The 57,671-nt window shown below is 38.4% G+C and carries 50 protein-coding genes and 2 pseudogenes (1 of these 52 running past the window's edge); 24 read left to right on the forward strand and 28 right to left on the reverse strand.

The annotated features are described in order from the left end of the window. Positions 1-141: 141 nt before the first annotated feature. The 18 genes from ACH0QE_RS17340 to ACH0QE_RS17425 form a co-directional block, all read right to left on the reverse strand. On the reverse strand, positions 142-3,015 hold the full coding sequence (locus ACH0QE_RS17340) for a CARDB domain-containing protein (RefSeq protein WP_415780197.1): 2,874 nt from the start codon (positions 3,013-3,015) through the stop codon (positions 142-144). Positions 3,016-3,121: 106 nt separating this feature from the next. Next, complete coding sequence (locus ACH0QE_RS17345) at positions 3,122-3,955, reverse strand: hypothetical protein (protein ID WP_415780198.1); 834 nt, start codon at positions 3,953-3,955, stop codon at positions 3,122-3,124. Positions 3,956-4,289: 334 nt separating this feature from the next. Continuing rightward, positions 4,290-4,787: a hypothetical protein gene (locus ACH0QE_RS17350; protein ID WP_415780199.1), complete on the reverse strand. Its 498-nt coding sequence runs from the start codon at positions 4,785-4,787 to the stop codon at positions 4,290-4,292. A gap of 11 nt (positions 4,788-4,798) precedes the next feature. Continuing rightward, on the reverse strand, positions 4,799-5,176 hold the full coding sequence (locus ACH0QE_RS17355) for a hypothetical protein (RefSeq protein ID WP_415780200.1): 378 nt from the start codon (positions 5,174-5,176) through the stop codon (positions 4,799-4,801). Between the two features lie 68 nt (positions 5,177-5,244). Next, a complete protein-coding gene (locus ACH0QE_RS17360) occupies positions 5,245-5,424 on the reverse strand; it encodes a hypothetical protein (RefSeq protein ID WP_415780201.1) in 180 nt (59 codons plus the stop codon). Between the two features lie 25 nt (positions 5,425-5,449). Then, positions 5,450-5,602, reverse strand: coding sequence for a hypothetical protein (locus ACH0QE_RS17365; RefSeq protein WP_415780202.1), 153 nt, complete (start codon positions 5,600-5,602; stop codon positions 5,450-5,452). An 11-nt stretch (positions 5,603-5,613) separates the two neighbouring features. Beyond that, positions 5,614-5,757 carry a hypothetical protein gene (locus tag ACH0QE_RS17370; protein WP_415780203.1) on the reverse strand — a complete coding sequence of 48 codons (144 nt, stop codon included), beginning with the start codon at positions 5,755-5,757 and terminating at the stop codon, positions 5,614-5,616. A 31-nt stretch (positions 5,758-5,788) separates the two neighbouring features. After that, positions 5,789-6,706, reverse strand: coding sequence for a hypothetical protein (locus ACH0QE_RS17375; RefSeq protein ID WP_415780204.1), 918 nt, complete (start codon positions 6,704-6,706; stop codon positions 5,789-5,791). Between the two features lie 14 nt (positions 6,707-6,720). Beyond that, positions 6,721-7,704, reverse strand: a complete 984-nt coding sequence (locus ACH0QE_RS17380) for a hypothetical protein (protein WP_415780205.1) — start codon at positions 7,702-7,704, stop codon at positions 6,721-6,723. Next, positions 7,697-9,220, reverse strand: coding sequence for an ATPase, T2SS/T4P/T4SS family (locus tag ACH0QE_RS17385; protein ID WP_415780206.1), 1,524 nt, complete (start codon positions 9,218-9,220; stop codon positions 7,697-7,699). Before ACH0QE_RS17385 ends, ACH0QE_RS17380 begins: the two co-directional genes overlap by 8 nt. 17 nt (positions 9,221-9,237) lie before the next feature. Then, positions 9,238-10,395: a hypothetical protein gene (locus ACH0QE_RS17390; protein WP_415780207.1), complete on the reverse strand. Its 1,158-nt coding sequence runs from the start codon at positions 10,393-10,395 to the stop codon at positions 9,238-9,240. Positions 10,396-10,409: 14 nt separating this feature from the next. Then, on the reverse strand, positions 10,410-11,162 hold the full coding sequence (locus ACH0QE_RS17395) for a hypothetical protein (protein WP_415780208.1): 753 nt from the start codon (positions 11,160-11,162) through the stop codon (positions 10,410-10,412). Then, a complete protein-coding gene (locus tag ACH0QE_RS17400) occupies positions 11,159-12,667 on the reverse strand; it encodes a hypothetical protein (protein WP_415780209.1) in 1,509 nt (502 codons plus the stop codon). The genes ACH0QE_RS17395 and ACH0QE_RS17400 overlap by 4 nt, the downstream gene beginning before the upstream one ends. 186 nt (positions 12,668-12,853) lie before the next feature. After that, positions 12,854-13,441 (reverse strand): HD-GYP domain-containing protein, encoded by a 588-nt coding sequence (locus ACH0QE_RS17405; RefSeq protein ID WP_415780210.1) that lies wholly within the window; start codon positions 13,439-13,441, stop codon positions 12,854-12,856. 12 nt (positions 13,442-13,453) lie between these two features. Further along, entirely contained in the window at positions 13,454-14,407 is a 954-nt protein-coding gene (locus tag ACH0QE_RS17410) for a hypothetical protein (protein ID WP_415780211.1), read from the reverse strand. Then, positions 14,407-15,306 (reverse strand): S1 RNA-binding domain-containing protein, encoded by a 900-nt coding sequence (locus ACH0QE_RS17415; RefSeq protein WP_415780212.1) that lies wholly within the window; start codon positions 15,304-15,306, stop codon positions 14,407-14,409. The genes ACH0QE_RS17410 and ACH0QE_RS17415 overlap by 1 nt, the downstream gene beginning before the upstream one ends. Before the next feature lie 260 nt (positions 15,307-15,566). Continuing rightward, positions 15,567-18,311: a type IV secretory system conjugative DNA transfer family protein gene (locus ACH0QE_RS17420; protein WP_415780213.1), complete on the reverse strand. Its 2,745-nt coding sequence runs from the start codon at positions 18,309-18,311 to the stop codon at positions 15,567-15,569. Continuing rightward, positions 18,301-19,590: a replication-relaxation family protein gene (locus ACH0QE_RS17425; RefSeq protein ID WP_415780214.1), complete on the reverse strand. Its 1,290-nt coding sequence runs from the start codon at positions 19,588-19,590 to the stop codon at positions 18,301-18,303. The genes ACH0QE_RS17420 and ACH0QE_RS17425 overlap by 11 nt, the downstream gene beginning before the upstream one ends. A 1,112-nt stretch (positions 19,591-20,702) precedes the next feature. Here ACH0QE_RS17425 and ACH0QE_RS17430 point away from each other — a divergent pair. The 7 genes from ACH0QE_RS17430 to ACH0QE_RS17460 all read left to right on the forward strand — a co-directional run bounded on the left by ACH0QE_RS17430 (position 20,703) and on the right by ACH0QE_RS17460 (position 27,239). Beyond that, the gene (locus tag ACH0QE_RS17430) at positions 20,703-21,056 is read left to right on the forward strand and encodes a hypothetical protein (protein ID WP_415780215.1); all 354 of its coding nucleotides are present in this window, start codon (positions 20,703-20,705) and stop codon (positions 21,054-21,056) included. Then, on the forward strand, positions 21,049-22,407 hold the full coding sequence (locus ACH0QE_RS17435) for a hypothetical protein (RefSeq protein WP_415780216.1): 1,359 nt from the start codon (positions 21,049-21,051) through the stop codon (positions 22,405-22,407). Before ACH0QE_RS17430 ends, ACH0QE_RS17435 begins: the two co-directional genes overlap by 8 nt. A gap of 395 nt (positions 22,408-22,802) precedes the next feature. Beyond that, on the forward strand, positions 22,803-23,717 hold the full coding sequence (locus tag ACH0QE_RS17440) for a hypothetical protein (protein WP_415780217.1): 915 nt from the start codon (positions 22,803-22,805) through the stop codon (positions 23,715-23,717). A gap of 389 nt (positions 23,718-24,106) precedes the next feature. Next, positions 24,107-24,976: a tyrosine-type recombinase/integrase gene (locus tag ACH0QE_RS17445; RefSeq protein WP_415780218.1), complete on the forward strand. Its 870-nt coding sequence runs from the start codon at positions 24,107-24,109 to the stop codon at positions 24,974-24,976. A gap of 113 nt (positions 24,977-25,089) precedes the next feature. After that, a complete protein-coding gene (locus ACH0QE_RS17450; RefSeq protein ID WP_415780219.1) occupies positions 25,090-25,674 on the forward strand; it encodes a hypothetical protein in 585 nt (194 codons plus the stop codon). Further along, entirely contained in the window at positions 25,671-26,363 is a 693-nt protein-coding gene (locus tag ACH0QE_RS17455; protein ID WP_415780220.1) for a hypothetical protein, read from the forward strand. The genes ACH0QE_RS17450 and ACH0QE_RS17455 overlap by 4 nt, the downstream gene beginning before the upstream one ends. Before the next feature lie 15 nt (positions 26,364-26,378). Continuing rightward, positions 26,379-27,239, forward strand: a complete 861-nt coding sequence (locus ACH0QE_RS17460) for a hypothetical protein (RefSeq protein WP_415780221.1) — start codon at positions 26,379-26,381, stop codon at positions 27,237-27,239. A gap of 66 nt (positions 27,240-27,305) precedes the next feature. On the opposite strand, the gene ACH0QE_RS17465 is transcribed toward ACH0QE_RS17460, so the two are convergent. The 8 genes from ACH0QE_RS17465 to ACH0QE_RS17500 form a co-directional block, all read right to left on the reverse strand. Continuing rightward, positions 27,306-27,572 (reverse strand): hypothetical protein, encoded by a 267-nt coding sequence (locus ACH0QE_RS17465; protein WP_415780222.1) that lies wholly within the window; start codon positions 27,570-27,572, stop codon positions 27,306-27,308. A 38-nt stretch (positions 27,573-27,610) separates the two neighbouring features. Then, positions 27,611-28,510 carry a ThiF family adenylyltransferase gene (locus ACH0QE_RS17470; protein ID WP_415780223.1) on the reverse strand — a complete coding sequence of 300 codons (900 nt, stop codon included), beginning with the start codon at positions 28,508-28,510 and terminating at the stop codon, positions 27,611-27,613. Further along, positions 28,507-29,448, reverse strand: a complete 942-nt coding sequence (locus ACH0QE_RS17475; protein WP_415780224.1) for a hypothetical protein — start codon at positions 29,446-29,448, stop codon at positions 28,507-28,509. The genes ACH0QE_RS17470 and ACH0QE_RS17475 overlap by 4 nt, the downstream gene beginning before the upstream one ends. A 17-nt stretch (positions 29,449-29,465) precedes the next feature. Next, positions 29,466-30,185, reverse strand: a complete 720-nt coding sequence (locus ACH0QE_RS17480; protein WP_415780225.1) for a hypothetical protein — start codon at positions 30,183-30,185, stop codon at positions 29,466-29,468. After that, positions 30,169-30,690, reverse strand: a complete 522-nt coding sequence (locus ACH0QE_RS17485) for a hypothetical protein (RefSeq protein ID WP_415780226.1) — start codon at positions 30,688-30,690, stop codon at positions 30,169-30,171. Before ACH0QE_RS17485 ends, ACH0QE_RS17480 begins: the two co-directional genes overlap by 17 nt. 10 nt (positions 30,691-30,700) lie before the next feature. Further along, on the reverse strand, positions 30,701-31,033 hold the full coding sequence (locus ACH0QE_RS17490) for a hypothetical protein (protein WP_415780227.1): 333 nt from the start codon (positions 31,031-31,033) through the stop codon (positions 30,701-30,703). Between the two features lie 41 nt (positions 31,034-31,074). After that, positions 31,075-32,202: a DNA polymerase III subunit beta gene (gene dnaN / locus ACH0QE_RS17495; RefSeq protein WP_415780228.1), complete on the reverse strand. Its 1,128-nt coding sequence runs from the start codon at positions 32,200-32,202 to the stop codon at positions 31,075-31,077. Between the two features lie 77 nt (positions 32,203-32,279). Further along, positions 32,280-33,278, reverse strand: a complete 999-nt coding sequence (locus ACH0QE_RS17500) for a Rad52/Rad22 family DNA repair protein (protein WP_415780229.1) — start codon at positions 33,276-33,278, stop codon at positions 32,280-32,282. 416 nt (positions 33,279-33,694) lie between these two features. On the opposite strand from ACH0QE_RS17500, the gene ACH0QE_RS17505 reads away from it, so the two are divergent. From ACH0QE_RS17505 to ACH0QE_RS17520, 4 genes are all read left to right on the forward strand, one after another. Beyond that, positions 33,695-33,931, forward strand: coding sequence for a helix-turn-helix domain-containing protein (locus ACH0QE_RS17505; protein ID WP_415780230.1), 237 nt, complete (start codon positions 33,695-33,697; stop codon positions 33,929-33,931). Beyond that, positions 33,903-35,336, forward strand: a complete 1,434-nt coding sequence (locus ACH0QE_RS17510; RefSeq protein WP_415801822.1) for a hypothetical protein — start codon at positions 33,903-33,905, stop codon at positions 35,334-35,336. Before ACH0QE_RS17505 ends, ACH0QE_RS17510 begins: the two co-directional genes overlap by 29 nt. 186 nt (positions 35,337-35,522) lie before the next feature. Continuing rightward, the gene (locus ACH0QE_RS17515; protein ID WP_415781326.1) at positions 35,523-35,816 is read left to right on the forward strand and encodes a DUF4258 domain-containing protein; all 294 of its coding nucleotides are present in this window, start codon (positions 35,523-35,525) and stop codon (positions 35,814-35,816) included. A 24-nt stretch (positions 35,817-35,840) separates the two neighbouring features. Next, complete coding sequence (locus ACH0QE_RS17520) at positions 35,841-37,106, forward strand: DUF3854 domain-containing protein (protein ID WP_415781327.1); 1,266 nt, start codon at positions 35,841-35,843, stop codon at positions 37,104-37,106. Between the two features lie 262 nt (positions 37,107-37,368). On the opposite strand, the pseudogene ACH0QE_RS17525 reads toward ACH0QE_RS17520, so the two are convergent. Continuing rightward, positions 37,369-40,116: pseudogene (locus ACH0QE_RS17525) on the reverse strand (Tn3 family transposase). Positions 40,117-40,263: 147 nt separating this feature from the next. Here ACH0QE_RS17525 and ACH0QE_RS17530 point away from each other — a divergent pair. Next, positions 40,264-40,839, forward strand: coding sequence for a recombinase family protein (locus ACH0QE_RS17530; RefSeq protein ID WP_063385374.1), 576 nt, complete (start codon positions 40,264-40,266; stop codon positions 40,837-40,839). Between the two features lie 254 nt (positions 40,840-41,093). On the opposite strand, the gene ACH0QE_RS17535 is transcribed toward ACH0QE_RS17530, so the two are convergent. Continuing rightward, on the reverse strand, positions 41,094-41,546 hold the full coding sequence (locus ACH0QE_RS17535; RefSeq protein WP_000701227.1) for a hypothetical protein: 453 nt from the start codon (positions 41,544-41,546) through the stop codon (positions 41,094-41,096). 364 nt (positions 41,547-41,910) lie between these two features. Here ACH0QE_RS17535 and ACH0QE_RS17540 point away from each other — a divergent pair. The 12 genes and pseudogenes from ACH0QE_RS17540 to ACH0QE_RS17595 form a co-directional block, all read left to right on the forward strand. Next, positions 41,911-42,601, forward strand: a pseudogene (locus ACH0QE_RS17540) (N-acetylmuramoyl-L-alanine amidase family protein). 248 nt (positions 42,602-42,849) lie between these two features. Further along, on the forward strand, positions 42,850-43,923 hold the full coding sequence (locus ACH0QE_RS17545) for a GerAB/ArcD/ProY family transporter (protein WP_083717703.1): 1,074 nt from the start codon (positions 42,850-42,852) through the stop codon (positions 43,921-43,923). 9 nt (positions 43,924-43,932) lie between these two features. Beyond that, the gene (locus ACH0QE_RS17550; protein ID WP_415781329.1) at positions 43,933-45,474 is read left to right on the forward strand and encodes a spore germination protein; all 1,542 of its coding nucleotides are present in this window, start codon (positions 43,933-43,935) and stop codon (positions 45,472-45,474) included. Between the two features lie 2 nt (positions 45,475-45,476). Continuing rightward, on the forward strand, positions 45,477-46,640 hold the full coding sequence (locus ACH0QE_RS17555; protein ID WP_415781330.1) for a Ger(x)C family spore germination protein: 1,164 nt from the start codon (positions 45,477-45,479) through the stop codon (positions 46,638-46,640). Positions 46,641-46,966: 326 nt separating this feature from the next. Continuing rightward, complete coding sequence (locus ACH0QE_RS17560; protein ID WP_415781331.1) at positions 46,967-47,518, forward strand: hypothetical protein; 552 nt, start codon at positions 46,967-46,969, stop codon at positions 47,516-47,518. Positions 47,519-47,721: 203 nt separating this feature from the next. Further along, positions 47,722-48,093 carry a hypothetical protein gene (locus ACH0QE_RS17565; protein WP_415781333.1) on the forward strand — a complete coding sequence of 124 codons (372 nt, stop codon included), beginning with the start codon at positions 47,722-47,724 and terminating at the stop codon, positions 48,091-48,093. A gap of 105 nt (positions 48,094-48,198) precedes the next feature. After that, the gene (locus ACH0QE_RS17570) at positions 48,199-48,540 is read left to right on the forward strand and encodes a PrgI family mobile element protein (protein ID WP_415781334.1); all 342 of its coding nucleotides are present in this window, start codon (positions 48,199-48,201) and stop codon (positions 48,538-48,540) included. Further along, positions 48,522-49,451: a hypothetical protein gene (locus tag ACH0QE_RS17575; protein WP_415801824.1), complete on the forward strand. Its 930-nt coding sequence runs from the start codon at positions 48,522-48,524 to the stop codon at positions 49,449-49,451. The genes ACH0QE_RS17570 and ACH0QE_RS17575 overlap by 19 nt, the downstream gene beginning before the upstream one ends. Then, complete coding sequence (locus ACH0QE_RS17580) at positions 49,399-51,492, forward strand: VirB4 family type IV secretion system protein (protein ID WP_415781336.1); 2,094 nt, start codon at positions 49,399-49,401, stop codon at positions 51,490-51,492. Before ACH0QE_RS17575 ends, ACH0QE_RS17580 begins: the two co-directional genes overlap by 53 nt. An 18-nt stretch (positions 51,493-51,510) precedes the next feature. Then, on the forward strand, positions 51,511-55,245 hold the full coding sequence (locus ACH0QE_RS17585; RefSeq protein WP_415781337.1) for a hypothetical protein: 3,735 nt from the start codon (positions 51,511-51,513) through the stop codon (positions 55,243-55,245). 5 nt (positions 55,246-55,250) lie between these two features. Beyond that, positions 55,251-57,365 carry a peptidoglycan DD-metalloendopeptidase family protein gene (locus tag ACH0QE_RS17590; RefSeq protein ID WP_415781338.1) on the forward strand — a complete coding sequence of 705 codons (2,115 nt, stop codon included), beginning with the start codon at positions 55,251-55,253 and terminating at the stop codon, positions 57,363-57,365. A gap of 41 nt (positions 57,366-57,406) precedes the next feature. Then, positions 57,407-57,671 carry the 5' portion of a hypothetical protein gene (locus tag ACH0QE_RS17595; RefSeq protein WP_415781339.1) on the forward strand. It continues 281 nt past the right edge of the window, so the window shows 265 of its 546 coding nt (coding positions 1-265); the start codon lies at positions 57,407-57,409; the stop codon falls past the right edge of the window.

Raw genomic sequence — 57,671 nt, forward strand, 5'->3', positions numbered from 1 at the left:
AAATGAATTTTCTGATAATGTTTTATGACAATAAAATGATTTCATAATAAGATTCGTTAATAAATTCTTCTTTGAGTCTTAAAAAACATAGATTTAAATAAAAAAGCTCTATTCCAAAAAGGAATAGAGCGAGAAGATATCTTAAAATCTCCTATGGAATCTATATGCTTCAAAAACGTCATCAATCACCTGAATTTGAACTAAATCTTTTTTAATTACCCCATTCGTATATTTAACTTCAAATTCAAAAGTTGCTGGACCCTTTTTAATATTAGTGGGATAGTTTTGGAACTTCGGATCGAATAATTCTCCTTTGTAAAGGATAGTTGATACTCCTGTCATATTCGTGATCCGTTCGATATATTGGCTATCCGCTTGATTGGCTCTTAAAGTGCTTTTTACGTAAACGGTTGGATAAGGAGAAGTATCAGATTCTAGCAAGAATTTCTCTCCGCTATAAAATTGATTCAATGCGTGTCCCATATCCAAATGTTTCTTTTCCCACTCTACAGTATGGTTAACTCTTCCGTTGATTATTAACGCCTTTGAATAAAACCATGTGCTTGTTCCTGTTTCATCATACCCGTCATTTACAGTCGCTCGGATGTCATACCGTCCAACCTCTGTAACGAAGGAGTAACATTGGCTTGTTCCGCTAGCGATATTGCTTTTATTTAAGACTACTTGGTCGGTACCGCCATCTTTTTTAATGAAAATTTTTACAACCAAAGGATTATTATCTGCATCTGTTGGTTTAGCACAGACATTTACGGTATCCCCTTCATAAACATCGCTAGGCGAATATGTCAAGGTGACTACCGGCAAAGTATTGACCAGTCTTGAGATAGAAACAGTATTATCACCTTCATTTGTTTCCTCTACAATATCTAGATCATCCGCTTTGGCCATAAATGTCCTTGTCCCTGAAGTTGTTGCTGTAAAAGTGTAGGTAAGTGTTTTATCGGTTCCTTTAGAGTGAGAAGAAATATCCAGAGTAGCTTTTCTTGTTCCGGATTCATAGAAACCAACCTTGTAAGCGGATGTATTAATCTCACCGTCATTTCCAATTACCATTACGGCATTGTAACTTCTTCCTTTTACCAAATGAGTAACAGGGTTCCCATTAGTATCTTTTATGTCGATCGATTTGGCTTTTAAATTGACATAGTAGACGTTCTTATTTTGGGAAGCTGTATTATCATTCTCATTGGATTCCTCGATTACATTAGCATCGTCCGCCTTGACCATGAAAGTGCGCGGTGCACCTGAGGTTGAAGCGGTGAAACTATATGTGAGAGTTTTATCTGTCCCTTTAGCATGAGAAGAAACATCTAAAAGAGTCTTCCTGCTTCCCTGTTCATAAAAGCCTACTTTATAAGCGCCTGTATCAATCTCACCGTCATTTCCTATTATCATTGTTGCCCTATATGTTTTTCCTCTGACAAGGAAGGAAACAGCGTTTCCTGAAGGATCTGTGATGTTGATTGACTTGGCTTTTAGGTTAACATAGTAGACATTTTTATCTTGGGAGGCGGTGTTATCACTTTCATTTGTTTCAGAGATTACATTGGTATCATCCGCTTTTACCATAAATGTTCGTTGTCCGGAAGTAGAAGCCGTAAAGGAATAGGTTAATGTCTTAGTGCTACCTTTATTATGAGAAGAAACATCCAAAAGTGTTTTTCGAGTTCCTTCTTCATAGAATCCGACTTTATAGGCCCCCACATTTAACTCCCCGTTATTTTCAATCACCATTGTCGCCTTATAATTCTTTCCTCTTACCAAATAACTAACGGGGTTTCCACTGGTATCTGTGATTGCTATTGACTTTGCTTTCAAATTGGTTGTATAAATGGTGCCTGTATATTCAACATACACATCCCATTTCGAGCTTGTATAATACTCATCGTAATGGTCTAAGACTTGTTTGCTAAGAGTCCCTTTATAAGTAGCTTGGGCCGTATAGTCCTTAATGTAATCCGGAAGATTGAATGTTCCAGAATATTTCTGTCTGTACTGTTTGACTGGAACGTAAATATCATAGTCAATCCATACACCTTTCCGGTATTTATTTAATCTTCCGCTTTCGGATCTCCACCAGTAAGAACCATTTGAGTATACCAGTTTGCTGGCATAACCCTGTGACGCCCACCAGTCTGCATTAACCGCATTCGCTTCATCCCAACCATAATTCACAAGCCGCCAGCTAAAGCCCGTATATGCCCTTGGAATCCCATAATATCTGTCAGGAGCTTCCCCAGGCCTTGCATCGCTAAATCTACCCGCATAGTAGGTACTGCTATTAGAAGACATGAAGCCTAGATAGTAGTTCTCATATTTATCATAATAAGCAGCTCTACCAGGCGCTCTGTACCGAATCCATTGATTTTTACTAGCTATAGAATATAACCCTCCACTTTTAGGCAAAGAATAACTCACGTTTTTTCCGCTGGTAGAATCATAATAAGTGCCATTAAAAGTTGCGGGTTCGGGCACCTCGCTGGAAAACTCACGATATGAAGAGTCGGTCCAGTACTGAGTAAGAGATTTTGTTCGATTTCTCACCCAATTGGATGTCCAAGAAAGCGACGTTCGAGGTATATTGCCTGAATACCCATTTTCGTTTACGTAATAAGTGCTCGGAACGTTAGAATTGCTGTTTGTCCCATACGTTTTAGTGGTGTTTTTAGTAAACGTATAAGTATCAGTTCGATATATCGGATCTTTATGATAGATTTTTTCTTTAGGAACTAACTTTATTCTGGTTGCATTCAGTGTGCCGGTATACCCTCCGCTATCATAATTGTAAGTGGAAGGATATGTTCCATAAGCCGAATTCGGATAGGTAACCCATTTTTCACTTTGCCAGCGCATATCCTTGCTGATTTCTTTTTGATACCTCAATACAGTTTTAGATGATGCAGCTGAAGCCAGCGGGGGACCGATCCCTTGAAAAAGTGAAATAAACAATAAGGCTGAAAGGTTATATAAAAAAATTTTTTTAAATTTAAACAATCATTTATCCTCTCCTCTCCCAGGGTAAAACCCTCGAGTCAAAAGACTTTATCCAGCTATAAAACTGAATAAAATCTTTATCCTCCATTGAATTACCTTGCTAGACTTACCATGTAATAAAAATCATACCGCTTCTTTTTAAACCGCTTGTACCGCCCGAAGAAGCAAATGCTTCACCTGACAATAATGTATCGGTTACACTTCTCATCTGAGAATAGCTCCCTCCTAGAGCGGAAGCACCTTTAAGAGCTGCATTAATATCTGAGCTGTTTAGAGAAGCGCTAAATCCTACAGTGCCCGGAAGCGTGCTAGCGATCTGAGCACCGCCCCTAAGGATTATAACTGATGATCCATCACTCTTTGCTGTATAGCCGCCCGGAAGAGCATTCTGCACTTTAGTAACCATTGAACCCTCTTGCGGCGCAGGCGCAGGCTTAGGAGTTGGCGCTGGTTGTGGCTTAGGAGCCGGCGCTGGTTGCGGCTTAGGAGCAGGAGCCGGTGCAGGCTTAGTCACGGTTTCGGATTTTGGTGTTGTTTGGTTGTTTTCTGTTTTTGCTTGATTGGTAGTCGGTTGACTAACCTTTGACTGTGAAGTAGGCTGTTGAGTTGACTTCGTGTTTTCCTTTTGTGGTGATTTTGTTTCGGCATTAGAAGCAACTATATTTTTAACACCATTTCCTTGTTGTTCATCTTGTTCTTTTTTATTCTGTTCGGAAGATCCCTGTTGTTCTGATTGATTTTCGGATTTCTCAGGTGTATTTCCCTCAGACTTTTCATCTTCCTCTTGGTTTTGAACACTTGTTTTTTGACCTTTGTCTTTGGATTTTTCAGCATCAGCAGCAAGAATTTTGTCCCCTGTTTGCTCCTTAGATTCCTCTTGAGTACCACATCCAGTTAAAACTAAAAGCCCCATCATTAATATAGTTAGTAATTTTTTCATTTTCCTTTTCTCCCTTCAATGTGTATTTTTGCAACAAAAAAACGATCCCTCGGGAGATTTTAATAGAATGATAGGTTTTAGACCTAGCTATCATCCCTCAAATCTCAGTCCCAAAGAACCGTATCTGTTACAAATCCTGCTAGCCTGGAAGGCTGCAAAAAAAATAAAAAAGGAAATATTTGATACTATTATATGTCTTTTCATAGACTAGATACAATAGAATCTTTGGGTAATTATGAAGTTTTCTTTAAAAAGATTTAATTACGGATATTTCCTCCTTTATTTATTTCGGCAAACCAAAGGGAGAGTGTAAGGATTTGATCGATCATCAAAGTTATTTTCTATAAGCATAAACCGCGGCCTGGCGGACATAAGTTGTTCCACCATTAAACCAACGGGGACTTTCAGTTGTTATTACAGCAATTACGCTCGGACCTTCTATTCGTTCAACGATCTTGTAATTCGGATTATTATAAACAAATGGATAAGTTCTGGACACGCTGTCATCAACAAACTCTAAATGAACCAAATAAAGTTCTTGTTTAAAAAATGAGTTTTCGTTCGGTGTATAAACGAATCCAGCAGAGCTCGTCACGTTTAAATTGTTCTCCAAACTTTTCTGAAGATTTGACACTGCGGTGTTTTGGTCAAAAATGATCTTCCCTTCGGCCATCGCTTCAGGAGAAATTGCTAATCCTGCATCATGCACTGCTAGTTCCAATGCATTTTTCAGTTGTCTGGTAGCAGTTTTATCAGCATCTAAATTAAATTGTAATTGGGTAATTAAAGCAAACAGCAATATAAATAAAATGGTTCTTAAAGTTGTTGCCATTCGAACAACCCCTAGCTAATGTATTCACTTAAAATCTTCGTTTCTTTTTTAAAAGTAGATGGACCTTGATTAAAAATATCGAGAATGAAAATAAAACTTCGCGGAACCTCTATACTTGCTTCTATGTATTGATTTCTTGGAGTTAGAGATTGAGTTGCTTGAATGTTTATCTTCGATTCATCAAAGTTGTATTGATCAACTAGGGTATCCTTCATGCCTTGAATGATAGTAGGAGTGAAACGACCTTCAATAGATGCCTTCTTTGCACCTTCAGTCAGAACAACCTCAACGGCTTCCCTGTGCAAGCTGTCTAAGTAAGCCAAAATAGGTGCAAACATGATATTGACGACAATAAATAATGTCATCCATTCTCCTAAAACTTTCGACACAATTACCAACTCCTTTTTCCCTGTAAGAGAGGCATACTGCCCCTCTTACAGGGAAATTTTTAATTACATCAACCTCCATTAGAAGCGTTGCCAGCACCGGTAGGGAGATTGTTTTGCATATCTGTGATATCAGATTTGTAATTAGTTGTTTCAGAACCAATCATGTTATATCCGATGAAAAACAAGAAAGCACTGATGGATACAACGGTAATAGCGATTTTTAGGAATGTGGAAATCGTTGAATTCATGGTTAATATTCCTCCAAGTGTAAATTTATTTAAATTTTAATTGATGCTCCATTTTCATCATTTCTTCATGCTTACTATTTTTTTGTTCTAAAGAATCATAAGCAATCCCGAATAAGAGTGCTATCATAATGACTACCACAGCAGCCATAACCATAAAAGCAGAAATAGATTTATTCATTTGCACTCACCCTAACTACTGTCCGAAATGTAATTGGCGATTGTATCAGATAAACCATTCATCGATACATACATTGCACCGAAGATGAAGGCACTGATCACGACTGCTGTAATAGCAATTTTCATAAATGTACTAAGGGACGTATTAATCGGCATCACCCCCTTAAAATTGGTTTTATATAAAAAATTACATGCGGGAAGACTCTAAAATCACCGAAACCATTGTTACAATCACAACCAGGAAATTCAGGATAATAATAAAGTGGGTTGTCTTAATTGGAATTCCCAAGAGGTCCGTTGTGATCTTCCTCTTCCTTCTATAATTTTCGATTTGGGACCTGACAAACATATTGTGCATTCCCCGAAGATGTCCAAGGGCAGTCTTTCGGTCTAAGTCGTCCAAATTTTTTATAACCCCAATCAAAGCATCGGCTTCCTTTGAGTGAAGTTCTTGAGAAAACTTTTCTAAAGCAGCTTTTGGACCTTCATCACTGCTCCAGGAAGAGAGCAGAATGGTCAATGGTTTGTCCAAAACCACGAAATAAGGTTTGATGTTACGCAAAATGTTGTACGTATTAATACGGCTAACAGTCATCATTTCTATTTCATTAATTAATAAATCGTATAGCATGAAGACTTCAGCGTGTTTTTTTGCATGATGATAATCGATAACTCGCTTCATGATATAAACAAACAGTGAAAAAGGATTGCTTGGAGCTGAAAATAAAGCTAGTAAGATAATAATTACAGCAGCAACCATGGTTAACTTATCCGCTCCGCCGTTGACGATAAGCGGAATAAGCACATAATAAAACATTAAAAATGTAAGAAACCCCCCTATCATGAGGTAATACTTTAAACCATTTAATCCGAGAGGATATTGTGCTTTCTTTAACCATTCCTCCGCTTTTGTTTGGCGAGAACCTTGTACTACCTTTGCTTTGCTTTGATTAAAGTTAGACCTTAATCTAATTCGATTTTGAAGTCTTTCAGCCTTGGAAGTAAGACCGGAATAGACTAGAATTCCAGCAAAACAGGATAGGAAGTACGCGGTTATGTTTATCAGGTAAGGTAAATATTTGAAAAGAACAACTTCATTTCCCATAGACACCCTCCTTTTCACAGGTCATTTTTAGGCCTCTTCAGGAAGATTGAAATTATTAGAGAAAATACAACTCCCAAAAGGCTAAACATAAATAGCAAAACGGTCCATTGATTCCCAAATTGAAGTTTTACCCAGTCCTGGGCTCCAGAAGAATAGTAGCCTAAGATAAGTGATCCTATAAAAATCGGAAGGGTCAAATACCCGTTATAAACCGAATCCATAGTTTGCGATTTTTCTTCTTCCAGCATTTCTTCCGTCTCTTCCATTTGCTTGGTCAAAACCATGAGTGCATTCAGTACTTTCTCGTTGTATAAATAAGATTTCAATATAATGCTGCCCAATCGTTTTGACCAGTTGGTTCCGGATGTATAAGTGAAAACATGAATACTTTCCCTTAGCTCCGTTTCATTCCGTGATACCTGGAGATCAGATACTAATTTAACAATTACTTTCCGCAATTCAGGGCTCTTAATTTCTTTTTGAGTTTCCGATAAAGCATGGTACATGTCATAATGAAAAGCGTTGTAATTCTGTGTTAGCCTTTGAACAATATGCAAAAATTCAAGGCTCATGAGATAGCGAATTTTATTCAATCGCATCCTTAAAAACAAATAAGGAATAAGTGATAACAATGCTCCAAATAATGCTGCTACAAGAATGTCCCCGAAAATGAAAAGCATGAATATAGCAGCGAAGATACCTAACAGTCCAGACAGGACAATAAAAATCGGCACCGCGTTGTCATCTCTCTCTTCCCGGGTGGTTCGGATCAAAAGATTCAAATGCTTCATCAATGGATTTTTATATTGAGATGTATTCGAGAAATCTACCTTGTTTCGAACTCTCCTGATCCTGTACTTATAGTTCCATTCTGTATATTTTGTTTTCAAAGAGGCGAACATGATATTTTTAGATGTCCAAAGGGCGATAATTAACAACAGCCCATAAAGAAAATAACTAACACCTACCTGCCATATCCAATGAGTAAGGCTATCCATTTAATTCCTCTCCCAACAAAGTATCAATGATTTGATTTTTGATTTTTTCGTACTCTGTCATAGGAGAGATTTTTTCTTTTTGTTTCAAGTGACGAATGAGTATTTTTGTATCTTCTAGGCTTTCTGCCGCCATCAGTGTCAATAACTCTTTGGTGATATTCGAAGAATAGTAGTACTGGTTTGTAACCGGGCTGTACCGAACTAAATCATGTGTACGATGAGTTCGGTTCGTTTCATCCCAAATGATTTCAGTAACCCCAATAACCCTTTTTCTCCTTCTATCACGATCGGCGCTCATCGTCACAATAATGTCGATGTTCCTTGCTACACGTTCGAGTTCATTATCGAATTTTCGGTTCGGAAACTCGTCTAGAATATGTCGAGTAATCTGCGACACCACATTTTCAACGGATGTTAGGTGGTAGGTGGAATAAGCCCCCCGCTCTCCTCTTTCACAAGCCTGCAGGTACCCCTCCGTTTCCAAGGAACGTATCTCTCCAACCACTATGTAATCGTGTTCCATACGAAGCAATCTAGGCATAGCGTGGTGAAGGTCCCCTTCTTTTGCTTGAACCTCGAAAATAAGTCTGTCTTTAAATTGCTTCGAAAGGTCCAATTCAAAGTGCTTTTCCATTACTGCAGCGACAAAGGATGGATCTCTTTCTCTCAGCATCGTTTTCATGAATGTAGACTTGGCTGAACGAACACGGCCGGCAAAAATGGTGTTTGCCATTACTCGAGCCAGAGCTCTAAAAAAAGGAATATCATCAGGTAAAATAGTGCCGAGATTCGCTTGTTCTTCAAGGCTCATATTTTTTACTACAAAGCGGCGGAACATGATGTAATTTTCTTTTCCCCGCGGTTTCTGGATCATAGTAATCCGGCTACCATCTTCTCGTTCAATCTCTAATTCAGGAGTCTGTTCGTTTATGACGGCATCCTTTACCCTCATGGTAAAGGCCCGCTTAATCCTTTCAACGGCTTCATCATTCTCAAACTGTTCATTCTGTTTTACGAATTGACCATTTATATCTAACCATAGCTCGGTGCCGCGGATGACAGCGGCCTCACTGAACGGCATCTTATCCCACTTATGAAGGATGCTTACACCCCAAACCTCATGGAAGATGGCTTCTGCTAAGGATTCATAAAAGTTGGGGAAGTCATTTGTTGTTATGTTCTCCTTTTGCAGCACCTCATTGATTTTGGTGATAAAATAGGACATTGCTTGGGCATCCCCAATAACCGCTTGGTGTTGACGTTCCAGCCACATGTTCTCAGTGGACAGTTTTTCATCAATTTCACCATTTTTTTCCTTTTGATGATCTATAGTTCCGTCAACAATAATGTCATTTAACTGTTCGCGTACTTTATGACAAATTTCCTTAAACGATTTCCTGCGAGCGAAAGTGGAGATATACTCCATCTTCAGCCCCTTTGCTGCTACGGTTTGAGCTAGCCACTCGGAAGAACTAAAAGGTTTGTCCAATCCCAGGTCTTTTTCCAAAGTACTCAAATCAACACCACCCTTCTTTACTTAAAGAGAGCAAACAGCCCCTTTTTTTCCTTTCTTTCTTCAACCACAATCTCTTTCTCTGTTAACTTACACTCGGAGATAATGAGGTTTGATAGAAGATCTAAATTTTTCGTGTAAAATGAATCGGAAAGGTCATACAACAATTTTTTTTGGTACGCAGCCATTGCCCCCAAATCACCCATATCTGGAAGGGTAGCAACTTTTGTCATGCTTAATTCTTCTTCCAAGGCTTTCTCGTTAATCAACGTGTTGGCTGGTTGGAATCTGTTTATGACAAGCATGAAGTCGTCTGATTTCCCGCCAGATGGCTCAATCAATTGCTGGAACACATAAGGGAAATAGCCTCTATACCCTTTTTCTTCTTGATTTGTGACAAGGAAGCGTAAGTTACTAGATAAGTACGCTTGGACAGTTGGAGCAGTATCAAAGTGAGTCCCTGCATCGATTAGGATTACATCAAACAATTGCTGAGCAGTTTTGATTAAATGCTCTATTTCACTCGGTTGATAAAACCGCTGCATCTTAATGTCCCGATTACCACCAAGATGGTAAAAGGACTGATGGTAGGCTACAGCTTCCGACAACCTTGCTGGTGTTAAGTTATGGGTCTTCAAGTCTACTTTCAAATCGTTGAGGTATTGGCCATTGTAATGATAAAAGTAATCAGCTGGATCCCAACTATTTAAGCTGAGGACCAACACTTTTTCTTCAATCCTTTGTGATAAGGAGCGGGCTAAATTTAGCACTGTGGTACTGACTCCTGCGCCGCTATGGGTACCAAAAAAACTTACAATCCTTTTAGCTAAATAATCATCCTTATTTGTTATATGGCCGATGATTTCTTCAACTGCCTGCTCATCAGTCGCATATTCATTAAGAACCTTTACTTTATGAGCAGCACAGAGTCTAGATAAGTTCCTGGTAATTAGGTCGCTATTCAATGTTTGCGGCTTATAATAGACTAGTTCCTCAGGAAACCGTTCACGAAGCAAGCTTAATTGATGGATGTCAAATGTTTCACCATCTAATAAGATCGCCTGGATATCGATGGTAGCTTCTTTTATTTCATCCCATAATAGGGCGGTTTTGATTTCTTCATTCTTTTCAAATAACTCTTTAAAACTAGAATTCTTTGAAACAACTATGACATTCATAGTGTTACTCTCCTTTATTGATACGTAATGTACAGCTTGGCGCCCTTTCCTAACACTTGATCCATTAATTTCTGGAAATCCTCTTCATTCAGAATGACTTCAAGGTCGCTTATTGTGGAGGTGGCGTTCAGTCTTTTATCTCCAGCATTTCCCTCAGCGGCTGATACAACTTCCTTATTTCCGGAGTCTTTTACATACACCACTTTTACACCTTTTAAGAACGGCTTAGTTTCCATTGTTCCGGGGTTGGTTTCATGTTCGCTTTCAGTGGTTTCATTTGAATTTTCTTCAGAATTAGTCACTGTTGGACCGTTTTGGTTCATATTAGTGCTTCCATCAGGATTCACTAGGTATATGTCAATGACATCTTTTCTGCGAAGGGAACCTGGTTGAGCAAAAATCATGTCTTTTGTGATCGGCCGAATCGCTTCACTCTCTTTTGCATCAGGCACCAAATTATCGTAATCCACCATTTTCTTTGAAACCATGGAATTGCCCACGATATCCTGCTTACTGTCTTGGCCGATAATTTTGTCAATGTCTTGCGCTAATACAACATCATCAATTAAGGCTTCTTTGCCTCGTCGCTCGATGATCAATTTATCTTTTGTAATTTTTTCGGATTTAAGGATTTCCTCGTTAGCTTTTACGACGACGACCTCAGTTGAATCAATGCGCTCTTTAATATAAAAATCGTACGTTAATATAAATCCTGCTGTAGCTAAGGAAGTAAAGATTCCCAAGCCTATTTTCATACCAGGTTTCATACCGTTGATTCAGCTCCTTTCTGTTCCGTTTTTTCAACGGTGATTTTTTTGTTGAATAACCCCTTTAGCAATCCCGGGCCATTCTTTTGTTTCTTAATAAACTCATGAGGGAGAATGTCTTGTAGTAGCGGTTTGATGTAAGAATCTATCCTTTTTTGGTAATCCTTATAATCATTCAAAAAGAGCCCCTTGAGTTGGACTTGGAATACATCGGTAACTGAAAAAGCAGGAAAACAAGTCTTAATCCGCTCTGCGTAGAGGTCATTTATAAGATCGTTCTTTAACAAAGACTTGTCGAAGCGATTTCCTATCAAAAAAGACTTTTCATGTTCTAATCGCTTTCTAAGGAACTGAACCGATTCAGCCTGCGATTCCTCAAAATACTGGATGAATGGTATATCAGGCTCCAGTACAAAGTAGGCATGGTCCGCAATATCAAAAACATCCTGGAACAATTCGTAATGCCAATCTGTTCCAACATCTATGATGGTAACTGTAGATTGGGTTGAGAATAGCACTTTGATTAAATTATCGAAGGTAACGTCTTCTTCTTTGTATACAGGCTCATTCGTTGGGTGTTTACAGATGATATCGACGTTTTCTTTTTCCCAATCAAAAACACTTTTCAATTTTGGGTCGATGTACTTGCTGAATTGATAAAATTTGCTCCGATAGTCATCAGCATAATGATGGCCGATAAAGCGGTCGAAAGTATATGCTTTTGAAAACGGACTTTCTACATAAGTGGCTGAAACACCCATTTTTGTTAAACTTCTGGCTAACAAGTGAGAAACAAACGTGCTACCGCTCCTAGAAATAGGGCTGCCAATCATAATAAGCTTTTTCTTAACGGGAATACCCACGATTTTTTCTGTACTATTTGTAATTTGGATTTTGTAATCCCGCTTAATCACATTTTTGTTGACGACCTTTTGCACAACCTTTTTTTCAATCACTTTTTGAACTACCGGCTTTTCTGGTTTATGATCATCGGTCGCTAACTTGTATTCCTCTTCTGTTTCATCATCACCATGCATTTCTTCGATAGTTGGCTCTAACTGCTGGCTAGGCACTAAAAATTTTTCAACCCGCGAAAAACGGGGCTTCTCAATCAGTTGTACAATAAAATCATCGAGGTCAAATGAATTTGTATTGATAATATCCATGACGCCCATTGCTGCCAGGGAGGAAAGAAGCGTATCACCTTTAGGCCGTTCACATAGAAAAACAATCCGCAAGGAATCTTCATATTTAATTCGAAAATTCCGAATGAATGTCAGTAGCTCTTTATCCTTCTGTTCGGGTCTTACAAAGTCACTTTCCAAGTAGTAGTCATGAATGATGAGATAATCTGGATTTTCGTGCTCTACAATTTCCCTTAAGAAGCGCCTATGAAAAACTTCCTGTGAGGATAAAATGAAATGGTCCCTATGTCTGCTGAAAGTCTGTTTCAAAATATCCGTATATGATTTATCCCCTACAGCAATAAGCACTTTTTTGGGCACTGAAAACACTCCTTAAAACACAAAAATACCCGAAACGCACAGACCTAGCAAAAAGCTAAAAGTCGTGGTCTCGGGTATTTCCCGTTAATATATTTGATTGTTTTGTTTTTGAAATGGGGCGCCCCCTAATTGCTTAGGGGACATTAAAAAACTTTAAGAAAGGCTGTTGCCTTTAGTATGATACTATCACGGTCGGCAGAGGTTTTCAAGTACCATATTGGGACTACAAGAAAATTTAGTATCCAGGAATTTCAAAAAAGCCTCGACCAGTTCACTATCATAGTGTTTTCCGCTAAGGGAATAAATCTCTTCGATGACATTATCTTGTTTAACGGGTTCCTGGTACACCCGGCCATACAACATAGTGTCATATGTATCTATTATTCTTATAATACGAGAGAGCAACGGTATATCCGGTCCTTTTAGCCCGTAATACCCAGAACCATCTACATTCTCGTGATGATAAAGAATGATCTCGGAAGAATGTTTCGGTAAGCAATGGATTTTCTCAAGAATCTGCTTGCCATAATAGGCATGTTTTTTTATTTCAGAATATTCCTGTTCAGTCAACGACTCCGTTTTATTTAATAAAGAAGGAGCTATCCTCAACTTCCCGATATCATGGAAAACACCGGTTAAAAACAAGTTTTCATCATTACCCAAGTCCAAATAGTTTCCAAAACTATATAACATATCCGCCACTCGACAAGAATGGCGGAATGTAGCAAGACTATGATTAAATAATGAGCTGATCAATTCATGAGTATTCGTCATATCCTACTCCTTTTAAAAATCCAACTTTATTCGTTTAAGCTTCTCTTTATTTGGAATGTAAAAGGCGGTGTCTAACCCATACTGCAGCAAATCTTCTTCTACGCAGACCCAAATATGATAAGGAAACGTATCCAACATTAGCTCTTTGTGAATGTATTCAGCTACTGATAGGGTTGAGGCGAATATGACTACGAAACCCATATTTTCAGGGAACTCGCTTACCGGGATATTACCGTGTTTTTCATAAACCTTTTTCCAGTTCTCCAACTTATCGCGGAAATATCCTATGAAGTTCTGATTCATCTGTGCTCGGTCGATGAGAAAGTTAATGTTTCCTTGGGGTGTCTTAATCTCGGCTGCAGCCATAGGAAACTTCAATCGTGGATTATTTGCAACTACAGCATTCCATTTCCACCTATTTACAATCTTCTTTTCTGTCATCATGCAACGAAGTTCGTTCATGGCGACATAGCGTTTAATTCCCCCAATTCCATAATTATCCCAACGGTTAGGGTCCATAAAGAAATCTTCGTTATAGAAATGTTTCATCAATTTGTAGCCGCCAACACCTAATGTAAAGGGGGCTGGCGGCTTAACAGATTCTTCCTCGCCTCTTATTCTTACCTTCCACCGATCTACTAACCCAATCGAACGAAACTTATCCAGTCTTTTTGAGGTTTCGGAGCGGCTCATCTTCCGCTCCATATATCTTCTCAGCTGATCCTCATTGGCACATATGGCATCTCCAAGTACCTTTAGTAAGATAAAATCAGTGTCATCAATCCTTCCTCTCCTATAAAGCTCGATAACAGCCTCTTGAGTGGTATGAGGATAGTATTTGGTCGGCAACACCTTATTACCTTTGAGAAAGGGGTGATCCCAAAAAGGTACGTCGCCCTCCTTTGTTGTAAATAAGGGATAATCTAGACCGTCGGCTAAAGCCTGTTGTTTAGCTAGAACTTCCATTATTCAAACAAGAAGGATCCTAGATCTTTTCTTTTCTTTTTACCCCTTGGATATCCAGTGATTACCACCCTGGCTTGCCTTTTCTTAGGATCGATATTGCGAATGGTACAAGATACAATATCTCCAACGATTGGCTCCTCTAAGTAGGCGGGTTTAATCCCCTTAACTTCTAAACCAACATCGAGTTGAACAAAAATTCCGTGTACAGGGTCAACTCCGCTAATTCTACCGGCTACGGTTTCCATATCCTTTAGTCGCTCGAGCTTTTTAAAAGGGTCCTCTAAGGTATGCCTTCTGCTTACATGGATTAAATCTTGTTCCTTATCAAAGCGGAGGACCTTAACCTGTATAGTTTCGCCGCGCTGCACGCTATGTTCAATATTCTGGCGACGTTCCCAGCTCCAGTCATTCGGAAGCATGAAGCAGTCTGCCCCATTGACACGAACAAATACTCTGCGAGTATTGCGGTTGAAGCCCCATACCACACCTTCGAATACTTTATTCTGAAGTTCTCCACTTTCCTGAAGGGCTTCTAGTTCTGAATAAAATCTGGACTTTTTAATCTGGTCTGCCTTCCTAACACTGACGACAGCTGTCTTACTTTCAAGATCAAAATGATCAATGATAAATTCCTGGATGGAACCGGTAAAGCCATTGAGAGATTTATATTCATAATCAGAAAACTCATCAGCTGGGCAATAAGCGGTGACACCGCCTTCCAAAAGGAATACCGCTACTTCCATTTCCTTTTCCACATATTTATCATTTTCTAAAACGCGGGCTCTCTTTGTTCCTACAGATGTGATTACTCCCTTAACGATCTCCCTATTTCTCCGCATCCGAGCCAGGTTTTCTAATTGCTCGTCGTTTGTCCATGATTGAGTTAAAACCTCAGCCATTTTGTTTCTCCTCCCGATAATTTGATTAGGATAAGCAAACAAAAAAAGAACGACCACAAGACAATACAAATAGATTCAACATCTATTTGTACGCTTGGGTCGTTCCCATTTTAAAGTATTCGGTTGACGTTCTTGCTATCCTTACCAAAAAGTGTATAACACAATACAGTTTATTTCAACAAAAAATTATGAAAGGCCCGTTAGAGCAAAAAGATAGAAAAACCACCTAAAAAAATACAGGGATTATCTCCCTGTATCAATCAGTTTTCTTCAAAATCACTATAGAGCTTAGCGGCTGCCGCTTCTTTTGAGGAGGGTACTTTATCAACCTCTTTTAAAAGTTCATCCATAAGTTGGAGTTCTTTTTCCCCTAATTCCGATTTACTGGCGCTCTCAGACTTGGCTTCAGGAGTATACTTGTTTTGTTGAAATATAGAGTCAAAACTGAATACTTCTAACTCCTCCGTAATTTCGTCTGTCGTTCCACCTTCAGTAATGCCTAATGATTGTCCCTCTTTGTTATCTTCTAGTTCAGATCCTGCTGTTTCGGAATTTTTTTGTGAGTCCATTTCTTGATGATCTAACAGTTCTGAAATTGCATCCTTCTCATCGTCATGTTCAATAGTGTCATATTCCTTTTCTTCTTTATAGGGAATAACAACAGGCTTCTTTATTTCTGGATAACCAACGAGCGGCTGGTCCCCCTGTGTTTCAACCTCTTGTTCAATTTCCTCTTCTACATCCTCAACTATTGATTCTTCCACTTCTTCTATACCTTCTTCTACCAGGAACGATTCAATGTGCATTTCACTTCGATTGGCCATCCAAAGCTTTGCTGCTTCCTCATCTACTTGGATAATCGCTTCTTTAAACTCAGATTTCGGCACGAAGTTGGCATCGATTTGCTTAACCGGTATTGGCCTGTTATTCGATACGATTTTTACTGCGCACTGAAATGGCTTCTGGTAAATGATATCAGCGGGTGATAAGATAGCTTCTTTGGTTTTTTGATAGCTGTTCCCCATTCTAAGCATCGGCTTCTCTTGCAACGGACTAACTGCTTGTTCATTGACACTTTCTTCAAACCGCTCTTTCTCCCCGAATATTTTCGAGAACAGTTGTGCATCAAAATCCGGAATATCACCGTATACCATTTTATGACGAAGGGTACCTAGCAAAGTATGCATATAAGTTTCCCCATATTTGTCGGCAAGCTGCGTAACTGTCTGCGCGACTACTGTGACAATCGCTTTATATTTCCTGGATTGTGCCGGGAATTCACGGAAGGGTTGATAAATATAGTCAGGGAATTCATCCACCAATATATGGTGAAAGTTCGATATATTAGGTGGCCTGCGGAATACAGCGTTCTGTAAACTCAATAGAATCAATTTCCCGAGGATGTTAGAAAGTCCTCCTAACTCCCCTTTTGCTGTATTGACGAGTAAAACGCCACCCATTTCGAGATGTTTATCAAAATCAAAATCAGACTTTCCGAATAGGACCCTCCGAATTAGCGGGCTGGCCCCGATATCATTCAGAACATTTCGCAACCCTTGAACATACTCAGCCTTGGCATCGTAATAAGCGTCTTCGCCGCGGTACTCTCCATGCGTAACCTTTTCGGGTACATTTGCTCCTCCTACTCTTGAGGTCTTTGGCAAAAGGTTCATATCGAACCACTCATCAATCTGTTTTACGATTGCCCAGTGATTTCGCTTATCTCGATCTTCAATTTCCTCAATGCTTTTCGGGAAAGTTTCCTTTAGTTTCAAATGCATCCTGCGGACAAGCTGCGGATTATTATACATATTAAGAAGCATATCGAAAGTAACATCCTGGTCAGGCTCATGAAGTTTCAGAAGATATATATAATGCTTGAGATGGTTCCTTTCACTTTGTTCAAAGAAGAAGTTACCACCATTACCGCCTTCTGCTAATCCTTGGATGACCATCGCAAATGCTTCCGCAACCTTCTCGACCGGTCCCTGCATTGGATTAATGCTCGGAGTGTTTGGATTGGTAGGGTCTATATAAAAAACAGACTCCTCCGGAATACCATGCGCTTTGACAAGTTGAAATGCTTTTTGACACAAATCATTTGATGGCTCGATGACACTTATCCCGTTCAAATACATTCCCTTGACTTCTTCGGAATGGTAATCCTCACGCTTATGAATTTTCGGGTAATCGTTTATAAATCTGCTCATCCAATGAAGGTCCTGATTAAGAATAGGTAAAACCAAAGCTGCTGTTTTACCAGTACCAATACTACCTACGATGATATTATTAAGGGTTCTATCGCGGCCTGGTTGAATGAGAAGTTCCTTTGTTTCTGATTCGGGACCTAAAGCCACGTCTGGCCAATGTTCTTTCACTTCTAACTTAAACCATTTTTGAAGGAAAACATTTTTAAATTCAAACTCGCTGAAGGCTTCCTTCAAATCTGCGGAATACTGAGAATATTGTCCACTTAACCACAAAAGGAGAGCGGCTGAAACAACAGTTGGGATGAACATGATAGTGATAAGTAAGGTGTTTACATCCCCTACAGCTATTGCATGCCAAACATTCTCGATTTCCAGTTCATTAATTCTACCGCCCAGGTATGGTAGCAATACGTTATACACGGGAGCGGAAATCAACCAAAGATAATAAAATATAACTCCGACAAACATATTCCAGAACCATAAATTCCGAAACAGTCGGGTTTGAAACTTTTTAAATTTTGTACTGATCAACCACCCCACTATCAACCAAATGGATGCAAACATAAAACCCAAGAAAGTAGGTTGGGTAGAATCTCCGAACAGAACAAAACTCGGAATAGCCCCCATAAATTGCCCTGCCATCAAGAATAGATAATTAAAGCCCGCTTTTAAAGATAGAAACAAAGAAACGATAGCTGTGATTAACATCGAAACCATTGGAAGCTTCGGAACTACTTTATGTTTCATATAGGGTATCAATTTACTTTTCCAAAATTCCACGAGTTTATCTTCCATACAACAACACTCCCTCTTTCTTAGATGTGTTAACTGTCTTAAAAAATAGAGGGTGAGTTTCTAAATCAATAGAAAGCTGCTCTTTACTGGTAAAATGAACATTCGGAAGCAATTTGCCCAACACATCGGAATGCAGTTCTTCATTGCTTTGATAAATCGCTAAAATCTTATCCACTTTAATCTTGAACCTGTTTTCAGAAGATAGGAGGTTAAGATACTGTATTTGATCCAGACACTTTACATCTCCCTCTTCCATGGTTTTAATTAGTACCGTTTCACACTTGTCTTTACCCACAAAGCGGAAATGGCCATCCGCATACAAGGATTCCTTCACTTCCGCTAGATAAAACTCGCTCGCGTCCATAGGCTCAATCATGTAATTGAAAGTGTCGTTAAGTTCCAAGAGCTTTGTAGCGGCTATGATTGAATTTGAACGCTGGCGTTCCAGAAGAGGCAATTCTCCCGTCATTATTTTATAAGCAATATTCCCAACTCTACTGATAGTTACAACATAAAAATTTAAATTTGAATGCACATGAGCGTTTGCCTGAATTATTAATTCCTTAAGGTTAGCCACCCTGCCACTGCGGTCTTTTGAATATTCGTTGTCATATAACAAAGCAGGATCATTCTCATCCAAAACCACTAAGAGAACGTGATGGATTTCATTTGGACGTTGTTGAGCGTAATTTACGTATTTTATGACTTTCTCATTGATCTTAAGAAATTTCTCAGTGCCAGTATCCAACTCTATATTCAGGAAACCGCAGGAATTAACAAGTACCCAATCAGGAACGACCGAAGGTTTAGAACCTTCGAAACCTGATTCATAATAAGGCATCTCCGACGGAGAAAACGAGGTGACTTCCCTGTTTTTCTTTTTTAACTCAATGAGAGTTAATAATACAGCGTCCCGGATGGCGAAGAAATGATCATAATTTCTCCTGCCCGATATATCTTCCAAAAGAACCTTGCTCGAAGGACTTATTAGCCCAGCCTTCTTCAGAACGACCACTCCTTCTGGCCCCACTCTGTAGAAAACTTTTGCAGCTGGGGGTTTCGTATACCTTTTCGCCACAAGAACCTCAGCATCCCTCCATCTTCTCAGCTTCATTTCCAAGGAGCCTGGCTTTAAACCGTGCAGTCTTTCACAATAATACTTAATTTGATATAGCGATAAATATTTAAAGTCCCATATCAATTGTAAAAGTTCAAGATCTTGCTCAGAAAACCAAACAGCGTTCTTCTTACTAGTTTTCACTTGATGCTTTAGCGTCATTAACTTATCGCCTCCAAAACAAAAAGCACCCAGGACAAACAGAGCTATAGATTAAGCTCTAGCATCCAGGGTGCTTCCCTCTGATATAAAGTTTCTTTCAAAGTATACCATTATTCAATGTTACCCAACAATATGGAATCAACAATAAACCCTGAATAAATATAAACTTTATACAAAGAAAATTAGGGTACGGATTAGGGATGGAGATTAACTGAGGATAAAAAATACCTCTGTAAATTAGGGTACAAAATGAGTGCCTAGTTACTAGTGGTTTTATGGGCATATCCCCCTCCGAACCGGGGGTGCGAAATAGGGTTGAAGTTACCATTCAAAATCAGCCTTTAGTCCTTGATATTATAGGGTTTATATTGTTCGGTTAATCACACAACCTATATCGAACAGGTTATCTTGTTCGGTAAAAGTTGTTCGGTATACACCTGTTTTTAGCTTCTGCGGACTTATTGTAAAGAGCTTATTGGAAGAACAAGGACATGTATAGAAAAGTGAATAACAAATTAAGGCAGCTTCGCATAAAAGTACAATTAGACACTTCCTATCGTTGTTCAGAAAACATTGTTTACAAGGAATTTTACGTTAATTTAAAATCATTCACTTTCAAGATTCAATCTCGTAATTGAATGGCCATTTAAACGATTACCATACATAGCGGTAGTGATTTTTAGCCAGCGCATAAAGAAGAGATCTTATTCCCCTTACCAGTTCCGAAGGGTTAGGAACTATTAACGAAGGAGGCAATCACTTGGAATGAAAGTCCATTAAAAGAAGAACAAATGCATTGAGCCTTGTATACTGAAAGTGAACATTGGAGAATTATATAATTTTTCATGCAAACGAAATCGCGGACCTCAATTGTGTATCTTAAAGGTTTGTAAGTTTAAAACGGAACCCTTGGGTCTTTAGAATGTCAACAATATCAAGGGTTCTTTTGTGGTCCGCAATTGCGGACCACATGGGGGGGGCGTAACAATGAAAACCTATTAAAAATTACACGTTTTTTATCTTTCTGATTGCTATAATTTGCTTATTTAACTATAATGTACCTTAAAGGTACATATTTATGGGGCGTAAAGGTACATAAAGGTGGTGTGAAGATGAATGACAAAACGTCCATAAAGGTTGGTTATAAAGACTTAGACTTGCTTGAATACGATGAAGACACTCTAAGGTTTTTACGTAAAAAACTAGATGATTTTACTATCGATGTATTCAGAAGAATTATTACGGAAAACAAGTTACATAGAGGGCTTATTAAAGCCAGGCTTGAGGATTTCCACAGCATGAGGAAAAAGTATGATGCATCATTTCTGATTTTAGAGGCACAAGGATTTATAGAAAAAAAGGAAGATGGTACAGCTACCCCGTATTTTGTTACAGTTCGGGGTAGGCAACTTGGACAGTTATTAAAAATGGAAAAGTTAGAGCGAGAGGAGCTTGTAAATGATTAAACCATTTGCTGAAAATGAAAAACTAGGGGCAATTAAAGCTTTGCTATCCCCACATTTGTTGTCTGATGAAGTTAAAAAGGAAATGAATCGTTTTCCTTCTCAAGCCATTATTGGCTTAGGACAAGGTGGAGGACGTATTGCAGCAGAATTATCAAGGTTTGGTTTTCCTACATTTTTATTAAATTCCTCAAAGTCTGATATGGAAGAACATAAAAATTTGATCCCTGAGAATAGACGGATTGTGACTTCAAGTAAGGACTACCCAGAGCTTGAAGGAACCGACAAAGATGCACGATTAGGCTTTGAAATCGCAAAGGAAAATAAAGATCTGTACGCTAGTGTTGCTTTAGATGACGCAATTCAAGATGCTGAGTTTGTTTGGGTGTGTGTAAGCCTTGGTGGCGGGACTGGTAATGGAGCACTAAAAGTCGCATTAACGTATCTTTCGAAGGTAAGGCAGAACAGAGCACTTCCGGGCGGAAAAATCCCTCTTGGTGTCATCTGTTCACTCCCATCTTCCGATGAAAAGGGGTCAGCTTTTAGAAAAAATGCACTTGCCGGTATCAGTGTCATCCAACAATTAATGAACGAAAGTAAAATGGGTACTGCCATTGTTATAGACAACGAGAAAATGAATGACTACTATGCTCACAGCCCTCTCAAGACCTACGGAGGAACAGAAATTGATGCGAAGTCATATAGTAACATGGTAATTGCAAGTGCGTTGGCAGAAGTTTCTTCTCTTCCTTTACTTGATGGTCGATCCGTTTTTGATAAGACAGAATTGCTGACTACACTATCAACTCCAGGATGGCTCTCCATATCGAAGCATAAAGATTTAAAAAATGATGAAGATATTGAATCTGTCATCGGTAATCTTTTTAATAATAACGAGGTTCTTGCGAATTACAAGGTCCAGAACGCCATAGCTGGAGCTGTCGCAGTATTGTATCCTACAACTAAAAATATATCACCTAAAATTGCTGATGATGTTTATCGATATACTTCCAAGCTATTAAATACAAAAGTGAACCTATCAATCTCTAAAAATAGCAAGATGGAGAGCCTAGCTTTGTATGGTTTGGCGGTTTATTTGACCCCTTCTATACGTATTCAGCAGTTGAAAGAAGAACTAAAACAATGGGAACAAATCGAAAAAGAACAAGAAGAAGCCAAAAAGCAAGCGGCTTCCAGTATAGGTCTTGATGAATTTGAAGATTTCTTCTCTTCTCCTAATATGGCAAAGGGAAGAAAAAAATTAACTCTCACTGATTTGGATGAGGACTTCGAAGAAACTATGAAGGAGTCAAAAAAAATTATAGCTGCGGATCTAAATGACATAGATTTTTAATAGGCCAAGCGTTGCTTGGCTTTTTTTGCGTTCAAGTACACTCAGAGAAAATCGTCACGCTCCTAAAAAGCGATTTATTGTTATGACAGGCGTTAAAGCACATCGGACGTTCCTGATCGCAATCGTCCGAGAATCATAATTATTTCAATCAAGTTGATTCAATTACATAAAAGAATGATTCAAACTATTTAATGAATCAATTACGTAAATGAATGGATGAAATGCGATTTTGAAAAAATCAGCTATACATCGTTTGCTTGCCTTAACGCTAACGCTGCACATTGTCCGGATTGAGTTAACGCCTATAAAAACAAAGGATTTTTGTTGATTTGTCTTGATGAGAGAGGTATGCTTTATTAAAGATTGTAGATTTCTACAATAGGAGGTGAATTCGAGTGGAAGAAATCGATATTAGAGAATTGCTCGAAGACGATTTTAAAAATGATCCAATTTATCGGTTAATCTTATTGAATGGTTTGCGAAATGACCTCTTTACTGAAGGGATACTTTCTTTACATCCCGATTTAACCTATAGCACCGTAGAAACTGGAAGGATCATTGAACGATCGGATTCAACCATAAGGAATCATTTTCGTTCTGATTTGATTGAATACATAGCGCCAGAAAGGTTCGGGAAGTATTATCGACTTAATTATCAAAGTGTTTTCCGCTTGCATATGATCTTTCTGTTAATGGAAAAGGCTTCAAAGTCTACGGTTGATCTCCTAGCTGAGCTAGGTATGCAACCAGCGATTTCGATGGGGAATTTTAGAAGACAAAATTCTAATAAAGAAGGGGGGGCTAATACTGGACTAATACAACATGATTCCAAGAATGAGGAAAGGTTTTTAAGTCTTGAAAAATCTATAGCATTACAACGTTTGTTACTAAATATCTATGAGTATGAAAAAGAAATAGCCGATATCAATAGAAAAATCGACTTAAACGAGTTTTCGATTAGACAAATTAAATCTGAAACTCATATGAAGTACTTGGAAGAGAAACAATCTCAACTTCTGACAAATTCTCTTAAGAAAACTATAAAAAAACAATCGTTTCTTGGCTTCTTCAAGAAGAATGAAGAGATCGATATTGAAGAAATCTCTGCTCAAATTGACTCAACATTAAAGGAAAAATATTTGTTAGAGTCTAACGAAAAGATAAAAGAATACGAGGAACAAAACTCTATTCTAGAAGAAAAAAAGAGGACGCTTTTAGAAACTATAGGCAACCGGAGGGATATGTTGTCGCAACTCCAATCAGAGAGCAAAAAAGCAACTTTTATCGATTCTAGCAAAATAAATAATTGAATATTACGAACATATGTTTTATAATATAAGAAAACATATTTAGGGGTTGATCTACATGTTCCTTTTGATGAAAGAAAAAACTGAACACGCTTTAAATAACATTATTGTAGGTCTTGCAACAATGGCCCTTCTAACTGCAATTGTAATTACAATTTTAGATCGCATATAAAAATCCTTTCCAATACGGGGAGGATTTTTTATAATTCCTTAGCTGCTATTTTTTGCTTTTTTTTTAAAAACTTAGGGTATGAATGTACCCTAAGTTTCGGAAGCCAATTATATAGGCAGCTAAGGGAAATTTTAAAACTCTTCCTCATATGATTCAACTTTTTTTGAAAATACGTTAAAATAATGGTTAATAGTCTTGTGAATAAAGGAGGGGATACACGATGCCATATGGGTTTATACGACACATTGAAAATAAGGGATACAGTGTTGAAACGGTGCGAAGTTATGAGAAAGTTTTAAATCAGTTTTTCGCTTTTCTCTCAAAAAAGTATAAAAAGCACATAGAGCCATCCGAAATTAACCCCTCCGATATTAAAGGGTATATGAAAGACCAAAAGGAGCAAGGAAAGAGTAATTCCACTATAAATAAGGAATTAGCAATCTTAAAAACCTTTTTCAATTTTCTCTGGGAAAGCAGTACGGTCGCCGTAGATCCATCTGTAAAAATCAAAAGGTATAAAGACATAAAAAATCTTACTGTCGGAATATCCTATGAGGAAATTTTAAAATTGCGCGACAATGTACTAAACAACGAAACATACTCAAATATTAGGAAAGCAATCTTTATCTTAGCAGCAAGAGGATTAAAAACTTCAGACTTTCGTTTTAAGAAAGATGACGTTATTGATAATTCTGAAGATGAAACTGTTGAAATAAAGTTAAAAAACCGTAGAATTTTATTACAAGGCCAAGAGGCGGATTGTTTTTTGGAATACTTTTATGAAACCCTACTTAACGGAAGTGATTATGTATTCCTTACTAAATCCCATGGTGAAGATGTTGGTGAACCTATTCAAGTTATGTCCATACTCACTCATTTAAGGAATATCGCTCAGGATTACTTGCCAGAGGATTCTTCACCACTGACACTTATTTTGATTAGAAGAGCCATTGCATATGATCGGTATACTAACAAGGTCCCTATCCAGAGAATAGCTCAGGAATTAGGAATCGAAGAAGCTTCTGCATCAAACTATATCAAGATACTACTTGAAGGGAATACTCAAAAAGTTCTTGAAGGAGAAATATAGGCTAGTGTATAATTTTATCAATAATGCTTATATCTAATGGGAAAAACCCAGGGAGAACTTAACTTTCTATGTTAGGTTCTTTCTGGGTTTTTGTTTTTGGGGGGAGTACTAATGTGGAAGATAGAAAATTAACTAAAAGTCTTTATAATCTAGCAATCGCAGGACTAATTGGTGAAGGAGAATTTGATCACCTTGCCAAAGATATACCATTAAAAATACCTTTTTCTAGAAAAAAAGGATTTTACTTAGCGGATTTATTAAAAGATGGGAACCTAAACTCTAATTTAAGAATTGATCCCCAAAAAGGACAATTTACTATTCATTCCCATAAAATTTTACAATCCTTAAAAAAGCAATGGTACAAGGATAACACAAAAATTTTCAGCAATATACTCGATCCAAAGTTAATTAATCTTGATGCCATTATTATCAGTATTAATTTGTTCGGAAGTCGTAAATTAGAAAGCATTTCTATACCAACGAGCATTGATAAAGATTATGTTAAAGCGATTTCTTATTGCATTGAGCAGCATTTAAAAGTTCCTGTTATTCCTGGTGCTAACCAAATTAAAATAACAAACATTCCTCAGTTTATTGATTCTGTAATTACCGAGATACCAACTATTCATAGTGCAGAGTTGATCAACTTTTTAACTGTAAAAGAAAAAAAACGCTTAGTAGAAGGTGTTTCGTTATGAAGAAAAAATCACGTTTTGTTGTTCCGCTACTAATTGGAGCGCTAATATTAAGCGGGTGTTCCGGAGGGAAGTTTGCTGAAGAAGCTAAAAAAAATGAAGAAAGAAATGCTGAATTAAAAGACTATCAGAAAAAAAAGGAAGCTGAAGAAGAAAAAGTACAAAAAGAATTTTATGAAAATCATAAAAAGCCCTTAAATGAGGTTATCCAAGAAAATGATTTGGATTCTGAACAGATAGTGGACACCATTGAATTTGAACCTCAAGATAGTTACCAGGATGGAGATCTTTTTTCTAAACACGTTTCTAAAATTTTATTTGAATTCTATACTCTTAAGATCACTGCAGAAGAATATTACAACTTCTTGAGTGCATATGGAAGTGAAGAAGTTCTAAAGGAGTTACCTACGAAAGAAGATGCCATAACGATTCTCAGCACACTACAAGATATGTATAAAAAACAAAATATTTCAGGAGATAGTTATACTCTTACTACCGTTACATATGATCGATTGAAAAGAGAAGGAAGGTTCTATAGAAAAGTCTTAACTACGAATGGTGAGGAGTATTTTGTAACGACCATAGTAAAAGAAAACGATGTATGGAAATTTAGTGAGGATAGTCCGTCACCACCTTTTATAGACAGCAGCAATGGCAGTCAATTTCAAACGACCGATAAAAACGATAATTAAAGGAGTTGCATACTGATGGAAACTATTTCAGATGTAAACATTTACGAGTACACAGACCAAAAGCTAAAAGCTCACTTTCAAAATAACGAACAGTTTAACTTTGAATTAGCCCAAACTTTCAATTTTTATAAAGAACTTCTCCAGGATCTCATTAATGATTCCGATAGAGAACGGCTGGAAAAAGATCTGTTTCAAAGCGTAAAGGCTCAAATATTTAACGGATACTATATGGCGCAAGAATTACTTCAAAGTGAAGAAGCTAACTTTAATGATGAATGGTTTAAACAATCCAAAGGAATGATCGCACAGCAGTTACCGGATATGCTAAGAATGGCTACCAATTATGACATAGACGGAATAATTACTCATGAGCCGCTAAAAGCTCTAGCTAGTTGGCTTGTAATTGAATACGAAGGGGTTTATCCTCTATTGATGGATATCTCCATAAATACGGCTTGTATGGGGGCAAAATGGGCCTTTATTGATGAAGGGGAGAAGAGGGGGATACCGACCTATCAATCCCAATATCTTGGCTTATTATCCCACATTGATGATGTATTGTTTATTGACCCTCAAACCTATCTCAGCTGTGAATACACTAACGATAGCAGTGAAGTTTGGAATGCCATCACATCCAAACATACAGGTCTTGATAAAATCGCTGAAGTAACAATCATTAAAGTTACAAGCGGCGAAACCACTGAAAATTACTATATGAACCTTAATATCAAGAACAGTCTATCGATTACAGAGCAGCAAATTCTTATTGATAACCTCGCTGTTAGATTGATGCTGAACAAAGAGATAGAAAGAAACCAACTGATTCTCGCAGCTGCTTCAGTTGAAGAATTTTATGTGATTAATAATAATCTTTAGGATAAACATAAAAAGCCGCTCTCCTAATACTAATACATGTACTAAGAGGGCGGCTTTTATTCTATTCTAGTTACTCAATTCAAAATCATTCATCTCTACTTCGCCTTTTAACCATTTAAGGCATAAATCCTCTGTAATGAACTCTTCAACCCAACACTCCCCGGATGAATTGTCAATACCAATGTAATGGCCGTTTTCCTCAACCATGAATAACCCTATAGGTTTATAATTATTCATAATATCAGAAGCTTCTCTTTTATCAATCTTTTTTATTTTATTTCTGTTCTCTTTAATATCTGTGGTTTCTGGATTTCTCTCCGCAATGTTATTCATAATAAGTCCCTCTTTCTCACAAAATTATTATCTCTCTCCTAAGATGCAATCGTTAATTTCTCTGATGACTGCACATCAGTCGAACGCATATAACCTTTCTTCGCATGAAAAAAAGTGATGTGTGAGTTAATATTATAATCCTCAATAAGGATTGTAAGTATGTTTGCAATTGACAAGGCTGCTAATTTGTTCACTATTAATCTTTGAGGTTCAGAAGCAGTTAGTTCGGTACAAGAAAGCTCACTCGGCCGAATATCGTCTTGGTCCTGAAGAACATCAGGGAACATTTCAGCCATTGGTGCTTGTTTGAATAAATTCATCCTTACACCAGTGACTACCTGACCGCTCCATCCACTTTCACGGTAATCCCGTAACTCTTCTTCGGTCCATCTCTCTTTTGGCCTCGTTCTCCAATCATCAGGTACCTTTGTTGACTCATTTCCTGCATCGATATATACTACAGTCTTCATTTTCTTAAACAGTTCATGAATGACTCGGCGAGTATAGTTATTGTCCACACAGCCCACAATTATCGGCAAAAACAATTTATTACATTGTCGCTCTCCCTCATCATACATGGACATGTATTCCATTGAAAAAAGAGCCCGCAAGTCTTTCTCTGATTCGATATAAGAATCGCTAAAAGAGCCAATGTCAATTCCATAAGCAGCCGAATAGCGGCTTGCCAAAACATCAGCCTTTTTCAAACCTACCTCCTGTGGCAGAAATAACTGATTTCCTAAATTTTTTTCTTCAATAACGTCAGGGTCAGCAATTACATACGCCGCTTTTGTCTTCGTTGTCCCTAATAGTTGAGCGATATGTTGAACAACATAACCACCCGTGCCTCCAGCTCCGACCTGCACAATAAAGGGGAAAACACCTTGATAGTCGTACCAATTATCTTTAGCTGCTTTTAGAATGTTAATTCCGTTCATGCTACCACAACCTCAACTTTTGACATATCAAAGGCTGGAAGCGATTTAAACGGATCCTCAAACACCAGATGAAAAGGCACTGGTTTATGGCCTTCATCCTCAGAAATAAAGCAACGAATTGTTATATCCGGCAATGGCTTTTGCAAACCTCCTACGATAGCATAAATCATCCCAGGAAGCCGTTCTGATTCGTTATCTTGAGTAGAGGGGAGGGGAGCCATACAATGGTGAGAATGAATCTCTAAAACCTTTATGGCATCTTCAACTCTCTCTGCAATATCGTATGAAGATTCGCTAACTTCACACCAATATTTATGAACCCGCTGTGCCGGAACATCTAAAAAGAAATGCCCTGTTGCACTTTTGTAAATGTCAGCATGGATTTCTAGAGATTGTTCAGCGTACAAACGGGCCAAGCTTATAAATTGGCTTAATACATTGAACGGAACGGGAAAAGAAACGCCTTCTTGCGAAGACGTTTCTCTACAATTCCCTTTCTTTTTTGCTTTCATGACTGGAATGACAATATTCTTGTCCTTCAAATAAACCATCTCCGTCATGTCCTTTACAAGTTCAGGAAAATCCTTTTCCATTCTTTTGCGAAGTAATTCTCCATCCAATGGACGTCTTTCTGTTTCTCCGTCTTTCTTTTTGACTAGCAAGCCTTCAGCTAATTCCTCTGAAGTAAAATAGGAAATGATTTCGATGGATTCACCAAAGTAACGAATCACTGTATCCTGGTTTACTTCAAAAAGATCTTTTTCCGTCCCCTTATTTTCGGCGCTAGTAGCAGCCTTCTTATTTTCCACCTGTTTACGCAATTCTTCGGCTTTTCGAGCCCTTTCTTCTTCCTCCTGCTTTTTTTGCTCAGCGTATTCATCAACAATCCCAAACATTGAAAAAATATCTTCCTGCCCTGCGATTACATTCTTAGTCATTAAAATCCACTCCTAATCTAATTATTTTTTTTGAATAGATCTCCAAACTTATTGTTACTTGGCATAAGCCAGTCATCATCAAAAGGTTGTTCTTTAATTCGCTCGATTAAAGCTCGGAATCTGGATATCCCCAAGGTTGTACGCACACCGTGATCTTCGTTAAACGGAGAGGCAACAAACCACCTAAAGGCACGCTCTAGTTCAACGATATCCTTAATTTCTAACCTTTGATTCAACCCCCAGCATACGATCCCATTGCTCTTACCGACATTAGGATATGGGAATACAAACAAAGGGGTATCATCAGTAACTGGACACCCGTTGTCCTGAACTGCATAGATTCTCATTTCAGATATCTTTAATCCCCTATTTCCAAATGGTACAAGAAGATATTGTAAAACCATTCGAGGAAACCCAATGGTAAAAAAATTTTCTTCTTCTCCATATCGGATTTCCCACATCTTCTTTTCTAATAGCATTGTAACGCGCTGCTTACTACCAGATTCATTTGAAGAGTAGCGAATGCATCTTGCAGGAAGGGTAGGAGTGCTCTTTTCTTCGTTGCGTTTTGCATCTGCATCGTAAGCATTTTCTGGAGCCTGCTGTAACGCTTGGATAATATCTTCAACCCGATAATAAAATGGACCTTTCCGCACACCATTGTCACCAATTTGAAAAGCTTCTATTGGGAATTCAGACGATTTTGGAACATCTGACAGTTCAAATTGCCACCGCATTTGATTCTTGCTCCTTTCTAGTCGGTAATATGTCCAGAAGGACATACAGAACATCAACAAGGTCTATAGGTCCGTCATCTTCATACCATGTCAAAATTACTCCATTTTCAATTGAAGTAATCTCACCATAGCCACAATAAAAATCCGCGCCTCCACCGATGGTTCCTGAGCGAATTTTTGTATGGTCAATACGATCATCCAGGATAACAATAATTCCCGTGCCTTCCAGGTCATCATGATGGTGAGAAAGGCCGGCACGTTCGCACCAATATGTTTTATCAGGAATCTCTTCTTCACCGCTATGAGGAAACCAATAATCTACGATAGTAAAGACGGAATTCACTGTATGCATGAAAATGTCCCAGTCATATTCCTGTCCAAAATCATAATTAACCACATAGTGGGGGAACTTTTTTAAATCCACACCATAGTCAAATGCTAGTTTCATTAGCATAAGATTTTGAACTGTCCCCTTAAGACTATAGTAATCATCATGTGACTCCATAATTTCCCTCCTACAGAAATAAGAAAGGGGAAGGTGGCCTCTGTTTCGGCAACTTCCCCAGACTGTATATTTTATTAGATAGAGCCATTATCCGCGTATATGGATGATTAGGATCAATGCAAATACGTCCCTCTGTGTCTTCATCAGAAAGAACAGAATCTAATCCTTCATACACTTCGATTAGATCCTCGAATTCAAACTTTGAGAAGTTTATATCCTCCGTACATAACTGGTTCTGAATCACCATAAGCACATAGTTTTGTCCGATTTGCTCTTCAACACTTCCTTGTCCCTTATCGTTAATAAGTTCGGAGAAGGTGGAGAAACTAAATCCATTTCTCATTGTCATACCTCCTTAAAAACAGGAAGGAATCCTCCCTGTCTTTATGTTGTTCTTACCGGCAACACAAGCTGAAGCTCTTCGTAGGTTGATGAACATGGAGTAACCAGAAAAGGCCTCATGTTACCCTGGTATTTAAAGTTGATATATTCATCATCTATCGCTTTTAGAGCGTCAATCATGTATTTGGAAGAGAAAGAAATGGTAAAATCGTCTTCACCGCTCAATTCCTCGTAATCAACCACTTCTACACCTTTACCAATTTGCGATTGGTGAGTGGAGATTGTGGCTGCTCCATTAACGTGAAGTTTTACCACTCCGCCTTTTCCATTGTCTGCTCCATTGGCCAATCCGCTTATACGATCAAGACTCTCCAAAAATTCTTTGCGACTTATTTTCATTTCCGCTCTGAACTCTGTAGGGATAAGACGTGAAGTATCAGGATAATTGCCTTCTAACAAGCGGCTATAAAAGAATAACGCTCCATTTTTAAACACCACTTGATTATCAGATTCACAATATAGGCTAACATCCTCTTGTAAATCGAAGGTTTTGGCCAGTTTATCTAATGACTTTGCTGGAATAACCAATCTTAAGTCTTTCTTTCCTTCCACCTTTGACTTAACTTGGCCCAAACGGTGAGAATCCGTACAGACCAGCTGCATACAATCTTCCGTGATAGATAGATTGACGCCTGTTAGGATAGGCCGAATTTCCGAATCTGATGCAGCGAAAGATGTTTTCTTTACAAAAGAATTGAAATCTGTACCTTTCAATGTGAAGGTAGGTTTTTCAATATCAAAAGTAGGTAGTTTCGGATATTCTTCCGGATCAAAAGTGTTAAGATTGAATTCTGATTTTTTACCATATTTAATGGTCAAATTAAAGTCGATTAGTTTTAATTCCAAATTCTTCTTCAGCTTTTTCGAGATATCCGATACTTGCTTCGGTAGAACAGTCTTGCCTGGAACAAACACATCGACATTTTCACCATCAACCGGAATATGATAACGGAAAGATTCCGTGCTGTCAGAACCAACCAAGATGATCTCTTGTTCATTAACTTCCATAAAGACGCCTTGAAGAATGGGAATACTGTGCTTAGCATTTACCACTTTCTCCACCTTTTTTAGTGCTTCAGCAAAAAGTTGACTATCGATTTTAAAATGCATAATAACTGCCCCCTAGAAAGTTTTTTAATAAAAAAGTACAAAAGGATTATCCTTTTGTACTTTTGCCCCGCTTAATATTAAGCTATTTGTTTGATATGCCCTTGTTTTAAGTCCTCTTTAACAAATTGAACGATCTCTTTTACCTGTTCCAAAGTGACATGGGTAAAGCAGGAAAAAAGATTTTCAACTCTGATTTTGGGATTTAAAATCTGCACATAATTTAAGACATCATCCATTGAAATTTTATAATGATTAGCAACCACGGTTAAATCATTGACTGGCCGCAACACATTGTAATACTGCCTAAACTCAGCTTCAGATGCTTTTTCAAAGACCTCAGTAATAGTTGTTTGTTGGATACTCGGATTGATTCGTTTGAACAAAGGCATGATCCAATTAGAATGTTCAGTAAGCCCGGTATTTTTTAGATATTCCGTAATCACTTTAACAGCTGTACCGCGATTAAATTCGGATTTTTCATCTGACATTTGCGGTTTTTGCTGTTGTTGACTAGATGTTTGATTATTAGGGTTTCTCCTTTGTTCGTTTCCTTCGGAAAAAGAATGCTTTTTTTCATTTTCAGGTAACGCCCATATCGGTAACTTGGGAGGAAGCCAATAACCATAAACATTATTCTTTTTATCGTTTATTCGTATTGCTCCATCCCGTTTGTCGTCAAAAACTTCCACAAACATGGATTCAAGCTTATACAGATATCGTCCAATACCCCACTGTACAGCTGCTCTTTTCATGGCGCCTGAAAGTCCGCCTTTAAGCGATTCAATCTCTGTCTGTTCAGCACCGTCCGATTTTTCAACCCATTCACCATCTATGAAGCAAGAGATAGTGCATAAAATTCCATCTTTGAAATCCTTGTAGCTGTTCTTCCAGCCGGCAGGACCGAAGACTTCATCAAGGCGGTTTTGAATTGCCCTGTTTGTTACATAAGCCAATACCATTGCCCACTTCTTTCCATTTTTAATACCTGAATGACTGACACGCCATTCGATATCCTTAGATGGAAATGGAGCCTGCAGCTTACTGATAACTTCTTCCATACTACAATCTTGTTTCATTGAAAACAGCCCCTCTTAAAGTATTTATAACCTTCCACCTCATTTTTTTGCTGAAAACACAAAAAAACCTTTGAGATTTGATATAGGACAGAAAAGCATAGAAATGCTTATCTATCATTCATCAACCTCAAAGGTTGCAGTGTTTGTTAGAAACCGCTAATCCAAAATAGGATTGCAAAAAAATTAAAAAGAAAAAGGTTATAGGAAAATTATACATTTGATATGAGGAAAGGACAACTGAAAATTTATTGCATAGTTGAATTTAGTTTAAATGGAGCTTTAATTCGGAATAAATTATGCTATAATTGAAACTAACTAAATTATTTTAAAGCGACGACCGCTAGGCACCCCCCTCATTTTAGGGGGATGTTTAGTGGTTTTTTTGTTTTCACTAAATAAAAGAAGGAGGAAAGATTGTGGTTGAATTTAAGAAGATAAAGCCATTAAACGATGCCGAAAGGCTGATTATTCTACGAAAAAGATTGAATCTCAGTCAATTTCAATTCGCCCAGGAACTAGGGATTAGTTCAAGTTACTTGGGGCAAGCAGAACGCGGAAACTGCTCATTTAGCCCTTTCTTAAAAGAGCGAATAAATGAATACCTAAAACGGGAGAAAGAAATTAATGAAAAAGATTTATTTGGCAATAAGTGAAGAGGAATCCCTCGGGATTAAACCTGTACTATATAAAAAAATACCCAATAGCGAAATCCTTTTTATATCTGACCAGGAAATAGAAGAGGTCTTATCCTCCTCTTTCCATATGCTTATTGTTCCGTCACATAAAATTGATTTATCCGAAATAAACACATCTGATTTGGCCGGAACGCTTGTTATATTGGATCCATCTCATACTGAATCTTTTTCTGTAAGTAGAAATGTTGATACATATAATTCGATAGATAACTTTAAAGTAGCTATCCTTACTAAGGATTTAGAAAATCAGGATTTAAAAATAGAAAACAACACATTGAGTTTAAAGCAAAACTTTGACCATGGGGAAGAAAAGGCCCAACACAAAGAGCCATCCACTCAAAAAAATGAAGTCAGGACGTTTGAAGGTTCAAAACTTACTAAAGAAACGCGAAAAGCTATGAACAATGTTAATGAAACGGAAGAGGGGAACCTCAGTAAGCCAGTAAACCTGGAAGTTCTTCCTTCTGCACCATTTTCAAAGGAAGATCCTATTCTTTCTTTGGAACCAGAACATGAGTTGAAAACAAATAGAGCAAAGTTAATAAGAGAAAATAATTTCAATTTTGGAAAATGGAAAGGAAATAAAATAATAGGAGTATGGTCGCCTCTTGCGACAAATGGTGTTTCTACTTTTGTAATGAATTACGCTATGTTTCTAAGTGATTTTGATATCGACATAATGGTGTTGGAGCCTCTAAAAAAGGACCCTGTTCTAAAAAGCAAATTAACGCGTTATCAATCAGTCCCGGATAACTGGGTATCATTTTTTGAAGCTCTTCATAATGAAGAGCTTGATATTAATTTAGTTAAGTGGTTTTTTAGAGGGGTTTACTGGCTTCCACTTCAAAAGAATGACTATCTGGGCGAGAAATGGACAAATCGAGATATCAATGAATACATGAAGAACCTAAAGAAGTGCGATATCGGTTTTGTAGACTTACCTTCTAAAGAAATAGAGTCCTTTACTGTAGAAGTATTGAAGCATTTAGATGAATTATGGATCATCATAGACAATAGATATGATCAAACTCTGGAGGAAATAGAAGAGTTTAATAGGATTAGACAGTATAGTTCAACTTTTAACTTTGCCACTAAATTGATAGTCACGCGGTGCCCTGATGAGGAATGGGCAAAGGATTTAGCCAAAGAACTTGATTTCCCTTTAATAGGGGTACTACCTTCCATGGATGCGGAAATACAGATGTCTGAGAGAGGTCACAAGCCGCTCCTAGATTATTTTCGTAGCAGGAAAAAATTAACCCCTATCTTTGAGGTCATTACAACTCATTTACTTGGTTCTTATTTCGATAAATATAAACCTACTCCTTGGAAAAGAATGAAAAGAATTCTTTCGAAAGGTTGATTTGATTTTAATTGAGATGCTATGATGATAGTAATCTACTTTATAATTTTTTCGTTTTTTGTGCTATCTTTCGAAGATATGCGGGATTCTATCAAAATAGCGGTCTTTGGATCGTAGGCAAGGGGTATTTATGCTCTTACTACAATCCATTGGCTGCTTTTTTATTTTCCAATGGAGGTGATTATCATGAATTTAAAAGAGATTAAAAAGGTTCTTATGACCGGCAAGGGAAAAATTATTATTGGGGGACACACACAGGGGCGCTTAGCTAAGAGAGGATATTCAAAGGGGGATATTGTCACAGCAATCTTTAATGGTCAGATAGTCGAACGGCAAGGTGCTCAAAAGATTGCGATAGCCGGCCGCGATATGGATGATAATCCAATCGTAATAGTCATCGCTAAACTTTCAGCATTATCTTTCAAAGTCGTTACAGTTATGCCACCTATAGACCATCACCGATTTAAAGACTGCGTATGACAAAAAGTACTTTAAGAGAGGCGGATGCAGATTATGAAATTTATGCGAAAGACAAGATTATCAGGCTGGTACGAATATTACCGTACCCCATGTCCTATTTGTGGTCATACTGGCGGTTGTATGGCGCATGAAGATGGTAATGTAGTTGCTTGTATTAGAGTGGAGAGCGAGAAGGTCTTTTCAAAAAATTCAGCCCTACCAAGCTTTTTGCACTTTCTTAATGGAAACAAGAAGCAGAAAATCAACAAAAGTGAGGTAGAGGAATTTAAAGGAAATCCTAAGCGGGATTCTAACGAATTGAACAAGGTCTTCAGAACATTTCTTGATAATCTTGAACTAGAAGATGATCACTATGCTCACCTTACCTCTCCTCAACGACAACTGTCGGATAAACAGGTTATGATTCGGGAGTATCAAAGTTTTCCTGAAAAGCCTTGGGAGGTAGCAAGAGTAATTAGTGATGAGCTGGATATAGAGGATTTTACCGGCATACCGGGTTTCTATGTTCGTGATAACAAATACTGGACAATAGCAGGCAATAATGGAATATTAATCCCTTTTCGGAACCATTATAATCAAATTGTCGGATTTCAGTACCGAATCGACAATCCTCCTAATGTTATTGAAATCAAACCAAATCGTCCTGGATTGAACGCCCGTATTAAAGAGCAACCAAATTTAGTCCAAGTGACTTTCGAAGGGGAAATCATACTCGAAAAAACTATTGAACTAAACAAAACATGGACCACCATTACCCATAATGGAGATATCAAGGGGTGGGTGAGAGTTGTAAAAGGTAACCGTTATTACTGGCTAAGTTCAGCAAATAAACCGCAAGGAACAGGGTCGGGCGATCCCGCTCCTATACACGTTTCAGTGCCATCTTCAAAACTCAAAAAATGGGAATCAGGAACTTTACAAAAAGCTCGTACCGTGTGGCTATCTGAAGGTCCTCTAAAATGTGATATAGCGTCTGATTGTATCGAGAAACTATATGATCCGCTAGAATTAGAGGATATTGGAACAACCTTCATAGCCCTTCCAGGAGTCGGTGCGTGGAGATTAGCAATCCCTGTTATGAAAGAGATGGGAGTTGAGCAAGTGAATTTATGCTTTGACGCTGATGCAGTTTCAAACGCGCAAGTAAAGAAACATCTTATGGAGTGTGCGAAAGAATTGAAGCAGCATGGGTTCAAAGCAAATTTAATTTTATGGAATGAGGAAGAAGCTAAAGGCCTTGATGATTTATTGCTAAAAAATAGGTTGCCTCACATAAAAAAATTATTTTAGTTTTTTAGCTAGTCCTTTGAGAAAACATTCTCGAAGGACTTCTTTTTTTGTTTAAATGCCCCACTAAAAACCAACTAAACAAAATGGATTATATTCCCTTTCAAAAGTAATAGAATTTATTTTAGAATAAAAACGGATACTATTTACAGGAGATAAAAATGAGAAAATATACAAAAAAAGTACTATTAGGGGTTCCGTCAGGAAAATGCGGATTTACAACGCTAAGCACATTTTCGAGACGGTTCCCCCTTTTTTAACAACGTTAAGAAAGTTTTAGTGGTCTTAAAGAGCCTATAGAGATTACCTTCTCCGGATTAAAGTGATATTCTCCTAGTAAATTAATATGTTCCCAACCTAGAGGCGACATATGGTGCAATAATTCTTCATTAAAACTACGAGACTGTTTTTGATATTCGACTGCTTTTGTTAGATGTAAGGTATTCCAGATACCGCATTAATGATTATATTTAAGGCACTGGCCCTTTGCAATTGATGCTGTATGGTTCGTTCCCTAAGCTCACCTTGTTTTCCAAAGAAAATAGCCCTTGCCAATCCATTCATGGCTTCTCCTTTATTCAATCCTCGTTGTATTTTTCTTCTTAATGATTCATCCGATATATAATTCAAAATAAAGATCGTTTTTTCTATTCGGCCCATCTCACGTAAGGTGGTAGCTAAGCTGTTTTGTCTTGAATAGGAACCTAGTTTCCCCATAATAAGGGATGTTGAAACTGTTCCTTCCTTTATAGAATGAGCTAATCGCAAAACATCTTCATAATTTTCTTTAATGACCTTTGTATTTATTTGTCCACGTAAAATGGCTTCTAATTTTGGATATTCACTTGCTTTATCTATTGTAAATAATTTTGAATCTGATAAATCTCTTATTCTTGGAGCAAATTTAAATCCTAATAAATGAGTAAGCCCAAATATTTGGTCTGTGTAACCAGCTGTGTCTGTATAATGCTCTTCTATATTTAGATCCGTCTCATGGTGACAATTGTAATTTATGGAAATTTACTAATATGGCTTGTGCCTTATTCATTGCATCTTCATACAGACGCCATTGAGATACATTGGCTAGTTGCTTATATGTAAGTCCGGGTGTGGCTTCGGCCATCTTGCTTAAGCCAATATTCATTCCCATTCCTAAAAGGGCAGCCATGATAATGATTGTTTCCTCCTTATCTGGTTTTCGATTATTGGAAGCATGAGTGAATTGCTCATGAAATCCTGTTATATGAGCAACATCCATAAGTAAATCAGTTAATTTTATTCTTGGTAGCATTTGATAAAGGCTTGCGCTAAATTTTTTTGCTTCTTCTGGAACATCTTTTTCTAAGCGTGCAAGTGACAGTTTTCCTTTTTCAAGAGAAACCCCATCTAACTTGTTGGAATTGGCAGCTAACCATTTTAACTTTTCATTAAGGCTACTGGTTCTCTTTGTTATATAATCTTTGAATGATAAACTAACTGATAATCTCGTATTCCCCTTCGATTGATTCCATATATCTTCCGAAAACAAATATTCCTCAAAATCCCTATATTGTCTGCTGCCAACAATAGAAACATCTCCTGCCCGAACATGCTCCCGAAGTTCTGTTAAAACAGCCATTTCATAGTAATGACGATTAATTGTTGTACCATCATCCTCGTATAAATGCTTTTTCCATCGTTTTGAAATAAAATCCACAGGTGAGTCATCAGGCACTTTTCGCTTTCCGGATTCGTTCATTCCTCGAATAATCTCAACAGCCTGTAAAAGTGGCTCATTTGCCTTTGTAGAATGGAATTCCAATACTCTTAATAGCGTTGGCGTATATTTTCTTAGTGAATAAAACCGTTTTTGCAGTAAGTCCAAATAATCATAGTCGGCAGGACGGGCAAGCTTTTGAGCATCTTCTACTGAAGAGACAAAGGTATCCCATTCAATAATCGATTCTAAAACCTTAAAAACGTCTAATTTTTCCTCTCTTGCTTTAATTAATGCTTGTCCGATGTTCGTAAAGTGTATAACTTTCTCATTTAGTTTTTTACCGTTTTGTTTCTGGATTTCCTCTTGAGCCTTACGACCTTTTGATAACAAACTAAGTATTTGCCTATCATGAATTTCAAACGCATTATCTGTTAGCTCCTGAGTAAGTTGTAATAAATAGACGGTTAATATCGAATAACGTTTATTTTCTTGAAAGTCACGGAATGCATACGGCTCGTATCTTGAACCTAAGCGAGATAGCTGTAATAGGCGGTTGCGATGCAAATGGCTAATTTTTACCGTCTCTAATTCTATTCCCCGAATGTATTCGAGTCGTTCTATTACTTTCAGAAATGTTTCGGGTGAAGGATGACCCGGTGGTTCCTTTAACCAACCCAATAACGTTTTATTGGATTCGGATGGATGCTGCGAAGTAATGATCTCTTCAAGTTTTACTTTTTGCTCATTTGTTAGGGACTGACTAACCGTATTAAATAGCTTCTTTTCGGCCATTGCTCTTGCCTCCCACACCATTCTCTCAAGTGTAGTGATAGCAGGTAGTATGATTTTGTTTTTTCTTAGGAGGTCGATACATTCATGTAGTAGATGAATGGCATCACCATTTTCCAAAGCTAATTGATGAAGATGCTTAAAGGTCATTCGATATTCTTTTAGGGTAAAAGTTACAAAATCGTATTCACTTCGAATTTCTTTCAAATGATCCCAAAGTGTATTTTCTCTTTGAGGATAAAGACTAAGTGAAGATGGACTAGCACCGATTTGTTTTGATATATAATGTATGAGCGAATCTGGGATGCTTTTGATATGAGTGTACGGCCAACCAGGGTACCGAAGAACGGCTAATTGAACGGCGAACCCTAACCGGTTTTCTTCTCTTCTTCGTTTATTTATAATTTCTAAATCTCGTTTGGAAAAAGTGTAGTAGGTTCCTAGCACCCAGTCATCTTCTGGAATTTGCATAAGAGCCTCTCTCTGTTCGGGTGTAAGCAATTCCCTACCTCTCGCAATTTTCATTCAGCATCATCCCATTTCTATAATTTCTCAATTTATTACTTCAATTATATATCAATAGAGTGTACTCTATTGATACAAGTATAGTAGACTGATAAAATCATAGTTAAGAGTGTCTCATAAGACTTGTCTCAATAACGAGGTGAAATTTTGCAGAAAATCGGTTATGTACGCGTCAGTTCGACTAGCCAAAATCCTTCAAGACAATTTCGGCAATTGAACGAAATTGGAATGGATATTATTTATGAAGAAAAAACTTCAGGAGCCACAAAAGATCGTGAACAACTTCAAAAAATGTTAGAGGATTTACAGGAAGGTGACATTATTTATGTTACAGATTTAACTCGGATCACTCGAAGTACGCAAGATTTATTTGAATTGATTGATTTAATACGAAATAAAAAGGCAAGCTTAAAATCACTTAAGGATACATGGCTAGATTTATCAGAAGATAATCCATATAGCCAATTCTTAATTACGGTAATGGCTGGTGTTAACCAATTAGAGCGAGACCTTATTCGTATGCGTCAGCGTGAAGGAATTGAGCTCGCAAAGAAAGAAGGGAAGTTTAAAGGACGGTTAAAGAAATATCATAAAAATCACGCAGGAATGAATTATGCAGTAAAGCTATATAAAGAAGGAAATATGACTGTAAATCAAATTTGTGAAATTACAAATGTATCTAGAGCTTCTTTATATAGAAAGCTATCGGAAGGAAAAAAATAAGCATTCATTACTTATATTAAAAATTTCCGGGGATTGTGAAACAACGTACCTAACCAAGCAGGCTATTTCTATAAGGAAGTATCAATATTTGTTTATCTAACTAGGCACGATCATCAAAGGGTTCCGAGTACATTTTAACGGAGATATACGCTAAACTCAGATTTAAAGCAAGGCTGTATTTTCCGAGAACACTTTATAAAAAACAACCTTAGTCAATCACAAACGAAGGTTGTTTTTATAAAGTCATGGTCTAATTAAAACAATTGCTGTCCCAAGAGCATACTTGAGACTGAAAAGGCACCAGCAGGTGGTAAAACATTAGTATATATGGGAGGTCCCAAACGGGGTGTAAAGGTTGTAGCAATCCAATTTCCATATTCACCAGCCAGCAAAGAGGGAGGTTTCATTATAAACCGTCCACTTAAAACGAAATGCCGAATGCTTATAGCGGTCTCATCAAATATTGTCAAGTTGCCAAAAAAGGAGGCATATGGTGAATCGAAACTTATTTGTTTAGCGCTTTCGTCCCAATACCCATTAATCGGAATAGGTATACCACGAAAATTAACTGTACCTACTACTTTGTTGTCTACAATGGAATCAATGGTAAGTATACCTCTAATAATGGATCTCCCCGCAATAGAAGCATCAATCCCCCATACGGATGGAAAGGGGATACTAACTTTGGCTGTCTTTGGAATTTTCAAAATTAACCTCTCCTTGATTATTTTATGTATGGATTGAGTTGTATTTAATCATAATCCTGTAGTAATGATACAGTATATGCACAGAGAATCACTTAGGTGTTTTGTTAAGAAAGAAGCATCAATAATCAATCAGCCTACTGTCTAGATGAACAAGAGTTTGCCTGACCCACGAAAAATATGGAACATTAATTCCTGCTGCTCATACATATGGTCTCGCATTTGGAAAATTTCTTAGCTTTAAAATAAATCATCTGATTCAATGAAATGTAATGCCTATCATCACCTATTTTTATATGTACCTCAGAAGAATTCCTATACCTCCGTTACTCTTCGATCATATTGCATTTGTACGAGGTGGTGTAAAATGTTTAAATTATATTTAGATCCTGGTCACAGGGGAGTGGACCCAGGAGCTATTGGCAATGGGATGCAGGAAAAAGAAATTACCTTAAATATTTCCCATAGCATTCGAAATCTCTCGGAAAACCATTATGAAGGCCTGCAAATTAAAATGAGTAGAACAGCAGATATTACGCGCAGCTTAAAAGAACGTACAGATGATGCGAATGCTTGGGGTGCAGATTATTTTCTATCCATCCACGTTAATGCATTTAACGGTTCAGCTCATGGGTATGAAGATTATATTCATAACAGTTTGTCTGATTCATCGAGAACAGCGTTCATTCGGGACATTAGAAATTGTCAAAGTAAATAACTTGCATAACCGTGGCAAAAAAAAGGCCAATTTCCATGTACTGCGAGAAACCAGAATGCCCGCTTTATTAACGGAGAACGGATTTATTGATCATGCAAGCGATGCCCAAAAATTAAGAGACCCGAATTGGCGGCAAGCGGTTGTCCAAGGGCATGTTAATGGGTTAGCACGCGCGTTTAATTTGAAGAGAAAATCGACTAATCTGAAAAGCAATATGGCTATTAAACGTGTAATTGTTGACGGTGTGCAAGTAGGTGCTTACGCAGAAGAAGAAAATGTGTTGAGAACTGTACAACGCAACCTGAGAACAGCACAAAGGATTATTATTGAAAATGTGTAGTTTCGTTGGGATAACGGTTGCTTGACTGCAAGCACGTTAAAGTTTTATCAAAATGGATAACTAGGCTGGATGAACAAAATATACGCTAAGCCTTTGATGTGACGGGCTTAGCATTTTTTTCTTGCTCTAAGTTGGTCCGGCCGATATAAGCCAGGACTAGCTTAATATCAGATGAATAGAACGAAGTTGTTGAGGGAATTATAGCTCATGATGTTTCTATTTCCAATTGTTGGATTTGAGGTGAGTTTTTGCCTAAGATTACTCCTATTCAGTCATACATGATTATTATGCTTTCGGTTGGATTAATGAACCACGTGATTATTATCCCTTTACTACTCGAAGCATCAAAGCGAGATGCCTGGCTCGTAGTGCTTCTTGTTTTTGTCGCTTCACCTGTTTGGATTGGTTGCTTGAACTACATCATTCAAAACATGAACAATCAACACATGAAAAAGTGGCTAGATCAGCACTTTGGAAAGTTTTTATCTGCAATCTTAGTGATTATTTATAGTTTGTTATTATGGCTCATGGGCTTTATTTCCTTAAAAGATACTCTAACATGGACAATCGCATCTTACTTGCCGCAAACACCGATACTAGTTCTTGCGGGAACCACACTTGTTGCATGCTTCTTTGCTGCTTTTCAAGGACTCCGTACAATTGCAATTGTGAGCGGAATATTGTTGCCATTTGTTGTTATTCTAGGTCATCTTGTGGCGATTGCCAATTTTCAGTTTAAAGATTATACCCTGCTTTTTCCTTTGTTAGAAAACGGGACAGCTCCATTATGGAAAGGTGTTCCTTACGTTGCCGGGGGATTGCTGGAGTTGTCTTTCTTGATGTTGCTGATTCAGCACAAATTAACAAAAAAACCAGGATTTAAAAGCTTGATGTTGATGTGCTTCATCCTTACAGGACTTACGTTAGGACCATTGATGGGATCGATTGCGATATTTGGCCCTGATGAAGCGGCTAACCAGAGATACCCAGCTTACGCTCAATGGAGAATCGTTAGACTGGGAGAATATGTGGAGCATGTCGATTTTTTTTCGATTTACCAGTGGCTATCCGGTACATTCATTCGTGTGTCCCTTTCTATCTATCTCTTGGGAGAATTGTGGAATTTACAAAAACGCAGTTGGTTACCCGTGTTATTTGGCGCATTGGCCATGCTTGTTGCCATTTTGCTGCCGATGAGCGACATGGCTTTTCTAGACTTGTTAGGAAGGTTTTATTTTCCTTCATTTTGTATCTTTACAGTAGGGACCTTGATCCTGTATGTTGGTCGAATGATCATCTCAAGAATTCGCCAAAAGGAGTGACTAGCTAGGATGAATAAACTATTCCGACGAATGAAAAGAATATTTGGAAATCAGGGGGCAGAAAGCAAGAGGCCATCGCCTAATACAGAGGCAACAGTCTTGCAACCGCTTAATGAACAATCACTCATCCAACACTTTAAAATGTGTCAAGATGTTAAGCGCCATGTTTACAAATTAAACCCTGATGATGAACAATCGAGAATCCTATTGCTTTATTGTGAGGGGTTAAGTGACAACCAAACATTCATTCATGAAACTGTGCTTCCTCATTTGACCCGATTTTATGAAAACAATGGTTTTCACCATCAGGAGGAAATAGTCGAGTCGAGCCAACTACAATTAGAGTTCGTTACTCTTGAGGAGTGGGAGCAAACGGCCGAAACGGATATTTTTGAAGGCAAACTGCTTTTGTTTATTCCGACCCTACGTTCCTTGTTCTCCCTCGATATCTCAAAAAAACCGGCGCGAAATCCGGAAGAATCCAGTATTGAGGTCTCGGTACGGGGGCCAAAGGATGGATTTGTGGAAGAAGTGGGAGTCAATGTGGCGTTAATTCGGAAACGAATCAAATCAACCAGCATGGTTTATGAAACGAAAAAAGTAGGCGTTCGCACGAAAACAACCGTTGCAATTCTTTACATGCGTGACATTGTTGATCCTAAGATTGTTCAAGATGTAAAGAATAAATTAGATGATCTTCACATTGACGGAGCGTTTAGCGCCACTCAGCTAGAAGAATTAATGGAACCGACAAAAGCATTGTTTCCTTTGATGGGGTATACAGGCAGACCAGACTTTACCGCTAACTGTATGCTAAATGGCCGTGTAGCGTTGATTGTGGATGGTACACCAGCTGCGTTGATTGCGCCTGCCAATTTATTTTTGCTTGTGAAAGCACCCGAAGATATCCACTTTACTGCTTTGTCAGCTACATTTGGTCAAACGCTTCGTTTACTTGGTTTGTCCGTATCGCTACTGCTTCCTGCATTTTTTGTTGCCATTCTTTCCTATCATCAAGATCAGCTGCCCTATTATCTGCTTGCCACTTTGGGGATTAACCGGTTGGGAATCCCTTTTGATTCGGCAACTGAAATGATTATTGTACTTATCTTTTTAGAAATCCTGCGGGAATCTGGTATCCGATTGCCTACTGCGGTCGGCTCCACGATAACGGTTGTAGGCGGACTTATCCTCGGGGATGCGGCCATTCGTGCTGGATTCTTATCCCCAGGTACCGTTGTCATCGGAGCAATTACACACATCTTTGGTTCAACTTTATCGAGCCTATCATTGGCTGGAACAATTAGTATCTTACGCTTTTTTCATTTCATTCTGTCTGCCATGCTTGGCATTTATGGCTTCTTCCTTGGAATATTTATTTTACTCAGCCATTTAGCCTCTTTGCGTTCATGCGGCTTGCCTTACTTAGCCCCAATATCACCTCCATTTAAAGACTTTTTCAACGCTTTGTTCCGATTACCTTGGCAATGGCGAAACACTCGACCGGACATGTTGAAGACACAAGATTCTACAAGGAAGAGGGACAGGTAAAAATGAGGAGATATAAAAGTATCGTTGCATTTTTCCTTCTTCTCACCCTTACCGGTTGCTGGGGCAAAAATGAAGTGCAAAACACAAACTATGCTACGGCTGTTGGAATAGACTATGTAGATGGCCAATACACCTTATATGTGCAATTGCTTGATTTCTCGACAGTGGCCAAGCTGGAGGGACAGCAAAAAGCGGAGCAACCCCCAGTTTGGATTGGCAAAGGCGAAGGTTCCTCGTTTACGGAGGCGGCAAATGATATGTACAGTACATCACAACAGCGCTTATACTGGGGACAAGTCTCAGCCATCTTGTTCAGCGAGAGATTGATGAAGGAAAACAAAGTCGGAGAAGTGCTGGAATTGATCAACCGTTATCGTGAAATAAGGGAGTTGACCTGGGTGTTTAGCACGAGAGAGCCTCCTGAAGAAATCTTGCTGGCAACCCCATTTTTTAGATTATCGCCAAAGGCATCCATTCTTCACAATCCCGAGCAAAATTTCAGACAGCTTTCTATCCTTGCTCCGGTCCGCTTGCAACAATTTTTACTGGACTCAAACGAAAAGGCAAGAACCAGTTATATACCGGAATTATCGCTTCGTAAAGGTCAATGGCAGGAAAGTCAAAAACCAAAAGAGCTGCTTAGATATTCAGGCGTACAAGTATATGATCTAAACAATTATTATGGACGAATGGATCTTAAGGATTTGTCCGGATTGCCTTGGCTAAGTACTCACACGATCCGAGTACCTCTTGATTTATTTACCAAAGAGAAGCTTGCGGCTGTTCTTGTCATAGAAAAACCCAAATATGAAGTGACTCCTATTGTGAAATTGAACAAGGCGTATTTCGATATTTCAGTAAAAGTGAAGGCAGAAATCAATGAATTGCATACGGACCTTACCGAAAAGGAACTCACACAAATGGCTCAGGAAAAAATAGAGGAACAAATTCGTAAAACGTATCAAACTGCTTTTAAAAATGAAATAGATATTTACGATTTGGGCGAATCTTTGTATCGCAAACACCCACATCAATGGAAGAGCATTGCCACAGGAAAACAGCAACTCGTTTTAAACCAAGATTCCCTGCGTCATGTAAAGGTTGAGGTGAATATTGTTTACCCTGGAAGATATAAATTACATGAATATGGGGAATCCACCTCGTGATTCTGGTAAGGGAAATTATTGCCCTCACCCTGCTTCTTCTGCTTAGCGTTGAAGAAGCAGAGTTTTTGTATACAAAAAATAGTTTAACGTTGTAAATCCGCATTTTCCTGACGGAACCCCTATTAGAATTTGCTCAAGAAAATCGTGAATTTTTTACGTCTGCTTCCAAATGGAATGAATACGCTAAAGAATATAGCCTGCCAAGTGTAGGTTGTTATAAGCGGTACTTTGGCTCGTGGAATAATGCCAAAAAATTAATTGGTTCCCCCATCTCTAATCCAACAAAAATAGAGTATAAATATTCTGAAAACCAAATAATAGAGGCATTGCAACAAAATGAAGAAATTGCTGTGAAGTCTACTCTTTGGCAGGCATACGCACAAGAAAAGGGCCTTCCATCATTTGAAACAATCGTCGGAAGATTTGGTTCTTGGAAAGCTGCCTTGTTATCAGCAGGTTTATCAAGTGACAAAGGAATGCCAACTCCACATACACCTGACAAGATGTATTCGAAGGAAGAATTAATTACCATTGCAAAAAAGCATAAATCTTCCTTTGTAAACAAAACACAATGGGATGAATACTCTAAGCTTCATAAATTGCCCTGCAGTTCGACATACACTAAACACTTTGGTTCTTGGGGCCTATCTTTGAGAGCTGTTGGAATCAATCCAGTTATAGAGCGAACCAAGAAATACACAAAAAACGACCTGATTAAACTTGCTGCTCAAAATCTAGATCTTTTATCAAGTTCCAAGCGTTGGAGAGGATGCGCTGCTTCAAGAAATCTTCCAACCTATAGAACCTATATTATCTACTTTGGTTCTTGGAAAAATGTGCAAAAATCCGTTGAATTATATTTACGTAAAGCAAATTAACCATTCAAAAACTTTACATCCCATTTTTCTGAGAGTAGAAATTTTTCCATTAAGTATTGACCACATAGGAGGATTCCATTAATATAAAGACATACAAATTAATAGTAACGGGACGGCCCCGAGGAAACTGTATGAAACACTATTTATCGTGATTCATACAGTTCTTCGGGGCTTTTTGTGTTGCATTAAAAGGAGGTGAATACATGAAAAAGCTAAATTCTAAAAAAATCATTTCTTTCGTCACTATGGCGGCGGTTTTCGCATTTGTGTTTATGGTCTTCTCCCCAGAGGAAGCAGCTGCTGCTTGGAAAAAAGCCGGTATCACTCCTTCAGGGGATATCAAAAACAGCACTATTTATAAAGATTTAGACACGATTGTTTACCTAGTTATGGCTGTTGGTGGTTTCTGGGTACTGCTATGCTTACTGTTTGCCGGTATGAAACTAGCTGCTGCTCAAGGGAATCCTCAAGCAAGGACTCAAGGGTTTGTCGGTCTAGCGATGAGCGCACTCGGCTTATTTATTATTGTTAAGGCATATGATATTGCAGGTTGGGTAGCAGGTTTCGGAAGCTAATCCAATATCATCTTTTAAAAAGCTGAAAATTCCCCTTACATAACACCCCTCTAATTTAATTTTTAGAGGGGTTATGTTTTAAGGTTCGAAAAAGGAGTGGTTTTAATGAGAAAAGTAACCGTGCCGATCGATATGGCCTCCGAGCAAAAAACCATTCTCGGCGTTCTTTCAAAACGACAAATGATTTACTTAATTGCCGGGGGATCCCTCCTCTACGCATACATTCCTGTCGTCTTCAATTTATTTCCCAATATTGTTTTAGGATTAATTTTCAGCTTTGTATCTGCTTTACCAACTCTAGGTGCCGTTCTGGTACTAGGGTTTATAAAAAAGAACAAATACCATTTGAATTATGATCAATATCTATTAATCAAATTAGGATATAAAAATCAAATTGGCATTTGGAGAAAAGGGACTACACCCAAGGATTGGATGGTGAACAAATAATGAAAGACCTTCTTATCATGGGAATTTTCGGTATCGCGTTATATGTGTTTTTTAAAGTAATGACAAAGGAACCGATTTTACCCTGGAAAGAAAAAGACACATCTAGTGATACGAATACGAACGTAAAGCGGAAAAGCAAGAAGAAAAAACATGAAGTTCAAATGGAACAAGAAGCCCAATTATTTGAAGATTTGTTTAAAGATGTAAAAGATATATCTAACCATATGATTCGCTTCAACGATAACTCTTTCACCCTCATTGGTGAAGTTGAGCCGGTGAACTACTTCCTAAAAAGTCAAAGTGAACAAGAAGCGATTGACACAGTGTTCGAAAGCTGGCTTGCTTCACTGAATTATCATGTTGGGTTTTATCTTCAAAATAGATTCATTGATATTTCAGAACCTATTGAGAATATGACCAAAAGCATGAAAGATTCGGAGGACCTGAATGAAGCAGCTCTTAGTTTTGGTCAGTCAATGATTGAAGACCTGGTCAAGTGGCAAACCAGTTCTCCTAGATACGAAACAAAAAGATATCTGATTTTCACACATAAAGTAAATATTGGCGAAATTAATGCAGATTCAAAAGAAGAATTAGAAGAAAAAATAATCGAAAAGGCTTTTGCAGAATTAATGAGACGCTTAAACTCCGCAAAAGCTCAATTAAGGAAAGCGGAAATCAATGTAACACTTCTTCCTACCGAAGGTATTTATGATTTGCTCTATCACACTTTCAATAGACGTAAAGCAGTGAAGCAACGATTTAAAGATATGGTGGAACAAGAAAAAAATTCACTCTATGTCACAGCTGATCAATCCGACGAAAGAATTGAAGCAGTCAAGGAGGCTATTGAAGAAAATGAAATTCAAGAAAACCGACAAGAAACAACCCAGCAAGAAAGAGCCAGCTAAAAATGTCAAAAAGTCAAAATCGACAGTTCGTAATAATAATACTGAAGATCCTGATTATCAATTAGATACAAAACCTAATATGTGGGAAATAATCTCGCCAGAAGGCCTGAAAATCGATTCCGAAGACTTTGGTATCATCAAGCAATCGCTTGGAACCAAAACATATTTCAGACCGGTTTACATACCCAGAGATGGTTATCCACGAAAGACAGTAACAAACTGGCTCTACAATATAACATCAAGCGGGGAAGTAGATGTTTTCGTTGATGTTCATAAAGTGGGGAAATCCGATGCAGTACGAACCTTGCAAAGGCAAATAACTATGCTTGAATCAAATCTAACCTTCCAGACCAAACGTGGAAATATCGACCAAATAAATGATTTGACAAGCAAAATTAGAGATACCGATCAATTAATGTCTGAAATTCAGTTTTCTGAAAATGATATGTATAACGTAGGAACGCTAGCCGTTCTTTATGGTCAAAGCGAAAAGGAATTGAATCGGTACAGCGAAGCATTAGAGGATGAAATGACGAGTATGTTTTTCTCGCTAACCTCTACATGGGGAAGAGTAAAAAAAGGCTTCCGCAGCGTCCTACCTTTCGGTAAGAACGAAATCACTGATTCCCTTAGAAATATTGACCGACGAGCCCTTTCTACTTTCTCGCCTTTCATCAGCGGCAGCGGTAAATATATGGGTGGTGTCCCTCTCGGTGTTAATAAAATTACTGGCCAGCTTGAATTTATCAATTCATTCGGCAATGAAGAATACAGACCGCAAAACTACAATATGTTCGTTGTCGGTATTTCAGGTAGCGGTAAGTCCGTAACTCTTAAACTTCTAATAGCCCGGGAGCTTACAGGGGCAAATATTTACTCTAGATTAATAGATCCAGAAGGTGAATTTGTTAGGATCACTAAGCGCCTTGGCGGCATCAACTTAAATATCAGTGAAGAGGAAGACATTTGCATTAATCCTCTTGCCATCAATTACACAGACATTCCTCTTGATGAGAATGATGAAGAATTGGAACAACTGGAAGATTCGGATGAAAAAGAAATCGTTGAAAAAGAAGGAAAGAAATATATTCGCTTTGTTCCGCTCCGTGAAAAAATGAATGACATTTTAGATTTCTTTGACATAATCTGTCGCGGAAAAAATGCCGAAGATCGCGGGCTTGATGTTTTTGAACGAAACTTCTTAGAAGAAGCGGTACAGTTTATTTTTAATGAAAAGCTTGCGCTAACTTCCCATCCTGAATCTTTATTTGAAAATAAGGTTGTTCAAATTGACAACCAATTAATCCAATCCAGAGTGAGGAAGCCAGAGCCCACTATCTCCGATATCTTTGAGTATTTAAAAACGCACTATGAAAAAGAACCAAAGGCACTCCGTTTAATTGCAGCTATCCGTCCTTTCCTAAGAGATGGCTCAAAACCTATTTTTGATGGCCAAACATATTTAGGTAAGGGTGTTACACAATCTTTGGAAGATGCTCGTCTTGTAAATTTTAACATCAGTCAAATGGAAGAAGGGTTTTTGCGGCCAATTGCTTATCACGTTATTCTCAACTATTTATGGGAGCATTTTGTTAAAAACCTCGATAATGCGACCAAAAAGAAATTTGTATACGCTGATGAAGCTTGGACCCTGGTAGACAGTGATCAAACTGTAAGCTTCTTAGAAAAGATGGCAAGACGTGCACGCAAACGGAATGCTGGTTTACGACTGGCTTCTCAAGACTTTGTTCGATTTGTAACTAACGATAAGGCTCGAGGAATTTTACAGAACACTCACTCTTATTTATTCCTTCAACAGAATAAGATCGATTTAAAAGCCATCAAAGAAAACTTCGATCTTAGTGCCGGTGAAATTGATATTTTGTTTGGAATGCCTGATAAGGGTGAGGGAATCCTCCGGATTGGTAAAAGCTCTGTTTGGCTTCAAACCAATCCGAGTGATGAAGAATTATTCTTTATTGAATCGAACCAGGCTGTATATGAAGAGAAAATGCGGCAGAAACAACTTATGCAGCATTGATAGAAGGGTGGGCTTTTGTTGTTAAACGACAAAATAATGGACTTATTCCAGGCTCTGTTCGGGAAGATTTGGGAATGGCTTCTAGGTCCATTTAAAGACTTAAGAGGCTTTAAAGAATTAATCTATGGAAAGGATGGTGATACGAACCTTGCATACGGCATTTTCACTTCTGATGAAATATCAAAAATATATACACCTGGGCTAAATGCTTTTGTTGCCTTAGCGGTAACAGCCATTTTAGTCGGAATTGTTATAGCGGGTATGCGAATTTCATCTTCAGGTATAAATCCATCAAATCGTACCTATGTAATTGAATTTTTTAAAGACTTACTGATTGTTGGAATCTTGCTTTTCAATCTATCTACCCTGTATCACGTTATCTTTGGATTAAACTACACTATTGTCAATCTTTTTGCAGGTGTTGATAAAGAGTTAATTGATATGAAAGATAGCTTAGATACTTCCAAAGGAGTTCTTGGTGAACTCATCATACAACTTTCACTTTTAGGATTAGCAATTTGGGCTAACTTCTACTACATGATGAGAAGACTGACCCTTTTACTACTTATGATAATGGGACCGCTTATGCTCGCCCTATATCTCATTCCTCAGACTAAAGGGATTACAATGGGGTGGTTAAAGGAACTAACCGGTACTGTGTTTGTTCAGGCGGTTCATGCGGCTTTATATTGGATGGTTGCATTAATGTCTGCAACCACTTCGGGAATAGAAGGAGTAATTCTCTACATTATTTTCATTCCTGTTGCCGAATCAATTCGAGCCTTGCTAGGGCTTGGTGGGCAAATGAATGACCGTCTAACTAAATCGGCTGCAATGTTTGGTGGGGCAGCATTAGCTGGTATGTACGGTTCTGTTCGTGGAGCCTTAGGAGGTAAGTCTGTAACTGAAGCTCTTCGGAATGTAGCTGGAAAAGCGACTAAGGCGGTATCGGGAAAAGGCGGTTCCGGAGAAGAAGAAGATGGAGCAAAAGGTTTACTCTCTAACGCAGGCACTGATATTGGTTCAACTTCCCGCGCTGAGCGAATGCTTAAAGCTGGAGAAATTCTATCCAAGAGTGGTAAAGCAGTTTTCGGCGCTGCAGGCGCAATTGCCGGTTCCCCAATGGGCCCTATGGGGGCAATCGCAGGTTCTACTATAGGTTTTAATGCCGGTGGCGTTGTTGGCGGAGTAGCAGGACGAGCCGGTATGGCAATCGCAGAGGGTGGCGGCAAAAGGATAGCCGCGGGAGTTAAGGCTGGTGTTGATAAATTCAAGGGGATCAAAAATGCTGAATCTGCAGCTGATGAGAAATTGGCCAAATCAATAGCTGAAGATGACACCACGAAATGGGCTAGTGAAAATCAGGAAAGTTTCATGAAAGATTTAAAAGAACGTTTCCCGGATGCTCATCAATCTTCACTAAATAAAATGTGGGACAACGAGGTTTCAGCTAAACATGGAGAATACCTGGAAAAAGCAAGAGCAACGGTTGGACAAATAAAGAAAACAAATGGACAACATGCTAAAGCTTCTGATCTCGTTAATTCCACCGTTGATAATTTGACAAATGATTGGGCTAAAAATAATAAAGACCAGTTCATAAAGGATTATGATACTAAGAATCCGCTTCCAGCAAATCCAACTGAAGGAGACATTTTAAAACATAACCAAAACCGGGAAGCCGCTTGGCAGACGGCTGTTGCAGGGAAAAGAGCAGCTATAAGTACAGCTGCTGCTGCAACTGCTGTGAAATTGGGGCAAAGCGGTGCAGCGTTAGTCAATAACCTTACAAATGATTGGGCTAAGACCAACAAAGACCAGTTCATGAAGGATTACGATTCTAAGAATCCGCTCCCTTCAAATGCAACGCAAGAGGATATTCAAAAGCACAATCAAAATAAGGAAGCCGCTTGGCAAGCAACTGTGGCAGATAAGAAACAAGCGATTAGTAATATCACTTCTTTAAGCCCGTCAAGTTTAAGTAAAGGGGTTTCCTCTGTAGTTAGTAATTTAACCAATGAGTGGGCAAACAAGAACAAAGATCAATTTATGAAAGACTACGATGCAAACCATCCGCTTCCGGCCAACGCAACAAAAGGAGAAGTTACTAAACACAACCAGAACAAGGAAGCAGCCTGGCAGAATGCTGTTTCTAGTAAAAAGGATTCTATTGGCAATACCGTTTCATCTGTATTACCTAAAATTAACAATGCTGAATCTATGAATCTTTCCTATATAAATAAAGAGGATTTCGCTAACACTGTAGGACAAGAAGTGAGTTCGGTGGTGGGCACGGGAGGAAGAGAAGCAGTTACAGCCGTAAAAGCTGCAACTGCCAATGTTAAAAATGCATCTTTGTATTCAGGAAAATCCGTAAATACACCATACCTCGCTAATCAGTTAGCTAGTATAAAAACCGCCGCGGGTAAAGCTCAGTTCATTAAAAATGGCCTTAATTCAGGAGAGTTTGCCTCTGAACATGAAGCTACCCAGCAATGGAATCAAGTAGAGGCTCCAAAGAGGTATGCTCAAAATATGAGCCAGGTATCTCAAAGCATGCCGCGGCATATACCATTAGACCATGCTGTCATTGGCAATAAGGTACTAAGGGCTGGTGGAGCAGTTGCGGGCAGTGTTTCTTCATTTGTCACAGGCACAGCTGGCGTAAAAGAAGTTGGACAATTTTTATCCGATACTAAAATCGGACAGGGTGCGATTGGTGCGGCAATGGGGCTTAAACAAGGAGCCAATTTCGACCTGTCGCAGGGTGTTATCACGGGTACTGTATCCGGTGTAGGTTCAGCATTAAAAACTGCTGGCACAACCGCTGTATCAAACTTTAAAAATCATGTTCCTTCAAATGTTGTTGAAAAACAGGCAGGTTTCAAAAATTCAGCTGCCTATGCATCTGGAATCGTTGGTGGCGTAGGTGGATATAAAGCTGGAGCGAATTTTGGAGCCAAATATAACCCTTATAATAATGCCGCGAATCAGCAAATAGCAGAAATTGCGGAAATTGCACATATGGCCCAAACCATTACTGGACCAAATGGGGAAAGTATAGTCGCTAATGGAGCGGTTCGCATGGTAACAACCGCCAACCAAACCGTTCTTCAAGTAAAAGATAAGGCTGGTCAAGTACAAACAGTGTCCCGAATAGCCTCCGGCGATTCGAGCTTGCAAAAAGGGCAAACCGTATACCAAGACCTAACCATTCAAGACGGTCAACTTATAACTGCTTCTAATGCATATAAGGAAGATAGCGGCGGCGGCAGGGTTGCGCTTAATCGAAATATAAATGTGAATCCTAATAAGCTTGTCGCAAACCGAAATACACCTCAATCACCGCGGGTAGTCCAAGAAGTTCAAAGCTACAACCAAAAGGTTGATAGTGGGCAATACTACTTGAAAGATGCTATGAATGAAATGACAAATATTCATATGGTGGTGGATCGGAATAGAAGTTATTTGGTTGGGAATAAAGGTGGAAAAGAATATCGCATTTCTCAATATGGTCCGGGTGACGCACGCTTAAATACTGACGAAATTGTATACAGGAAAACAGAAGTCCGTAATAAGAGTCTGGTTGTTACAACAGCACACCGCAATGAAATTGGCGGGGAAGAAATTGAATATCATAATTCCGCGCGTCCCGAAGATCTCGCTCCAAAAATTCCACCTAATAAGCGGAGTATTGCAAGGAAACAAAATGAAAAATTTAGAAATAAATCTTTCACAGAGCCTTTGAGGTGATATAGATGCTACCTCAACCTGAACAGAGAGAGAAGTCCGCTATTAGGAACTATGCAGAAAAAAAGGCTCAACAACAAGGGAGAAAATTAACAAAGAAACTAGCAAAAAAAGGAGCCAAGGTTGCTCTAAAATTGATCAAGGCGGCAGCGATGAAGTTCGTTGCCCTCTTGTCCAAACTCCTAATATGGTTAGCCGGAACAATAGGATTACCAGTAATCGGCATTGGCCTTTTGATAATTGTAGCTTTAATTGTAATCTCGTTGTCCTGGTCCTTCCTTTTTGGTACAGGAGAAGGGTTGGAAGGGGATGATAAAGCCACGCATGAGTACATTATTCAACAAGCAAATGGCACAGTGGACATGAACAGTTCCCTGGAACGTCCTTACCGTGTACCCGAAAAATTAATTGCAGCAACAATACAGCTAGAAGCATTTCAAAAAAATGATGATATAAAAGAAATCATCCGTAAAATGGCTAATTCCTTAGCTCCTCGATTCGATTACGGGAAATACAACGAATGGAAAGAAAAACAAGTCTTAGTTTACGAAGATGGAAAACTTGTGAAGGAAGGAAAAGTCCAGCATACCGATAACTATGTTTCAAAATTAGATCATGTTGAATACTGGAATGGCTCTACAACATTCAAGTATACACCAAAAATTACACCATGGAAGACCACTGAAAAAATCACTTATAGAGAAGAAAAGTATACGGAAACAGTTCAACAATCCTATACAGAAACAGTTAAAGAAAATTACACAGTATATGAAACAAATCCTGTCTATAAAACAACTAAGGTGCCTTATCAAGAAAGACGATTGGTAAAGTCAGTGGATGAGAATGGAAGAAGGATTCTCACCTGGGTAACCGAAACAAAATATCGGGAAGAAACAGTCGTGGAATATGTAAAGGTTCCAGTAGTTCAAACACGCGACAAACAAATTACCAAAGTTAGAGATGTGGAAGTAGAAAAAACCCGAAAAATTAAAGTCAGAACTGTGACAAAAACCCGTCAGCAATACTTCGAATCTTCTAAATCTACAACAACAGATTATGCTACTTTTGATAATGTCTTAAATTCATATTCTCTTGGGATAAAAGACAAACAGCTTATTGAGGCAAACTATCTATTTTTAGGCGGTAACATCGCTTATACAGACTGGCTAAAAACTATGGGCGGGGGCGATTTAGGTTTCATTTCTTTCGATGGAAATATTATTCCAGGATCTGGGGTGCCGCCTCAATTCATGCCTTTTTATCGTTCTGCCGAAAAAAAATATGGAGTTCATTGGTATGTGCTTGCTGCTATTCACTTTGTAGAAACTGGTTTTTCAACTCACCCTACTATGATGTCATCAGTTGGAGCGGTTGGCCACATGCAATTTATGCCTGCAACATGGGTGGGTTGGTCATATAACATTGGTGGAGGATTAGTGTCGTCTAGTACAGATATTACAAGTGTAGCAGTAATATCTCAAGGGAGAGGGTATGGAAGAGATGCCAACGGTGATGGAAAAGCAGATCCGTGGGATGTCGAGGATGCTGTACATACAGCCGCTTATTATTTATCCAAGAATGGTTATGCATCTGATCCGCGGGGTGCAGTATGGCAATACAATCATGCTGATTGGTATGTAAACAAGGTTCTTTCTAATGCTGAGAAGTTTAAAAACGAGGCGACTTATGAAGGCGGAGGTCAAACTCCCCAATTGCAACCAGGAGGATTCATGCGTCCCGCTGTAGGTCCAGTTAACTCCCCATTCGGCTCCCGCAGTGGAGGAATGCATTTCGGGATAGACATCGGACATGGCGGGAAGACGAACGTACCTATCGTTGCTGCGGCAGACGGGGTTGTAAACCGCTCATATTACTCTTCCTCGTATGGGAATGTGGTTTATATTAAGCACAATATAAACGGTCAAGCCTTTGAAACAGTCTATGCCCATATGCAAAACCGAGCTGTTGCCGCTGGAACCGCTGTAAAGCAGGGACAATTTTTAGGCTATATGGGTACCACAGGTGATTCTACTGGTGTCCATCTACATTTTGAGGTTCACAGAAATCAATGGACGTCAAATAAGGGGAATGCTTTAAACCCCGCTTTATTAATACCATTCTAACAACCGGGGGTACGCCCCCCAAAAAAAAGGAGGAATTATTTATGAAAAAGTGGTTCGTACTCTTAACATTGGTATTGAGCATGACCTTGTTGGGTGCTTGTTCTTCGAAAGAAAAAACCACATCTGCTGAAAGTAAAATAAAAGTTACTGAAGAAAATAAATCCTATTTAGAAGTCTATGATAAATCATTACAAGGGTTTATTAACGAAATGACAAGCATTTTAAAAACGTTTAACGACTCCCTGGATGGAATCTATACTCAGGAGTATAGCAAGGATCAATTTGCTCAGGCTATCACCTCAAGTA

Origin of the sequence: Mesobacillus sp. (assembly GCF_047739415.1) — a bacterium.
Lineage (GTDB): Bacteria > Bacillota > Bacilli > Bacillales > Cytobacillaceae > Mesobacillus.

Bases quoted from the DNA above. Each gene is read 5' to 3' on its own strand.
- ACH0QE_RS17490 (WP_415780227.1), bottom strand. From the start codon at position 31,033: ATGAGAAATGGATTTAGTTTCTCCACCTTCTCCGAACTTATTAACGAT.
- ACH0QE_RS17365 (WP_415780202.1), bottom strand. From the start codon at position 5,602: ATGAATAAATCTATTTCTGCTTTTATGGTTATGGCTGCTGTGGTAGTC.
- ACH0QE_RS17590 (WP_415781338.1), top strand. From the start codon at position 55,251: ATGCTACCTCAACCTGAACAGAGAGAGAAGTCCGCTATTAGGAACTAT.
- ACH0QE_RS17370 (WP_415780203.1), bottom strand. From the start codon at position 5,757: ATGCCGATTAATACGTCCCTTAGTACATTTATGAAAATTGCTATTACA.
- dnaN (WP_415780228.1), bottom strand. From the start codon at position 32,202: ATGCATTTTAAAATCGATAGTCAACTTTTTGCTGAAGCACTAAAAAAG.
- ACH0QE_RS17580 (WP_415781336.1), top strand. From the start codon at position 49,399: ATGAAATTCAAGAAAACCGACAAGAAACAACCCAGCAAGAAAGAGCCA.
- ACH0QE_RS17390 (WP_415780207.1), bottom strand. From the start codon at position 10,395: ATGAATGTCATAGTTGTTTCAAAGAATTCTAGTTTTAAAGAGTTATTT.
- ACH0QE_RS17445 (WP_415780218.1), top strand. From the start codon at position 24,107: ATGCCATATGGGTTTATACGACACATTGAAAATAAGGGATACAGTGTT.
- ACH0QE_RS17520 (WP_415781327.1), top strand. From the start codon at position 35,841: ATGCAGATTATGAAATTTATGCGAAAGACAAGATTATCAGGCTGGTAC.
- ACH0QE_RS17470 (WP_415780223.1), bottom strand. From the start codon at position 28,510: ATGAACGGAATTAACATTCTAAAAGCAGCTAAAGATAATTGGTACGAC.
- ACH0QE_RS17415 (WP_415780212.1), bottom strand. From the start codon at position 15,306: ATGGCTGAGGTTTTAACTCAATCATGGACAAACGACGAGCAATTAGAA.
- ACH0QE_RS17345 (WP_415780198.1), bottom strand. From the start codon at position 3,955: ATGAAAAAATTACTAACTATATTAATGATGGGGCTTTTAGTTTTAACT.
- ACH0QE_RS17475 (WP_415780224.1), bottom strand. From the start codon at position 29,448: ATGACTAAGAATGTAATCGCAGGGCAGGAAGATATTTTTTCAATGTTT.
- ACH0QE_RS17410 (WP_415780211.1), bottom strand. From the start codon at position 14,407: ATGGAAGTTCTAGCTAAACAACAGGCTTTAGCCGACGGTCTAGATTAT.
- ACH0QE_RS17565 (WP_415781333.1), top strand. From the start codon at position 47,722: ATGAAAAAGCTAAATTCTAAAAAAATCATTTCTTTCGTCACTATGGCG.
- ACH0QE_RS17460 (WP_415780221.1), top strand. From the start codon at position 26,379: ATGGAAACTATTTCAGATGTAAACATTTACGAGTACACAGACCAAAAG.
- ACH0QE_RS17555 (WP_415781330.1), top strand. From the start codon at position 45,477: ATGAGGAGATATAAAAGTATCGTTGCATTTTTCCTTCTTCTCACCCTT.
- ACH0QE_RS17485 (WP_415780226.1), bottom strand. From the start codon at position 30,690: ATGGAGTCACATGATGATTACTATAGTCTTAAGGGGACAGTTCAAAAT.
- ACH0QE_RS17430 (WP_415780215.1), top strand. From the start codon at position 20,703: ATGAATGACAAAACGTCCATAAAGGTTGGTTATAAAGACTTAGACTTG.
- ACH0QE_RS17515 (WP_415781326.1), top strand. From the start codon at position 35,523: ATGAATTTAAAAGAGATTAAAAAGGTTCTTATGACCGGCAAGGGAAAA.
- ACH0QE_RS17375 (WP_415780204.1), bottom strand. From the start codon at position 6,706: ATGGGAAATGAAGTTGTTCTTTTCAAATATTTACCTTACCTGATAAAC.
- ACH0QE_RS17360 (WP_415780201.1), bottom strand. From the start codon at position 5,424: ATGAATTCAACGATTTCCACATTCCTAAAAATCGCTATTACCGTTGTA.
- ACH0QE_RS17350 (WP_415780199.1), bottom strand. From the start codon at position 4,787: ATGGCAACAACTTTAAGAACCATTTTATTTATATTGCTGTTTGCTTTA.
- ACH0QE_RS17570 (WP_415781334.1), top strand. From the start codon at position 48,199: ATGAGAAAAGTAACCGTGCCGATCGATATGGCCTCCGAGCAAAAAACC.
- ACH0QE_RS17405 (WP_415780210.1), bottom strand. From the start codon at position 13,441: ATGACGAATACTCATGAATTGATCAGCTCATTATTTAATCATAGTCTT.
- ACH0QE_RS17455 (WP_415780220.1), top strand. From the start codon at position 25,671: ATGAAGAAAAAATCACGTTTTGTTGTTCCGCTACTAATTGGAGCGCTA.
- ACH0QE_RS17510 (WP_415801822.1), top strand. From the start codon at position 33,903: ATGAAAAAGATTTATTTGGCAATAAGTGAAGAGGAATCCCTCGGGATT.
- ACH0QE_RS17420 (WP_415780213.1), bottom strand. From the start codon at position 18,311: ATGGAAGATAAACTCGTGGAATTTTGGAAAAGTAAATTGATACCCTAT.
- ACH0QE_RS17435 (WP_415780216.1), top strand. From the start codon at position 21,049: ATGATTAAACCATTTGCTGAAAATGAAAAACTAGGGGCAATTAAAGCT.
- ACH0QE_RS17480 (WP_415780225.1), bottom strand. From the start codon at position 30,185: ATGCGGTGGCAATTTGAACTGTCAGATGTTCCAAAATCGTCTGAATTC.
- ACH0QE_RS17465 (WP_415780222.1), bottom strand. From the start codon at position 27,572: ATGAATAACATTGCGGAGAGAAATCCAGAAACCACAGATATTAAAGAG.
- ACH0QE_RS17380 (WP_415780205.1), bottom strand. From the start codon at position 7,704: ATGGATAGCCTTACTCATTGGATATGGCAGGTAGGTGTTAGTTATTTT.
- ACH0QE_RS17500 (WP_415780229.1), bottom strand. From the start codon at position 33,278: ATGAAACAAGATTGTAGTATGGAAGAAGTTATCAGTAAGCTGCAGGCT.
- ACH0QE_RS17550 (WP_415781329.1), top strand. From the start codon at position 43,933: ATGAATAAACTATTCCGACGAATGAAAAGAATATTTGGAAATCAGGGG.
- ACH0QE_RS17395 (WP_415780208.1), bottom strand. From the start codon at position 11,162: ATGAAACCTGGTATGAAAATAGGCTTGGGAATCTTTACTTCCTTAGCT.
- ACH0QE_RS17425 (WP_415780214.1), bottom strand. From the start codon at position 19,590: ATGACGCTAAAGCATCAAGTGAAAACTAGTAAGAAGAACGCTGTTTGG.